This window comes from Yersinia enterocolitica (assembly GCA_002082245.2).
Lineage (GTDB): Bacteria > Pseudomonadota > Gammaproteobacteria > Enterobacterales > Enterobacteriaceae > Yersinia > Yersinia enterocolitica_E.
This window is the reverse complement of sequence record NBTC02000002.1, coordinates 1,730,143-1,787,813: the sequence shown is the minus strand read 5'-3', so window position 1 is coordinate 1,787,813 and position 57,671 is coordinate 1,730,143. Positions and strand designations below refer to the sequence as shown.

Genomic DNA, 57,671 nt, shown 5'->3' with positions numbered 1-57,671 from the left:
AGCAGTAATGAGAGGCTGATATGTTGGATTTATTGAAAAGTCTGGTCTTTGCCGTGGTCATGGTACCGGTGGTGATGGCCGTGATTCTGGGGCTTATCTATGGACTGGGCGAGGTGTTCAACGTCATCTCTAAGACCGGTCACACCAAAGAACGCTCTTAATCTGATTTCTGAATGCCCGGCACATAGACGCTGGGCATTTTCGTTTTTCTCCCTCATTTCCTCCACTCCCCCACTTGTTACCACAGCTCAAGATACCTCGCATCTTGCCGATAAACTGCATGACCTGCTTATAATGTTGCGTTATATTCCCATGTATATAGCGATTTCATTAATGCGGAGAACAACATGAAGAATCAATACGGTAACGCCAAGGTTTGGGTAGCGAGTGCAACACTGCTGGCAGCATTTTCCGGCACCACGTTAGCGGCGGACAACATTACAGTGTTTGCTGCGGCTTCATTGACCAATGCATTACAAGATATTGCCGTACAGTATAAAAAAGAGAAGCAGGTTGATGTTGTTGCGTCGTATGCTTCATCTTCAACGTTGGCACGCCAGATTGAGCAGGGCGCACCGGCTGATATGTTTATTTCTGCCGATCAGCAATGGATGGATTATGCTATTGATAAACAGCAAATTGTTGCCAATACTCGCTACACCTTATTAGGTAATGAACTGGTATTAATTGCTCCGCAAGACAGTAAAATAGATAAAGTCGTAATCGATAAAAAAACCGACTGGAAGAAATTATTGGATGGTGGCCGTTTGGCGGTGGGCGATCCTGATCATGTTCCTGCTGGGATTTATGCCAAAGAGTCACTGGAGAATTTAGGTGCCTGGTCAACTTTAGCCCCTGAAATGGCGCGGGCCAATAACGTGCGCAGTGCAATGGCACTGGTCGAACGGGCAGAAGCGCCGCTGGGTATTGTCTATGGTTCAGATGCGATAGCCAGTAACAAAGTTAAGGTTGTGGGGATATTCCCGGAAGCAAGTCATAAGCCGGTTGAATACCCGATGGCAATTGTTAAAGGTCATGAAAACCCGACCGTGAGTGCTTTTTATGATTACCTGAAAAGCCCAGCAGCGGCGGTTATTTTCAAAAATTATGGATTTACCCCACGCTAATGATATTGAGTGAGTATGAGTGGCAGGCAATTATTCTTAGTCTGAAGGTTTCAGCGGTTGCGGTGGCGTGCAGTTTGCCGTTAGGCATTTTAATGGCGTGGATTTTAGTGCGCTGCCGTTTTCCCGGTAAATCGTTGTTAGACAGTATTATTCACTTACCACTGGTGCTGCCACCCGTGGTGATTGGCTATTTATTGTTGATAAGCATGGGGCGGCGCGGTTTTATTGGCGAGTGGCTCTATAGCTGGTTTGGCATTAATTTCAGTTTTAGTTGGCGTGGTGCGGCGTTAGCCTCGGCGGTGGTGGCCTTTCCGCTGATGGTGAGGGCTATCCGGCTGGCGTTGGAAGCAGTTGATACGCGTCTGGAACTGGCGGCCCGCACGCTAGGAGCCAATCCGTGGCGGGTGTTTTTCACCATTACGTTACCGCTCTCTTTACCGGGGGTGATTGCTGGCACCGTGCTTTCTTTTGCCCGTTCACTGGGGGAGTTTGGGGCGACCATCACTTTCGTCTCCAATATTCCCGGTGAAACCCGCACTATTCCACTGGCAATGTACACACTGATTGAAACCCCTGGGGCGGAAGCTGCTGCTGCGCGTTTGTGTGTCATTGCCATTATTCTGTCGTTGGTGGCGTTGCTATTATCCGAATGGCTGGCCCGCTGGGGTAAAAAACGCATGGGGGCACCATGTTAGAGCTGGATTTCAGTCAGCAACTGGGCGATTTGGATTTACGCGTTTCCACCAATCTGCCCGCCCAAGGTATCACCGCTATTTTCGGGTTGTCGGGGGCCGGTAAAACCTCATTAATTAATGTTATTGGTGGCCTGACCCGTCCGCAGCAAGGCAAAGTGGTGTTAAATGGCCGGGTGCTGGTGGATGCCGAGCAGCAAATCTATCTGCCACCGGAAAAACGCAAAGTCGGTTACGTATTTCAGGATGCGCGCTTATTTCCCCATTATCGGGTGCGGGGCAATTTACAATACGGCATGGCCCCGTCAATGCGTGGGCAATTTGACACAATTGTCGGTTTGCTGGGTATCGAGCCACTATTAAGTCGTTTCCCACTGACCCTCTCTGGCGGCGAGAAACAGCGTGTTGCTATTGGGCGCGCATTATTGACCGCCCCCGAACTGTTGTTGATGGATGAGCCACTGGCCTCTCTGGATTTGCCCCGCAAACGTGAGCTGCTGCCTTATCTGGAGCGGTTGGCGCAAGATGTTAACACCCCTATTTTGTATGTTAGCCACAGCATGGATGAGATCCTGCGGCTGGCAGATCAAGTGGTGGTTATGGATGGTGGCAAAGTGCGCGCGGTCGGCGGGCTGGAGGAAGTGTGGGCCAGTAGTGCATTGCGCCCGTGGCTGCAACGGGAAGAACCGAGCAGCATACTGCGGGTCAGTGTCATTGGTCACCACGACCGCTATGCCATGACCGCGCTGGCGTTAGGTGATCAGCGATTGTGGGTGGGTAAGCTTGATGCGCAAGAGGGTAGCTCAATGCGTATTCGGATTAATGCAGCCGATGTTTCGTTGGTATTACAGCCACCGCAAAGCAGCAGTATCCGTAATATCTTGCCGGTAAAAATTGCCGAATGCCTTGAGGTGGATGGGCAGGTCGATGTCAAACTCGCGGTTGGTGATCAATGGTTGTGGGCGCGGATCACGCCGTGGGCACGGGATGAATTGGCGCTTAAACCCGGTCAGTGGGTGTATGCACAGATAAAAAGTGTCTCGTTTAACCGCAAGAATTGAGGGCGATAACCCCTGGGTTCACCCGACGATAAAACGCCCGTCAGCCGGGCGTTTTTTACTATCAAGCCAGGACATGCTGGCGGATGACGCCAGCAATACCGGGTTGTTCGTTATCGGCAATCACCAGGTCAGCCCGCTGTTTGATAGCATCGGCGCTATTCCCCATCGCCACTCCCAAACCAGCGCTTTCCAGCATGCTCAGGTCATTAAAGTTATCACCAAAGGCAACCACATCTTTCATGCTCAAACCCTGAGATTCAACCCATTGCTGTAGCCGCTTACCTTTGCTGTTACCCGCCTGTGCGATATCAACTTGATCATGCCATGACCATTCGCAAGCCAACCCCATGTCATTCTCAATCTGGGTTGCGAGCGCTCTCAGTTGCTCAATATCCGAGTGTGAAGTGGCGAATTTCCAGATAGAACTGGCAGTGTGAGCAGCATCAAGCAAGCTATCAACGTGGAGTAGCGTTGGGCGCTGAGCGGGTGGTAATGACTCAGCCCAACTGAGTGAGCGAATCACATGCCCGCTGGTTTGCTGATAGAGCATGGCATCGTCCACATACATTAGCCCGTGGATACCGGTTTGCTCCAGCAACTGCAACACCTGAACCGCTTGTTGAGGCTGCAAGGGGTTTGAATCTAATACCTTTTTGGCATGGTAATCATAAATATAGGTACCGTTACAGCAAATTGCAGGTGTATCAAGTTCTAGTGCCTGATAAAACGGGTGAATAGCAACATGATGGCGGCCGGTCACCACTACCACTTTGATGCCTTCAGCACGGGCTTGCGCCAGTGCGGACAAGGATTCTGGCAGAATACGTTTTTTGTGATCCAGTAGCGTTCCGTCTAGATCCAGTGCAATTATGCGATAGGTCATGGCAGCAATAGTCTCGTTAATAAGGGCATTAATAGTATGGTTACATAGTATTACCCGATGGTACACCGGATGGCGGGTTGATTAAACCAAGCCTGGGAGTGGGTAGCATAATCAGCTAAAAATAAGCAGGATAAGTTTTAAACAGCGCGACAGCAGACTGTTGTTATGTCCGCCGAGTCAGGTAAGCTAGGCTAAACAGTGTTGCCTAATAGGTTCGACTAAGGAGTAGAGATGAAGCAAGTGGTTTACGTGGCAAGCCCAGACAGTCAGCAGATCCATGTTTGGCAATTAGATTCCGCCGGTGCATTAACCTTATTACAAACGGTGGAGGTGCCGGGGCAAGTGCAGCCGATGACAATCAATCCAAACCAGCGCCAGTTATATGTAGGGGTGCGCCCCGATTTTGCCATTGTCAGCTACAACATCAGCGACGATGGCACATTGACCGCCGCTGGCATGGCACCACTGCCAGGCAGCCCAACGCACATTGGCACTGATTTACAAGGCCGCTTCCTGTTCTCTGCTTCATATAGCTTTAACTGTGTCAGCATTAGCCCTATTGATGAGCAGGGTGTGGTACAGGCACCTATTCAGCAATTGGATGATTTGCCTGCTCCACATTCGGCGAATATTGATCCGACCAATCAAATATTACTGGTACCTTGCCTGAAAGAAGATAAGGTGCGGTTATTTGATCTGAGCCTTGAGGGTAAACTGACCCCACACGTTCAGGCGGCGATACCGGTTGCTGCCGGTGCGGGCCCACGTCATATGGCCTTCCACCCCAATAAACACGTCGCCTATTGTGTTAACGAGCTGAATAGCTCGGTAGATGTGTATCAAATCAACAAAAACGGCCAAGAATACCAGCTAATACAGACGCTGGATGCGATGCCAACAGACTTTACCGGCACTCGTTGGGCGGCTGATATCCATATTACGCCAAATGGCCGTCATCTCTATATCAGTGACCGTACTGCCAGTCTGCTGGGTATTTTCAGTGTTTCTGACGATGGGCGTGAGATTACGTTGGTCGGGCACCAACAGACTGAAGCACAGCCACGCGGTTTTAATATCGATAACAGTGGTAACTTCCTGATCTCTTCCGGCCAGAAGTCGGATCATATTGCCGTGTATCGTATTGATCAACACAGCGGTGAGCTAACCCCCCTTAAGCGCTATGCAGTAGGGAAAGGGCCAATGTGGGTCACTATTTTGGCACCAAGAGCTTAAAAAATAATATTGCAGGGCGGGGAAATGTGTCGAAGGGGTCGTAACGGCGTAAGCCGTCGCAGCGCCCATCGGTGCAGTTGCCCCGCCAATTTGCGAACGATATTGTCCACCACTGCTTTAGTGGATATTTACTATCGCAGCTTTCACCGCATCCGTTAACCGCGTCAGTGATTGCGGCGAGATAATATAAGGCGGCATCAGGTAAATCAGTTTACCAAACGGGCGGATCCACACGCCGTGCTCGACAAATTGCCGTTGCAGGCGCGCGACGTTAACCGGCTCTTTCATTTCCACTACCCCAATTGCCCCTAATACCCGCACATCGGCTACTGCTTCATGTTCTGCAAGTGGCATTAACGCGTGTTTCAATTGGTTTTCTATGGCGGCAACCTGCTGTTGCCAGTGATTCTCAGCCAACAGACTCAAGTTTGCCGAGGCGACAGCGCAAGCCAATGGATTAGCCATAAATGTCGGGCCGTGCATAAAGCAACCCGCATCACCGTTACTGATGGTTTCTGCCACCTTACGGGTAGTTAAGGTAGCCGATAAAGTCAGGTAGCCGCCGGTCAACGCCTTACCCAAACACAGAATGTCTGGCACGATTTGCGCATGTTCGCAGGCGAAAAGTTTACCGGTGCGGCCAAAACCGGTAGCAATTTCATCGGCAATCAACAAAATCTGGTGCTGATCGCACAATGCTCTGACCTCACGCAAATAGGCGGGGTGATAGATACGCATTCCACCGGCACCTTGCACTATCGGTTCCAGAATGACTGCGGCTATCTCGCTGGAATGTGTGGCTATCATTGCAGCAAAATCAGTGATGTCTTCCGGGTTCCACGGCTCGTCGAAGCGGCATTGTGGCGCGCGGGCAAACAGATTTTCAGCTAAATACCCCTGATACAAACTGTGCATTGAATTCTGGGGATCACAAACTGACATCGCACCAAAAGTATCACCATGGTAGCCGTGGCGCAGGGTTAAAATCCGTTGCCGCCGTTCACCTTTGGCCTGCCAGTATTGCAATGCCATTTTCAATGCCACTTCAACGGCCACCGAACCCGAATCAGCGAGAAAAACACACTCTAGTGCCGAAGGGGTTAGAGCAACCAACTGTTGGCAGAGTTCCACGGCGGGCGGGTGGGTGATACCTCCAAACATCACATGGGACATTTTATCCAACTGCTGATGTGCCGCGTGGTTCAGTACCGGATGATTATAGCCGTGAATGGCCGCCCACCATGATGACATGCCATCGATCAGACGTCGGCCATCAGCCAGTTGCAGCTCAACGCCATCGGCTGCGACCACCGGATAGCAGGGAAGCGGGTCAGTCATTGAGGTGTAGGGGTGCCAGATATGACGTTGATCAAAAGCCAGGTCAGAAGGTGTCATGAGGATTGTTGTAAACCAATTCATTGCAAGAATGGTTGACAGTATATCGAGTTTATTTACACTGGCGAAACTTTTTTCTCTTCCTTGGAGAAGCCGTAATGGCAAATTATATTCGCTGGACAGTCGGGCAAGCCCAGGCCTTGTTTGAAAAACCACTACTGGATTTATTGTTTGAAGCGCAGCAGATTCATCGTCAGCATTTTGACTCGCGTCAGGTGCAAGTCAGTACTTTGCTGTCGATTAAGACCGGTGCTTGCCCGGAAGATTGCAAATATTGCCCGCAAAGCTCGCGTTACAAAACTGGCTTGGAAAGTGAGCGCTTAATGCAGGTTGAACAAGTGCTGGCGTCAGCGAAAAAGGCCAAAGCCGCTGGCTCAACCCGTTTCTGTATGGGCGCGGCCTGGAAGAATCCCCATGAGCGTGATATGCCTTATTTGGAGAAAATGGTTGAAGGTGTCAAGGCCATGGGGATGGAAACCTGTATGACGCTTGGCTCGCTGGATAAACAGCAAGCTCACCGGTTGGCAGAGGCTGGGCTGGATTATTACAACCACAATCTTGATACCTCGCCGGAATTCTACGGCAGCATCATTACCACCCGCAGTTATCAGGAACGGCTCGATACCCTCAGTGAAGTTCGTGACGCCGGTATCAAAGTCTGTTCGGGAGGCATTGTCGGGTTAGGCGAAACTGTTCGTGACCGCGCAGGGCTACTGGTACAACTGGCGAATTTGCCCAAACCGCCTGAAAGTGTGCCGATCAATATGCTGGTAAAAGTGAAAGGCACGCCGATGGAAAATAACGACGACGTCGATGCTTTCGAGTTTATCCGCACCATCGCTATCGCACGTATCATGATGCCAACCTCTTACGTGCGTTTATCTGCCGGTCGCGAACAAATGAACGAGCAAACGCAGGCGATGTGCTTTATGGCAGGGGCTAACTCTATTTTCTACGGCTGTAAATTGCTTACCACGGCGAATCCTGAAGAAGATAAAGATCTGCAACTGTTTCGTAAATTGGGGCTGAATCCACAGCAAACCGCCACCGAGCAAGGGGATCGCGAACAGCAGCAAGTATTGACTGAGCAACTCTTGCAGCGTGACTCATTGCCCGGTGAGAGCACACAATTTTATAACGCGGCAATCTGATGAACTGGCAAAGCAAGATAGAGCAGGGGCTGCAACAGCGACGCGACGCCGCGGCCTACCGTAGCCGTCAGGTTAATGAGGGGGCGAGTGGGCGCTGGTTGCAATCAGCAGAACGGCGTTATCTCAACTTCTCCAGCAATGATTATCTGGGGTTAAGTCAGGATCCCGACGTGATTGCGGCGTGGCAGCAGGGGGCGCAACGCTATGGTGTTGGCAGTGGTGGCTCTGGCCATGTTACCGGCTATAGCCGGCCTCATGCCCAACTGGAACACCAATTGGCGGACTGGCTGGGTTATCCGCGTGCATTGTTGTTTATCTCAGGCTACGCGGCAAATCAGGCGGTGTTGGCGGCGTTAACTGCCGCCGACGACAGGATACTGGCCGATAAACTCAGCCACGCCTCTTTGCTGGAGGCGGCTGCACACTCTCCGGCTCAATTGCGGCGCTTTGTGCATAATCAGCCCGATGCGCTACAAAACCTACTCGATAAACCCTGTGCGGGCCAAACATTGGTGGTCACTGAAGGCGTTTTTAGTATGGACGGTGATAGCGCTCCACTGGCTGCTTTGCAGCAAAAAACTGTGGCGGCGGGTGGCTGGTTACTGGTGGATGATGCGCACGGAATTGGGGTGTGTGGCGAAGGTGGCCGTGGTAGTTGCTGGCAGCAAGGGGTAAAACCTGAACTGTTAGTGGTCACTTTTGGCAAGGCATTCGGCCTAAGTGGGGCGGCAGTGTTGTGTCAGGAACCGGTTGCCGAGTATCTGCTGCAATATGCCCGCCACCTGATATACAGCACCGCGATGCCGCCAGCACAGGCTTGTGCGCTGCAAGTGGCACTATTACGTATTCAGCAAGGTGACGACTTGCGACAGCAGCTTCAGCAACGTATTGCGCAATTTCGGCGTGGAGCGGCAGACTTACCGTTGCAATTAGGGGCATCTGAAACCGCTATTCAGCCACTGCTGGTGGGTGACAATCAGCAAACACTGACACTGGCGGAGCAACTACGCGCCGAGGGGTTATGGGTAACGGCGATTCGCCCTCCAACAGTCCCGCCGGGGGGCGCCAGATTGCGTATTACCCTGAGTGCTGCGCATCAATATGATGATATCGGCAGATTGCTGGAGGTGCTGTATGGCGTTTGTCGCTGATAATCCACGATTACCCTTGGTTGATAAACCGGCGATTGCGGCTGCATTTAGCCGGGCTGCTGGTAGCTACGACTCAGCGGCAAGTTTGCAACGGGAAACGGGGAATACCTTATTGGCGCTGGGTTATCAGCACCCTGGTGCGTCGGTGCTGGATGCCGGGTGCGGTACTGGCTATTTCAGCCGCCGTTGGCGTGAACGAGACAGATATGTTACTGCGCTAGATTTGGCCGCCGGAATGTTGGATCACGCCCGGCGACAGCAGGCTGCGGACAGCTATTTATTGGCTGATATTGAGAATATACCGCTGCCAGATCAAAGCGTTGATATTTGTTTTAGTAATCTGGCGCTACAGTGGTGTGCTGATTTACCGCAGGCGCTAGCTGAGTTATATCGCGTCACGCGAGTTGGCGGCATCATTCTGTTTTCTACCTTGGCAAAGGGGTCTCTTGACGAGCTGGGGCAGGCGTGGCAACAGGTAGATGGCCAGCGCCATGTGAATGATTTTCTCCCCTTTCAGCATATCAGTGACGCTTGTCAGGGGTATCGCCATCACCTGACAACCGAGTTATATCAGCAACAGTTTCCTGATGTAATTGCGCTTATGCGCTCTCTGCAAGGCATTGGTGCTACGCATTTACATCAGGGGCGTCAGTCTGGGTTAAGTGGTCGCCAGCGGCTGGTGGCCCTGCAACGCGCTTATAGCACCCAATCTGGCACCTACCCGCTGAGTTACCATTTAGTTTATGGGGTTATATATCGTGATTAAACGTTGGTTTATCACTGGCACGGATACCGATGTCGGTAAGACAGTTGCCAGTTGTGCCTTATTGCAAGCCGCAGCCCAGCAGGGCTATCGCACCGCCGGTTATAAACCGGTGGCATCCGGCAGCCAGATGACGCCTGACGGATTGCGCAACAGTGATGCTTTGGCGCTACAAGCAAACAGCAGTACGGCACTTAGTTATTCACAGGTGAATCCGCTCACATTTCTGGAGGCAACCTCGCCCCATATTGCCAGTGCCAGCGAAGGGCGTGAGATTGATTTGTCAGTTTTATCGCAAGGACTACAGCAGCTTGAGCACTCAGCAGAATGGATATTGGTCGAAGGGGCTGGCGGCTGGTTTACCCCACTGTCGCCACAGGCAACTTTTGCCGATTGGGTTTTACGAGAGCAACTGCCAGTAATTATGGTTGTTGGCATCAAATTGGGATGTATCAATCATGCTTTGTTGACCGCTTTGGCTATCCGACAAGCTGGGCTGAAACTGGTAGGGTGGATCGCTAATGAGGTGATACCTGCGGGGGGGCGACAAGTTGAGTATATGGCAACATTGACACAGATGATCAGTGCCCCGCGATTAGGTGTCGTCCCCTATCTGACGGACCTTGACGTGTATCCCATCACCCAGCGGCGTGATCTTGGTGGCTATTTGGATTTAGGACTTTTGGCTGAGGTGCCACTGAGCTGAATTTTTGACGGCGATATGACCCTAAAGGGCTAATAGACATTATTAGCCCTGAGTTTTTTGCGGAGTATGGCCGCTATCATCGGCTTTAGTTTGCATGAGGGAGAAACCACTCTGCGCCATATTAACTGGCCAAATGCGTAATAATCATCTCTTCATCCAATTGAGCCAATGTTCCTTGTGCCACATTTCGGCCATCGGCCATCAAACAGAATCGATCTGCCACATGCTGAATAAAGGGTAAACGGTGTTCAACCAAAAGTACCGTCAAACCCAGGCTACGACTGAGCTGATGTAGGATATTGCCAATATCCTCAGTCAACGGCGGTAAAATACCACTCCCCGGTTCATCAAGAATCAACAGTTCTGGCTCTGTCACCAGTGCTCTGGCAATGGCCAACTGCTGTTGTTGATTACGGGTTAGCTCCCCACCACGTTGGGTGCGTTTGTCATACAGTTGCGGGAATATATCAAAAATCCAGCCCGGAATTTGGCGCGACTTATGGCGGCCCGCCAGCACGGCTATCAGCATATTCTCCTCTACACTCAGTTGAGAGAAGATCTGCTGCCCTTGTGGTACATAGCCAATACCCAGAGCAGTACGCCCCTCAACCGGCTGCTGTAGCAAATTCTGCGGCGGTTCATGATTAGGTTGCCAGGTCATGGTGCCACTCTTAATTGGCAGATGCCCCATGATGCAATTAATTAACGTCGTTTTTCCTACGCCATTACGGCCAATCAGGCAGGTACACTGCCCACGGGGGATCTCGAGATTAATATCCCAAAGGATATGATTCTGTCCATAGTATTGATTCACAGCGGTTAAACTCAGCATCAGTGCTTCTCCTCAGTCGATCTCAGTAGTTCACAGGTGGCCCGGTGTTCTGTAACGGCTAGTGAAGGATTAACCAGCAAATCTGCATACTTGGTAGCGGCAGTACAGCATAAAACACCACACTTCTAACGGGTGGTTGTCGGTGTAAATTGAGGTGAAATGGGCGAATTGCGGCATTAAATGGCATCAATAGGCTATTTTTATCCTTAATCACCCTGCGATAGGATGATTTTTAGTCTATTAATGCGTTGCACCGCTTTAGACCATTTCCCCTTTAATCTCTCCGTTTCACAGAGATATAAAGCAACTCTTGGGCCAAGTTGCTATACAGAGAGTAAAATCTGTTTGTTAACAGGCTGTAAATGGTTTTAACGCACAACGTGGGGTAAAAATAGCTCAGCCTGGCGGGGGGCGAGCGTAGAGTGATGGCTAGCTTGCACTTAAGCGGTGCTTTGGTGGAGAAAATGGTGCAGTAGAAAAAGAGAGAGGTCAGAGGTCATTAGATACAGGTGTTAACTAGTGAAAATTATAGAATTAGCAAGCTACATAGTTAGCACTAATTGAAATATGCGGTGAAATAAAAATGTAAAAAAAACACTAAAAAAGCCAGTTAGTCCCCATTTATCCCCCAAGCTTTGCTTTTCGCCAACTCCCAGCCGCTGTGGGGTTGAATGAGTTATCCACCATTCCTGTGGATAACCTTGTGCATTAGCCATAGAAAACTGATGGCAAGCGAGAGCGGGCGCGGCTTGCGCTCCTGTTGTCCGCATTCTCTACTTTTTAATAATTTATTTTACTTTCAATGGGTTATTTAAAATCAAGCGCTGAAAAATCATAACTGGAGATGATGAGTGATCTTTAATCGATTAGTTATCACTAATGTGTTTATGTTAACAGTTGGGGATAAAAACGCTTTTACAGTGCAGCTGTCGTTTAGATGTCACTGTAACGAGGCAAACAATCTCCTGGTGAAAGACATTCCTACATTTTGGTGCTTGAAGCTGGTTTTATATCCAGTATCATAGAGGTGGCAAAATTCTATGGGGCTTTCATAATTAGCCTCCTGATAGTGTGTGTTTCTCCAGTGGGTAGCAAATTCATGAGTAAATTATTCAAACTACATTCTGAGTTTAAGCCAGCAGGCGACCAGCCTGAGGCCATCCGTAAACTGGAAGAAGGGCTAGAGAATGGTCTGGCTCATCAGACACTGTTGGGGGTAACGGGATCGGGTAAAACCTTTACGATAGCCAATGTTATTGCTGATTTGAATCGCCCAACCATGGTGCTGGCACCCAATAAGACATTGGCAGCACAGCTTTATGGTGAGATGAAAGAGTTCTTTCCCGATAACGCGGTAGAGTATTTCGTCTCCTACTATGACTACTACCAGCCTGAAGCCTATGTCCCAAGCTCTGATACGTTTATTGAAAAAGATGCCTCGGTAAATGAGCATATCGAGCAAATGCGGCTATCTGCGACCAAAGCACTGCTGGAAAGGCGTGATGTTATCGTGGTGGCGTCGGTTTCTGCGATTTATGGTCTGGGTGATCCTGATTTATACCTGAAAATGATGCTGCATCTGACTAAGGGTATGATCATCGATCAGCGCTCTATTTTGCGTCGCTTATCCGAATTGCAGTACAGCCGTAATGATCAGGTATTCCAGCGCGGTACCTTCCGGGTGCGTGGTGAAGTTATCGACATCTTCCCCGCAGAATCTGATGAATGGGCGTTGCGGGTAGAGTTGTTCGATGAAGAGGTCGAACGGTTGTCCATCTTTGATCCATTGACAGGCCAGTTACAGCATGAAGTACCGCGCTTTACGGTCTATCCTAAAACGCACTACGTTACCCCGCGCGAGCGTATTTTGCAGGCCATGGAAGAGATCAAAGTCGAATTGGCCGACCGCCGTCAGGTGCTATTAGCCAATAATAAGTTGTTGGAAGAGCAACGTATTAGCCAGCGGACCCAGTTTGACCTTGAAATGATGAATGAGCTGGGCTATTGCTCCGGTATTGAAAACTATTCCCGCTACCTTTCGGGCCGTGGTCCAGGCGAAGCACCACCGACGCTATTTGACTATCTACCGGCTGACGGTCTGTTGGTGGTTGATGAATCCCACGTCACTATTCCGCAAATCGGCGGGATGTACAAAGGTGACCGCTCACGCAAAGAAACATTGGTGGAATATGGTTTCCGGCTGCCATCGGCACTGGATAACCGGCCAATGCGGTTTGAAGAGTTTGAAGCACTGGCACCACAAACTATTTATGTTTCAGCAACTCCAGGTAAATATGAGCTGGAGAAATCCGGTGGCGATATCATCGATCAGGTCGTGCGGCCGACGGGCCTGCTCGACCCATTAATTGAAGTACGGCCGGTAGCCACACAGGTTGATGACTTGCTGTCAGAGATCCGTATTCGTGCAGCGATTAACGAGCGGGTGCTGGTGACCACGCTGACCAAACGTATGGCTGAAGACCTGACCGAGTATCTTGGAGAGCATGGCGCCCGTGTTCGTTACCTGCATTCGGATATTGATACCGTTGAACGGGTAGAGATCATTCGTGATCTGCGTTTGGGTGAGTTTGATGTATTGGTGGGAATCAACTTACTGCGCGAAGGTTTGGATATGCCAGAGGTTTCTCTGGTCGCAATTCTTGATGCTGATAAAGAAGGTTTCCTGCGTTCTGAACGCTCTTTAATCCAGACCATTGGCCGTGCGGCGCGTAACCTTAATGGTAAAGCAATACTGTATGGCGACAGAATTACCGCCTCAATGGAAAAGGCTATTGGTGAAACGGAACGGCGCCGTGTCAAACAGCAAGCTTACAACGAAGAACGTGGCATCATTCCGCAAGGGTTGAACAAGAAGATTGGCGATATTCTGCAATTGGGCCAACCCTCTTCCCGTGGTAAAGGGAAAGGGCGGGGCGGCAAAGTGGCCGATCCCAATAATTATCACGCCTTGCCACCAAAAGCGCTTGATCAGAAAATCCGTGAGTTGGAGTCTAAAATGTACACCCACGCGCAAAATCTGGAGTTTGAGCAGGCAGCAGAACTGCGTGATCAAGTCCATCAGTTGCGCCAGCAATTTATCGCGATATCTTGATGCTCATCAGCCCTGCATTATGTGGGCGGTAAGCAATGGTGCGACAAATCGGGAATTTATGCTTGTCGCATCAACCTATCCTGATTAAGGTGTGCGACTAATAAAATCATCACCTAGATAGACTCAAATAACCTGGCGTTGCAGGTTGGTGGCAAACCCACAATTCAGCAGCCCCAAGTCGGAGAGTAAAAGTGCGAGATAAATAATGAGTGATCACTTGTCGAAAGATCCATTACACGGTATTACCCTTGAACAACTGCTGACCAAACTGGTTGAGCATTATGGCTGGGAGGAGTTGGCATACCGTATCAATATCAACTGTTTCATCAGCGATCCCAGCATTAAATCCAGCCTGAAGTTTTTACGCCGTACACCATGGGCTAGAACTAAAGTGGAGGCGCTGTATATCCATATGAATGACAGCGCAAGGTTGCAAGCTCAAACTCAAGCTAAGCCTCTTAGCTAGTTTGCCCCACCGAGCTGTTGCAGGGTGTTTTCCAGTGCCTGGCGCAGTAGCTCACGGTCATGGCGGTAAGGGATATCTTTTGCTTCCAGTGGCTGCTGGATAATAATCCTGTCTGTTACACCACTGATATCAATTTGTGGACTGACAATTGCCGCATCAATAATTTTGCGGCCAATCTTGCTTTCCATTATCGCCAGTTTTTCTTGCAACGATAGCGCGGCCGCCGCCACACTGAGTTCACGCCCCAGATTACCGATATAAATCATACTGGCAGAGCTGCGTCGTAAGGCCTGAGTTAAGTCATCTAGCAGTAACAAGGGCATCAGACTGGTTAAGAAACTACCTGGCCCAATCAAAATAACATCGGCCTGGCTAATTGCTTCCACGGCTTCCCGCGTGGCGTGAACGTGCGGTGACAACAACATCTCTTGTGGCATTTTTGCCAGTTGGTCGATATTCACCTCACCATAAACGGGGTGCCCTTCATGATCGATGGCCAGCAGATCGACCGGCTGCTCAGACATTGGGATGAGCCATGCCTCAACCTTCAGCAAGCTACGTACCAGATTGATTGCCTCGATAGGTCTGATGCTGAGATGGTCTAACGCTTTGAGCATTAAATTGCCCAGATTATGGCCCGAGAGTTCGCCATTACCGCTAAAACGGTATTCAAACATTGCCGAAGCCACACTCGGCTCAGTGATCAACTGATTAAGGCAATTGCGGGTATCACCCCAGGCAATCCCTCCTTCTGAACGGCGAATGCGGCCAGTCGAGCCGCCATTATCGGTGGTGGTAACAATACCTGTCAGGCGTGAACCCAGTGGCGAAAGGGCTGACATCACGCGCCCCAGGCCATGGCCTCCCCCTAAAGCAACCACTCGATCGAGATCCGCTAATGTGCGATTTCGCATATTTTTCCTGTCTAAATATTGTTGCCTGGCTCTAATAGCGTAGCTAAGGGTGAAATTGCTGCATAAGTTAACGGATTTGCCGCGAAAACGCGATAAAAGCCATTGTTTTAGTGATTTTAAACAAAGTATTAGCAACGGATTACAATAGACTGAATAACAGTGAGTTTTGTTAGATAAGTCGTTGTATATAAAAATATATAACGAAAAACAGCCATTGGCTATCCTGCCGTTTTAGCGTTAGAATCTCTAGGAAAAGTAGGGTTTTTAGCGACTCATCTGCCACTAAGCGCTTTACTTTTTAAACCATGGTTCGGTGGGCAGTAGGTAAACTGTCACTGAACATAAACTCCTAGCCTTGGCGTCTACGTTGTCTCGTTCGCGAACAATATGATGCTCTGGCCGTGGCTTTAAGCCACCAGGGTGCGAGGTAGAAATGCCTGCATCTCCCGTATTTGGAAAGGTGTTATGGTACAACTCACTGACGCATTTGCGCGCAAGTTCTATTATTTGCGCCTATCAATCACCGATGTGTGCAATTTCCGTTGCACCTATTGCTTGCCGGATGGCTATCGCCCCGACGGATTAAAAAGCTTTCTGAGTCTGGACGAGATAAGCCGCGTCAGCCGCGCCTTTGCTCTGTTGGGAACAGAAAAAATTCGTCTGACGGGCGGCGAACCTTCTATGCGGCGCGACTTCACCGATATCATCGCGACTATCAAACAAAATCCGGCGATCCGCACACTGGCAGTCACCACCAATGGCTACCGTTTAGCCCGTGACGCCGCCCAATGGCGGGAGGCTGGATTGACAGCCATTAACGTCAGTGTCGATAGCCTTGACCCGCGACAATTTCATGCCATAACCGGGCAGGATAAATTTCATCAGGTCATGCAAGGCATTGATGCTGCCTTCGATGCTGGTTTTGAGAAAGTCAAAATCAATGCCGTACTGATGCGTGATGTCAATGATCGCAATCTGAATGCCTTCCTCAGTTGGATAAAATCGCGACCGATTCAACTGCGGTTTATCGAATTAATGGAAACCGGCGAGGGGGGGAAGCTGTTTCGTCAGCATCATGTCTCCGGTGGTGTCATCCGCCAGCAATTACTCCAACAAGGTTGGCAACAGCAAGCGCGGGCGCGCAGTGATGGCCCGGCGCAGGTGTTTTATCATCCGGATTATCTGGGAGAGGTCGGGCTGATTATGCCGTATGAGAAAGACTTCTGCGCCAGTTGTAACCGCTTGCGTGTTTCAGCGCTGGGAAATCTGCATTTATGCTTATTTGGCGAGCAAGGTATTACGCTACGTGACTTACTGGGCAGCGATGACCAGCAAGATGAGTTAATGGCACGCATCCAGAGTGCATTGCAAACCAAGAAACAGACCCATTTTCTGCATCAGGGCAACAGCGGTATTACCCAGAATTTATCGTTTATTGGCGGTTGATAGCGGGCAACGTTAAGAACAGAAGAGAATATATGACCCAACTAACTCACATTAACGCCGCAGGCGAAGCCCATATGGTGGATGTTTCCACTAAAGCAGAAACTGTGCGCGAAGCACGGGCAGAGGCTTTTGTTGAAATGCAGGCCGCGACGTTGGCGATGATTATCGAGGGCAGCCACCACAAAGGTGATGTCTTTGCCACTGCGCGTATTGCCGGGATTCAGGCGGCTAAAAAAACCTGGGAATTGATCCCACTGTGCCACCCACTGTTGCTGACCAAAGTTGAAGTTCAACTGGAAGCACAACCAGAACACAACCGTGTGCGTATCGAAACTTGCTGCCGCCTGACCGGTAAAACCGGCGTGGAAATGGAAGCGCTGACGGCAGCTTCCGTTGCCGCCCTGACAATTTACGATATGTGCAAAGCGGTACAAAAAGACATGATAATTGGCCCGGTGCGCCTGTTAGCAAAAAGTGGCGGGAAATCCGGTGATTTTAAGGTGACCCCATGATTCAGATTCTCTTTTTTGCTCAGGTGCGTGAACTGGTCGGAACCGACAGCCTGCAATTGGCGGCGGAATTTCCCACTGTCGAGGCACTGCGCCAATCCCTGTGCCAACGGGGCGAACGCTGGCAATTAGCCCTTGAAGAAGGCAAATTACTGACTGCAGTGAATCAATCACTGGTCAATGTTCACCATCCGCTGGTGGCGGGTGATGAAGTGGCGTTCTTCCCGCCGGTGACCGGAGGTTGATAATGGAGCATACCCGTATTCGTGTGGGCACTGAGACCTTCAGTGTGGGTGATGAGTATCACTGGTTGTCACAGTGTGATGAAGATGGCGCGGTGGTGACCTTTACCGGCAAAGTCCGTAATCACAACCTGGGTGATAGCGTCAGTGCACTGACGCTGGAACATTACCCAGGCATGACAGAAAAGGCGTTAGCTGAGATTATTGATGACGCCCGCAGCCGTTGGCCTTTACAGCGTGTTAGCGTTATTCATCGGGTAGGGCCACTGTTCCCCGGCGATGAAATCGTCTTTGTCGGGGTGACCAGTACCCATCGCAGTATGGCGTTTGATGCGGCTGAATTTATAATGGATTACCTGAAAACAAAGGCACCATTTTGGAAACGGGAAGCCACAACGGATGGCGAACGTTGGGTTGAATCACGCGACAGTGATCATCAGGCGGCCAGGCGTTGGTAAATTGAGCGTAAACCAGTGTAAAGATCACTGCTAAATGTCTATTTTTACTCCCTTGTTGACTGTACTTCTGTGGTACCCTTAAAAAGTCGGTGGGCTGTCAATTTAGATGGCCTGTATCATTATTTATATGCATAAGGTAACTACCATGGATCGCTATCCACGCTCTAATGGTTCGATTGTCGAACGTGCCAACACAGGCATTCAGGCATACATGGCGCAGGTATACGGCTGGATGACCTGTGGTCTGTTATTAACGGCGGTTGTCGCTTGGTACGCAGCGAATACCCCTGCGATACTCAACTTTATATTTTCCAGTCAGATCACTTTTTTCGGGCTGATTATTGTTCAGTTAGGTCTGGTATTTGTTATTTCTGGCATGGTTAACCGCCTGAGTGGCTCGATGGCTACCTCGCTGTTTATGCTCTATTCCGCATTAACCGGCTTGACGATATCCAGCATTTTCATCATGTACACCAGCTCTTCTATCGCCAGCACATTCTTGATTGCTGCCGGTATGTTTGGTGCCATGAGTTTCTACGGCTATACCACCAAGCGTGATTTGAGTGGTATGGGCAGCATGCTGTTTATGGGCCTGATCGGTATCGTGTTGGCATCGATTGTTAACATCTGGCTGAAAAGCACGGCGCTAATGTGGGCAGTGACCTACATCGGGGTGTTAGTGTTTGTTGGTTTGACTGCTTATGATACCCAGAAGTTGAAAAACATGGGCTCACAGTTGGATGCCAATGATAAAGATAACTTCCGCAAGTATTCCATCGTGGGTGCTTTGACGCTGTATCTTGATTTCATTAACTTGTTCTTGATGTTACTGCGGATTTTCGGCAACCGCCGTTAAGCTGGCTGATTCAGGGCTGCGACGCGGCAAACTTGCTCGCCGTACGCTGCTCGAAATGCTCATTGACCGATGTCAACTGCGCTTTCTGCGCTGCGGGCGTCGGTCAATTTTTTGGTCTCGCCACTGAATCAAACTCAGCTTAAGCTGGCTGATTCAAAGTTGCGATGTGGCAAACTTGCTCGTTGTATAAGTTGATCAAAATTTTAAAGGACACCCCTGTGGTGTCCTTTTTGCTTTTTGGTGAATGCAGGTAAGTCTTGCTACCGTTTAATGTCGCTATGCGATTTTCCGCCTAAACATCCCATAGGCGGCACTCCCCGTGGTGGCGGTTATCACGAGTAACGGCCACAAACTGTGCCAGATAATATCGAAACTGGCATCCTTGAGGTAAATCTGTTTGGTGATATCTGTAAAGTGGCGGATAGGGTTGATCCACGTAATATTTTGCAGCCAGATAGGCATATTCTCGACCGGCGAGACATAACCGGACAGCAAGATAGCGGGCATCATAAAAACAAACACGCCAATAAAAGCTTGCTGCTGAGTGGAACATAACGAGGAAATCAGCAAACCGAAGCCAACGAGCGACAAGCCGTAGAGCAGCATGGTGCCATAAAACAGTGCCAACGAACCAGCAAACGGAATTTGGTAAAAAAAGATACCGATAAACAAGACGATACTTGCCTGGAAAGTCGCGACAATCAGTGCCGGGACAGCTTTACCAATAAAAATCTGCCAGGTGGTTAGCGGTGAAACTAACAACTGCTCGAGTGTCCCTTGCTCCCGCTCACGAGCCACCGACAGTGATGTCACAATAAGCACCCCGATAGTCGTAATCATCGCAATCAATGATGGCACTACGAACCATTTGTAGTTCAGATTCGGGTTATACCAATTGCGGATGACCAACTCGCTGTTGTTGGGCTTTATCTGGCCTTGGGTTAATTCTAATTGATAATTTTGTACGATTTGCTGAATGTAATTGGCGGCAATTTGCGCGCTGTTGGAGTTACGCCCATCCAGCAATAATTGCAACTGAGTGGTTTTGCCATTAGCCAGGTCAGCACTGAATTGCTCTGGGAAACGAATCAAAAGCAGTGCTCGCTGGTTATCAATCACTGGCTGAATTTCTTGCGGGCTGTGGAGCAGTAAGACATGAGAAAAAGCCTCTGCTTTGGCAAAGCGTTGGGTCAGCTCTACAGATGCTTTCCCGCTGTCTTCGCTATAAATAGCAATGGTGGCATTGGTCACTTCCAATGTAGCGGCGAATGGGAACAAAATGACTTGTAATATGACCGGCATAATTAATATTGCACGTGTCTGTGGTTCCCGCAGCAGTGACTGCAACTCTTTGATAATCAATGTGTAGAGGCGGTGAAACATATCTTGCTTCCTTCCTTTAATCTAATCGGCGCCTAATCTAATCGACGATTAGTTTTCCATGCCGTCAGGCCGATAAATACGGCTGCTGAGGCGACCAGGAACAACAGGTTAATCACCAGCACGGTGCCGATATTCCCCGCCAGAAACAGGGTTTGCAGACTGCTGACAAAATAACGGGCCGGAATGATATAGGTTACGGCGCGCACGATAGCGGGCATGCTGTCAATTTCGAAAATGAAGCCAGACAGCATCACAGCCGGCAGGAATGCGGCATTCAAGGCCACCATTGCGGCGTTAAATTGATTGCGGGTAATGGTCGAAATTAGCAATCCCATACCCAGAGTGCTGGCCAAAAATAGGCTGGTCATAACAAATAGTATCCACAATGAGCCACGGAAAGGCACATCAAGGATAAATACCGACACCGCCATGCAGAGTGTCATGGCTATCATGCCCAGGACGTAATAGGGGATCAGTTTCGACAACAGCAACTCGCTGCGCGTGACCTGGGTCGACAGCAGCGCTTCCATGGTTCCGCGCTCCCATTCACGGGCGATCACCAGCGAGGTTAGAATCGCGCCGATAACCGTCATAATAATGGTAATGGCTCCGGGAATAATAAAATGTCGGCTGATGGCGGCAGGGTTAAACCAATAACGGACCTGAATCTCAATCAGAGGATCGTTTTTTTGCCCTAGGTTTTGTGCCTGTTGTTGTTGCCAGATTTGCCACACCCCTTGTGCGTAGCCTTGCACAAAGTTGGCGGTATTGGGTTCACTGCCATCAGTAATCACCTGAATGGGGGCTTTACTTTCGGGGCGCGCAAGCTGCTGCGCAAAATCATTGGGGATCACAATTAGCCCACGAATTTTTCCGGCTTGCATCGCCTGAATTAGCGCCTGGCGATTATCACTGATTTGCGGTGAAATATAAGGTGAACTGGCGAAGGCGTTAGCCAGATCCTGAGCCGGTTTGCTCTGTTGCTCCATTAAAATGCCGACGTGCAGTTTGCTGGAGTCCAGATTGATGCCATAGCCAAAGATAAACAGCAGCAACAGCGGGATGACGAATGCGATCAATCCACTGCTCGGGTCACGCAGTATTTGCCGGGTCTCTTTACGGCATAAAGCCCGTAGGCGACGCCAGGAAAACCCCGTGTCCTGATAAGTTTCGCTCTCATTTACCGACGATTTATCCACTGGCAATAGATGTGGCTCGGTCATGACTGTTGCTCCTTATCATTTTGCTGATCATAGCGCTGCACCAGCCCAATAAAGGCCTCTTCCATGGAGGGATTAAGATTATTATCACTGGCAACCTGTTGTTTTAACTCATCCGGTGTGCCGGCTGCGATAATTTTGCCACGGTAAACCAGCCCGATACGATCACAGTATTCCGCTTCATCCATAAAGTGGGTGGTAACCATGACGGTGACACCTTTATCTACCATCCCATTGATATGCAACCAAAACTCACGGCGGGTGAGGGGGTCGACACCGGACGTTGGTTCATCCAGGAACAGAATGTCTGGTTCATGCATTAACGCGCAGGCCAATGCTAAACGCTGTTTAAACCCCAGAGGCAGTGAGTCCGGGGTTTGTTTGAGGATTGGGGTAAAGTTAAAGGCTGAGGTCATGTCAGCTATTTTATCGCGTTGTGTTTTGCCTTGCAGACCATAAACGCCGGAGAAAAACTTCAGGTTTTGTTCAACGGTCAGATTGCCATACAACGAGAATTTCTGCGCCATATAGCCCAAATGTTGTCGTGCTTTACCTGAACTGGTTTTCAGATCCATTCCCAGTACCAATGCTTTGCCTGAGCTGGGGACTAACAAACCGCACATCATTTTAAAGGTAGTGGATTTACCCGCCCCATTCGGACCGAGTAGACCAAATATCTCACCGCGTTTGACCTGAAAATTTACATGATCGGTAGCAGCAAAATCGCCAAATTTTTTGGTTAACTCTTGGGCTTCAATCACGGTCTCCTGATGGCTACCTGCGACTTTGGGCATGATCTTCGCCAACGCGGACTCACTGGCGGGGCCGCCCCCCAACAGGTCGATAAAGGCATCCTCAAAGCGCGGTTCTGCTTCAGTTATCTCGGCATTCGGTTGATTGAGTAGTGGCAATAGTTGGCTGTGATCCACGTCGGGTTTGAGGATTAACCGCACATACTTCCCCTGGATAACCCCATCACTCACTTGGGGCAATGCCAGCGCATGTTGTAACAGTTTACGGTTGGTCCCGGTTTGCGCTGCCAGCAAAATTGTGCGCCCACTCATCCGTTGTGTCAGGCTTTGAGGTGCACCGCTGTACAGCAACTTCCCTTCATTTAGCAACAACACTTCGCGGCATTGCTCTGCTTCATCCAGATATGATGTGCTCCACAGGATAAGCATGCCATCGCTCGCTAACTCATGCACCATGCGCCATAGCTCGCGGCGTGAAATCGGGTCAACGCCGACACCCGGCTCATCGAGCAACAGTACTTTGGGCTGACCGACCAGAGTACAGGCCAAGCCCAGTTTTTGCTTCATCCCGCCGGACAGTTTTCCCGCCAGCCGGTCAGTAAAGCGGGTTAAATCGGTAAACGTCAGCAGGCGCTCAAATGTTTGGCGGCGAAGCTCACCGGTAACCCCGCGTAGATCGGCATACAGCGTCAGGTTCTCCATCACCGTGAGATCTTCATATAAACCAAACTTTTGTGGCATATATCCGAGAATAGAATGTAACTGGCGATCGTTTTCTAACGGGTCCAGCCCGACCACCGTCATCTTGCCTTGACTGGGTTTGAGTAATCCGGCGAGCATACGGAGTAGGGTGGTTTTACCGGCCCCGTCCGGCCCAACCAAACCAGTGACTGCACCACTGCGGATCTCTGTCGTCAGGCTGGCGACGGCGGGGTTATCCAGTCCGGGGAAGCGTTTTTCAACACCCTCCAAAGTAATAAGATGCTGGATTCCATTCATAGCTCATGCCGCCTTAAGGTTGTGCGAAACGAACGGTGACGGGCATACCTTGTCGTAACGATTCATCGGGATCAGTGATAATGATACGTAAGCGATAAACCAGATCGGTACGCAGCTCAGGCGTTTCGACACTTTTAGGGGTAAATTCCGCCGTGGGTGATACGAAACCTATTTTGCCGTGATATGGCTTGTCCGGGCGGCCATCGGTAAATACGTCGACTTCGGTACCGGGAATGGCCTGATTCAAGTGGGGCTCACTGACGTAGGCCCGTACCCATACCGGATCGGTCAGTGACAGGGTAAATACGGTGTTACTGGCGGATAAAATGGTCCCCGGCTCAACCGCGCGAGTGAGTACGGTACCCGCTGATGGCGCGAGCAGGGTAGTGTCTTGCAGGTTGAGTTGAGCTTGAGCCAGTTCAGCTTCACTTTGGGCCAGATTTGCTTCGGCTTGCGCAATTTCCTGTGGCCGGTTACCACTCAAATATTGTGCGAGCTTATCTTTGGAGGCTTGCAGATTAGCCTGTGCTTGATTACGAGCAGTTCGAGCATTCTCTAGCTCGTTGGCCGAGGTGGCTTTACTTGCCCACAACCCTTGTTGACGTTTTAGGAAGCTATCGGCATAGCCAAATGCCGCTTCTCGCTGAGCAACTTCAGATTTTACCTGTGCTATCTCCTCGTCACGGTATCCTGCCTTCAATAAAGCCAACTGTGCTTGCGCGCTTTGAACATTGGCTTGCGCTTGTTTGAGTGCATTGAGATAAGGGCCGTCATCCAGTTTCCCCAGAACTTCCCCTGGCTGGATTTTATCCCCTTCATCGACAGCCAGAGACGCCAGCCGACCACCGACTCGAAAGCCTAAATTCACTGTGCGAATATCCACATTGCCGTACAGCGTCAATGATGCGTCGTGTTGTTGACGGTAGTAGTTCCAGCCATAACCTATCGCCGCCAGTAGGGCAACAATAACGACGGCCACTATAATCTTCTTGCGATTCATAATGCTCCCTATCGACCATGTCTATAGCTACAATTTTATAACGACCCCTTCAATACGCTCACCGTACTGATTTGTCCCGCAATCCGTAAAGCAGCAGGTCAATGTGTTCGATAAGTACCTGATTGATCATTTCACTTTCAGCCTCACCAATATCCAACCAACCGGCCTGGCGGCGGATAGTCTCGCGCCCCATGCGAAAGGCCAACACTTCACCAATCAAGGCATGGGTATGAAGAATCGTTTTGGTTGCACTGGCATCAGCACCAATAAATGCGGCCAGCAGCAGATTGAGTTTTTGGTGTAATGGCGCAATAGCCTGCACATGAATCAGTGGGTAAGCATCGCTAGGGGAGAGTTGCTCACGCGCCATGATTTTGCTCATATTCAACGTTTCTGGCTGGGTCATTAGATGGCTGAATTCCAGTAACCCACGGCGAATAAAATGCAACTGTTGCTCGGCGATTTGTGCGTGAATCGGTTGTTGGAGAAACTGGTCAATCTCTTGTGCCAGCGGTGAGAAGGTCTGCTGAATGAAATCCGCTATTTGTTGCGCGACCGCCAGATACAACCCTTCTTTAGAGTTGAAATAGTAGGTGATGGCCGCAATGTTCTGTCCTGCCCGTTGGGCGATATCCCGAGTTGTTGCCCCTTTCAGGCCTAACTCACCAAATAATTCGGTAGCCGCCTGAATCAATTGTTGGCGGGCTTGCTCACCACGACTGGTAACGGGCGTGGATAATATTAAGGAATGAGGTGTGGAATGAGACATCGTCACCATACTTAATAAATTGAAATTAGTTAAATGCTAAGAGGTAGTCGAACAATTAATCAATCATATGATTAACTTTAGGTCGTCCCAAAGAATATGTAAAGTTAGCGCGGATAAAAGCCTGGTTTTTGCGATCGGGGATGGATAAATGACAAGTAATAAATCAATTCTCTTGATGTTTGCGCTAATAAAAATCTTAAGAAATGTGTAAATATCCCTTTTCTTGCTAAAGATCTGCTACAATCAGCCGCAATGGTGCACTGCAGTTTGTGCCAATCCTCGTGGTAATGCCTCAATTCATGCCTCGTCTGATAATCTTCCCTTGAAACTGCACCTGACGATATCGTTGGGATTGGGAAGATCTGGAGCTTCTTGTAATATGTCATTTGATTCTCTCGGCCTAAACGCCGACATCCTGCGTGCTGTTGAAGAGCAGGGCTACCTTGTGCCGACACCGATTCAACGTCAGGCAATCCCTGTGGTACTGGAAGGCCGTGATTTAATGGCCAGTGCGCAAACGGGTACCGGTAAAACCGCTGGTTTCACCTTGCCATTGCTGCAACTGCTTAGTCAGGATCAACAGCCAATTAAAGGCCGTCGCCCGGTACGTGCGTTGATCTTAACGCCTACCCGTGAGCTGGCTGCGCAGATTGACGAAAACGTACAGAGTTACAGTAAATATCTGAAGCTACGTTCGCTGGTGGTATTTGGCGGCGTTAGCATTAACCCCCAGATGATGAAACTGCGTGGTGGTGTTGATATTTTAGTCGCGACGCCTGGCCGTTTACTGGATCTGGAACATCAGAACGCAGTAGATTTGTCCAAGATCGAAATTTTGGTATTGGACGAAGCTGACCGCATGCTGGATATGGGCTTTATTCACGATATCCGTCGCGTATTAGCCAAACTGCCCTCTAAGCGCCAGAACTTGCTGTTCTCCGCCACCTTCTCAGATGAAATTAAAGGTCTGGCGAGCAAGCTGTTGAACAACCCGGCTTCCGTTGAAGTAGCGCGCCGCAATACAGCTTCTGAACAAATTGCGCAAAGTGTTCATTTTGTGGATAAAAACCGTAAACGTGAATTATTGTCTCAGATGATTGGTGAGGGCAACTGGCAGCAAGTGTTGGTGTTTAACCGCACTAAGCATGGTGCTAACCATTTGGCTGAACAACTGAATAAAGACGGCATTACCTCCGCGGCAATTCACGGTAATAAGAGCCAGGGCGCGCGTACTCGTGCATTGGCTGATTTTAAAGACGGTAAAATCCGGGTTCTGGTAGCCACTGATATTGCTGCCCGTGGTCTGGACATTGATCAGTTACCCCATGTGGTTAACTATGAATTACCTAACGTACCAGAAGATTACGTGCACCGTATTGGTCGTACGGGCCGCGCGGAACGCACAGGTGAAGCGATTTCACTGGTTTGCGTTGATGAGCATAAACTGTTGCGTGATATTGAGCGTTTACTGAAGCGTGAAATTCCGCGCATCGCGCTGGATGGCTATGAGCCGGACCCAAGCATCAAAGCTGATCCGATTCAAAATGGTCGCCAGGGCCGTGGCGCACAACGTCCAGGAATGGGGCGTGGTAGCAGCGCAGGCCGTCCACAGAATGGTGGTGGTGCAGCCGGTCGCGGCGATAGCCGTAACAGTCGCCCACGTAGCCAGGCTGATGGTCAACGTCGCCCGGCTGGCCCTTCTTCACGTGGCCGTAGCAGTAAACCAGGCGAATAAGCGGTAATCCCTTTCGCTGATCAAACCGCTTCTTTGAGGCGGTTTTTTTTCATCTGAATTGACGTTCCTGCTGGGTTATTCCTTGTTTTACACCTCAATTCCCCCGTATCATTGCCGGTCTTTTTTACGTTTATACTGGGCGAGTGCGGATAATGGATCAGGGTAATTAGCATGCGGGTATTATTGGCGCCGATGGAAGGGGTATTAGATTCACTGGTGCGCGAACTCCTCAGCGAAGTGAACGATTATGACCTTTGTATCACTGAGTTTTTACGGGTGGTCGATCAACTTTTGCCAGCAAAATCCTTCTATCGTCTCTGCCCTGAATTACATCATCAAAGCCGTACTCCCTCCGGCACCTTAGTTCGTATTCAATTATTGGGTCAATATCCCGAGTGGCTGGCGGAAAACGCGGCTCGCGCGGTAGAACTTGGCTCATACGGTGTCGATCTCAATTGTGGGTGTCCTTCAAAGTTGGTGAATGGCAGTGGCGGTGGTGCCACATTGCTGAAAGATCCTGAATTGATTTATCAGGGAGCCAAAGCGATGCGTGAAGCCGTGCCTGCGCATTTGCCAGTCACAGTCAAAATTCGTTTGGGCTGGGATTCTGGCGCTCGTCAGTTTGAAATCGCAGACGCAGTGCAACAAGCGGGCGCGACTGAACTGGCAGTACATGGCCGCACCAAAGAAGATGGTTATCAAGCCGAACGAATTAATTGGCAAGCGATTGGCGAAATACGCCAGCGGCTGACTATCCCCGTGATTGCCAATGGTGAGATCTGGGATTACCAGAGCGCGCAGGAGTGCATGAAGGTGACGGGCTGTGATGCCGTGATGCTAGGGCGCGGGGCATTAAATGTACCGAATCTGAGCCGGGTGGTGAAGTATAACGAACCGCATATGGCTTGGTCTGAAGTGGTAAAACTGCTGCAAAAATATGTGCAGTTGGAAAAGCAGGGCGATACCGGCCTGTATCATGTTGCCCGCATCAAACAGTGGTTGGGTTATTTACGTAAAGAATATGCTGAAGCAACAGATTTATTCAGTGAAATCCGTGCGTTAAAAAACTCAAAAGATATTGCGTTGGCTATTCTGCGGGTATGAATTTTCTATTACTTATATATTAGCCATATAAATCCTAACCCTAAATATAGCTTAAACAAGAATAGTTATTCTTTTGATTTGTTTTAAGTATCGCGTTTATAGTGTGCCTGCATTTTAAATGCAGTATCTCGTTAGGCGAGGCTCCTATACAAACACAGGTTACTGATCTGACGACGTCCAGAGACGCCCAAGGTTAGGACAGGTTATATCGGATTAAGGTATAACCCAAAGTAACTTCTGAGAAATCAGATACGTTGTATAGTGCTAAAACTTAGACACGGAGATAGCCATTGAGCACTCTCTAATCTGGTTACGCCCCTATGTGAGGACTGTTTAGTTAATTTATAACAGTAATAGGGTCATTTATGAGTTCACATTTCGATTTAGCAATACCAAAGCAATCCAATCAAGGCGAGGATAAAGAGTCCACCTTAGGTGCCTATATGAGCGATACTTATATTACGGTATCGGCTGATATGTCAGTCACTGAGGCTAAAGCCTATTTCTTGCAGAATATCTCAGATAGTGAAATACCAACGCAATTGTTGGTAACAAATGGCAATCGGCATTTGGTCGGCTTACTCTCGGTTAAAAATCTACTGACGGAAGAACAGCCTGATATAAAAGTATTTCAAATTATCAATCAGAGTTATTTCTCGGTATCTCCAGAGCAGGATCGTCATGAGGCGGCAAGTTTACTGGCAAAAAGCGGCCTGGATATTGTTCCGGTATTAAGCCACGGAAAATTAGTGGGGGTATTACGGGCGAAAGATATTGCCGAATTGATCGAAGATGAAAATACTGAGGATGCCCAACGGCAAGGAGCCAGTTTGCCTCTCGACGAGCCTTACTTGCAAACTAGTCCGATAACATTATGGCGTAAACGCGTTATATGGTTATTACTGTTATTTGTGGCAGAAGCTTATACCGGAACAGTATTGAAAGCGTTTGAAGAGCAATTGGAAGCCGCTATCGCGCTGGCTTTCTTTATTCCATTACTGATTGGAACCGGTGGTAACAGTGGTACGCAAATTACCTCGACTCTGGTACGGGCCATGGCTTTGGGGGAGGTGAGTCTGCGCAATGTGGGGGCGGTATTGCGTAAAGAGGTCTCTACTTCTCTGATGGTGGCAACGACGATTGGGCTGGCGGCCTGGATCCGCGCTTGGTTCCTGGGCGTAGGGATGGAAGTCACCATTGTGGTGAGCTTAACTGTTGTTGCTATCACCGTGTGGAGTGCCATTGTCTCTTCTATTATTCCGATGGTATTAAAACGGATGTCAATTGATCCTGCGGTGGTCTCCGCACCTTTTATTGCTACCTTTATTGATGGTACCGGCCTGATTATTTACTTTGAAATCGCACAATTAGTGATGAGTGATTTGGTATAACAGGCTGACAATGAAAAGGCCGTGCGCGGCCTTTTCTGATAAATATCACTGCTATTTCTTCTTACGCCCGATAAACTTTGCAATACCCAATAGGAATACTGCACCAACAAGAATCAGCAATGCGTCAACCCAGAAGGTTAGTGATGCTAGATTTTCATCATGAATATCCGCTAAACCTGCCGCTATTAGAAATACACCAAAGAGAATACCAAAGATTGTTGTTCCCATATAAATACCTATGAATCAGTTTTATATCCGTCATACTTCAAGCTGCATTGGCTACGTTCAATCACCCGAATCACTTACTCATGTAAGCTCATCGGGGTTAATGAGCCTCACCCTGCGGGCAGCATAAATGCTGTTCAAATCGGTTTCCGACCGATTTGTCTCTCGCTTGCCGACTTCCTGCAACTCGAATTATTTAGGGTATATCTAAAAATTATGTTGGCAATTATAGGGTAATAATTAGTCTAGCAAGCGTTTTTTTTGTCATTATTGATAATCTGTTTAGATTTATAGCGCTAATCTTTCCGCCAATTAACGTCACATCCCGCGTAATTTAGCAAAATTGAATTATCCTGACCTAAATTGAGCCACGATGGCTGCTTGCTTATTTTATAAACAATCACTATCTTTCAAAATAATGCTCACAATAAGTCTTTGTTCCTTTCTTTGAAAAGTGTTTACCGGTGAGTAGCAATTAGGCAGCTTTAATCTTTGTAACAATCATTTGAAGAATGTGTGGTGCGCCGTGCATTACTGTAATTTATAATGCGCCAAACCAACCACAATCACTCCCGACAACCTATCTAAGCTGACGAACATGCATGTGAAAATCCGTTTTGCACTATTAAGTTTTTTGCTTTTATCTACCGGTATCAGTGTTGTTCCTTTAGCCTCTGCCAGTGGTGGGACGGCTGAAATTAAAGGGAAAACGCCCTTGGAACTGGCATCCGGCAGCGCGATGGTGGTTGATTTACAAACAAATAAAGTGATTTACGCTAACAATGCTGATGAAGTGGTACCCATTGCGTCAATCACCAAACTGATGACCGCAATGGTGGTGTTGGATGCCAAATTGCCACTGGATGAGATTATCTCAGTAGATATTCATCAAACTAAAGAAATGAAAGGGGTATTTTCTCGGGTTAGGGTAAACAGTGAAATCAGTCGCAAAGATATGCTGCTATTAGCATTAATGTCATCGGAAAACCGCGCTGCGGCGAGTCTGGCGCATCACTATCCCGGAGGCTATAACGCATTTATTAACGCAATGAATGCGAAAGCGAAATCTTTGGGAATGACCAAAACACGTTATGTTGAGCCAACAGGTCTGTCGATTGATAATGTCTCGACCGCGCATGATTTGACCAAGTTGCTGGTGGCGACCAAACAATACCCGCTGATTGGGCAACTAAGCACTACCACTGAGAAAATGGCAACTTTCCGTGACCCTGATTATACGCTGCCATTTCGTAACACTAACCATTTAGTTTATAACGATAAATGGAATATTCAGCTCACTAAAACCGGCTTTACGAATCAAGCTGGGCACTGTTTGGCAATGCGGACCGTCATTGGCAATCGTCCTGTAGCTCTTGTGGTGTTAGATGCCTTTGGTAAATATACGCATTTTGCCGATGCAAACCGCCTACGCAGTTGGATGGAAACCGGTAAAGCCGCGCCGATCCCTGGGGCTGCCAAAAGCTATCGTCAGCAAAAAGATGGGCAAGGGCGTTTAGCTCAGGTGTCGGAATAGGTAGAGAACACAGTCAGTAGATAGCAGAATTTGCAGACGGGCTGCAAATTCTGCTTAAAGCAATTGGCGGATATTTACATCTCTCTGATAATCATTAGAAAATCAATTTAAACACACCAGTAATCGTCAACAACCCGACAATAAAAATAATGGCGATAATCCACAGTATTATTTTCATTCTGTCTCCCAGACTTAGCATTAATACCGACTAACATTTGTTAGCCGCACCAACCTCGTTGGCTCTAGACTATGACTATAGTTTGTTTGGCAGAATTCAGGAGATAGAGGACTTGAATTCAGATAATGCCTAATTCGACTTGATATGGAGCCCAGTATCGGGGTGATATTATTCTTTCTGCCAGGATTTACGTTTTGAGGTTTTACCAATCCCAGGATTAAAGCTGTTGGTTGGGTCTATCTGTTGGTAAAAATCCTTTAAGGCAGGTTTGGCTATATAGAGATGCCCCACATTGTGCTCAGCCGGATATTCCGCCCCTTTGTCATTCAGCAGCGCCAGCATTTTTTGTTTTAATGCCTGAGTATCAACACCTTTTTTCACAATATAGTCCTGATGGAAGACATGGCACAAGAAATGGCCGTAATAGAGTTTGGCGACCAGGCATTGGTCTATTTCTGCCGGGAGGGTCTCAAACCATTGTTCTTCATTGCGCGGTAGCGCAATATCCAGAGCCAGAATATCCTCCACTTTATCAGCGTGAACAGCGTGATAGCGCACAGCAGCACCTGCTGCGGCAAAGCGGTGTAAAAAGGCTTTCTTGCCTTCATCAGCGGTACAGGTAATGAAGTTACCTTCCGCCGTCGCAAAAAAGTCCTTCAAAAACTGCTGTGCTTCAGGAATACCTGCACCTGACATTTTAAGCATCAAATGATGCTCATATTTACTCCGATATGTTTTGAGGCGTTTAGGTAAATGGTTGGGCAGTACCTGGCTGAAGCCTTGCATTATTCGATCAGTTAAATGGTCGATTAAAAAAGGAACTTTGCTAAGCCGTGCATCAATTTTGCCCTTTAGGGTAAAGAAACGAGGCATATTATTGGTACCCATGCTATTTATCATGACAAAGGTATCTTTGCCGTACACTTCAGCAATATCAAAAATATCGCGATGCATATATTCACCAGCGACGGGCAAATGTTTAAAGTCACGTAAAATTGCACGGCGTAATTCAGTCAATACCTGAGTCTGATTGGTGCCGATATAAAAGACTTGCTGTTGTTTTTCACTGGGAAAAGTGTCAAGCCGTACTGCAAATACGGCCAATTTACCGGCACATCCCGAGGCTTCAAATAATCGTCTTGGATCGGCATTGAAACGTGAAGGGGTTGGCGCATCAATATCTCTTACTCGCGTAGCATATTCGTGGTCGGAGGCTTGTTGTGTACCTTGTGCAATATCGCTGGCACGATATTTACCCCGTTCCAGCCGTTGCAAAATCTCTTCTGGCGTATTGCCTAAATTAATCCCTAAATGATTGATTAACTGTAACTCACCCTGAGCATCAATCTGTGCGTACAGTGCCATTTCGGTGTAGGCAGGGCCTCTTTGAACCAATGACCCACCTGAGTTATTACAAATGCCCCCCACCACCGAGGCACCGATGCAAGAGGACCCAATGACCGAATGGGGTTCACGATCATAAGGTTTCAGACGTATTTCCAATTGATTCAGCGTACTGCCAGGAAAACCAATAACCTGCTTTCCATCATTTAATAGCTGGATTTGATTGAGGCGCAAAGTATTTAATATAACAATGGGTCGATCATAATCATTACCACTGGGGGTTGAGCCTTCTGTCAGCCCGGTGTTCGCTGCCTGCATGATAACAATGGTATCGGCGGCCACACAGGCTTGTAGCAACTGCCATTGCTGTAATAACGTTGAAGGAAACACTACCGCAAGAGCAGATCCTGTTCCTGAGCGGAAACCCGTACGATAACGCTCTGTCTGCCGTTCGCCGGTTAGCAAGTAGCGCGCACCCACAATCTGCTGCAACTGGTTCAGCAAGGTTTGCCTTTTTTCATCATTGGATTGATTCATTGGTGCCGCTCCCTGTAATGGCATTGACTTTTGTTAGCATTCATCCACGTATCGGCTGATAGCAAACCGCTCTTCGGATGCCATGAAGTAAACATGAGGGAGGAAAGGGTTTCCTGATGAATCGTTTGCTTTGTGAGCTAGCTCTCGTTATTAGTGCTTAAATTGTCTTCAACCTTCATCATTCCCGCCGTTTAAACATTACTAACATTAATGATTTATAAGAAAACTATTCAGCGTATCAAGGCTAGGTTGAGTCATTGGGATATTGATAAGTATTTTGATCATTACGTGATGAGGTATAGGATCGAGTTTAATGATTACACTGATTAGTAAGGCATTTATGAGTGAGCATTTTATTGGTAAATATGAAGTTGAGTTAAAGTTCCATGTATCGAACATCAGCCAATTACATGAACAACTAGCATTACATCAAGCATTGCCATTTACCCTCAATAATCATGAAAAAGATATCTATCTGGAAGCCAACGGCGGTGATTTAGCGGCTAAACAGGTCAGTATGGTTTTACGTGAGATGAACCCGTCAGGTATTCGTTTATGGATAGTAAAAGGGCCGGGAACTGAACGCTGTGAGGCCAGCAATATTGAGGATATAACCAAGGTTCAAAGCATGCTGGCGACGTTAGGCTATCAGCCAGCATTTATGCTGGAAAAAATACGGAGTATCTACTTTATTGGGAAGTTTCATGTCACGGTTGATAGCTTGGCGGGTCTTGGCGATTTTGCCGAAATAGCCATCATGACTGATGATGCTACGGCCCTGGATAGCCTTAAAGTCGAATGCCAACAGTTAGCCGATAAATTAGGGCTATTGCCACAACAACAAGAAACTCAATCTTACCGGCAGCTATTAGGTTTTTAGTCCGATGGTGATGTCATGTCGGCCGTGTTGCATACCACGGCCAGACAGCGTTATTTCTTCATCAAAGACTTTAGGTTGGCGAATGGATTATGGGTAGCAACACCCTGATCATTCTGGGCATCATCCCCGGCAATCACAGTCGACCCATATTGGTCTGCTTCGGTGTATTTAGAGTGTTCATGATCATGACAAAAAAGGCATAACATCTCCCAATTGCTGCCATCTTCTGGGTTATTGCTATGATCATGGTCAATATGGTGAACCGTCAGCTCTCGCAGATTGGAATAAACAAACTCTCGTGAACATTTACCGCAAACCCACGGAAAAATTTTCAGTGCTTTCTCCCGATAGCCACTTTCCAGCCGGGTGTAATTCTTCGGTATATATGCCATGTGAACCCTCAATTCTGCGAGAAATAATGGTTTTATTTTAGCGTGAATTCAGGCTGTAGACTATCAACTATTGGTTATAGGTATTGAGGTGACAGTCTATAATTACGATCGGTCACTATAGGATCATATTGAATCGATTATAAAAAATAAGATTCAAATAATAATCGCATTCGGCGTATTTTTGAGACTTTTGCTGATGATTTAAAGGGATAAGACGTTTTACACTATGCCATGCTTTACACTATCAGTATTAAAGTTATTAGCATGAGATTATCTGTGTTCCGCTAATAGGCTTATTTTACAGCAGGCAATACAGTATGTTTCGCCTGAAACCCTTTGCCGATACAGTTGAGGCGATATGAAAGAATCTGAGGTACTGGCCGAAGTCAGTAATGAAAACCAGACATTGGTTGCTGTGGTGCAACAGGATAATCGGGTAGTTTACTTCTATATTTATCCGCAGGAGGCATTTGAAGAGCGTTTTCCCGTGCGTGCCTGCTGGGTGAGAAATCTGGTTGCTGCGCCACCATCGGCTGATAATACCGCCCTTGAACAAGGGTTGGCCCCACGATTAGCCGCAGAGTTCTGCCGTAATGTGGCGGGCGAGGCGGAGCTGGATGCGCAGTATATTACGATAGTCTGGTCTGAAAGTGACGACGGTGCGGCATTGTGGTATCAGGGACAACTGTTGGCAATTATTCCTGGCTGGAGCCTCTATATTGATCACTCAATTTGCTATTCCGCCAGTTGTATTAAAGATAATCCACTGACATTACCTCTGGGGTCAGCTTCAACCAATACACAATATGCCAATGCGCAACATACTCGTCAATTTTGGCGGGCCTGGCAACAGGAAGAGGGAAATCCGTGGCCTGCATTACAAGCTGAATATATTCAATATTATGAGCAGCACTTCGGTCCATCGGTAAAATATTATGCCATCGATCAGGGGACGTGGCCGCCAATGGCCATCTCCCAACATGAGAAAGAGGGAATATATTACTTTCTGACCGTGGGGGTCAGTATTCGTCCTCAGCCATGGGTTGAAATATTATTTAATGATGATGCAGCTAAATACCGGCGCTTGGAGATGGCGATTGCAATTGATAGCCAATATGTCAACGAAGACAACGCTATTCACATGGCCAGTGCGCTGGCAGGATTTGCCCACGTTCCCTGGAGTAAAATAACCTGGCTTGGCGAAGGGCATACACTGGAGTCGGCTGTCGCCCCTAAGGGTTATGAAGGCTATATTTTATCATCAGCGTTATATGCTGATGCAGACAATCTTACTCTACCTCTTCAACAAGGTGATCCGGTTAATATGTATTGGGTCAGCCCTGTGTTTACAAGCGAACGAGAGTTTGCGCATAGTGTGCCAAATGGTGGATATGATTTATTGAAAAAGCTACAACAGCAGGGAATTAATCATGTTTTCACCCCGCGACAGCCGGTTATTTGATTTGTATTTAACTTGGCTGGTCTGATTTGCAGATTTTGTTAATCGGGTCTTAACTTAATGATGTTAGCTGTTTTAAGACTGTCAGGTTAAGCCCGTTATGTTTACCTGAGACCTATGTTTAAGATTGAACGCAAAGCTGAAAGGCGGATCAACAACAGTGGGTAGTCAAATCAGTTATCAGCAAATATTAATTTTATGGAGGTGTTTATGGGCATACTATCTTGGATTATTTTTGGTCTTATCGCCGGTGTTTTGGCTAAATGGATTATGCCCGGAGAGGATGGCGGTGGCTTTATTATGACCGTAATCCTTGGCGTGGTCGGTGCCCTGGTGGGGGGCTATATTAGTGTCTTCTTTGGTATGGGCAAAGTTGATGGGTTTAATTTTGGCAGCTTTGTCGTGGCGGTTATCGGTTCACTGGTTGTGCTGTTTGTCTACCGTAAATTAAGAAGTTAGATACTCATCAATATCCTGTAATTGAGTAAAGTATAAGAAAGGTGGCTATTTTTTGTCACCTTTCTCTCATAAAACTTTCATCAAGATGCAATAGAATTATCCGTTAATAGCTCATGACGACAGGCAATCTGAGAGACATGTTATGGGCCAGGCATTACGTAAATTCACTGTGGCTGACTATCCGGCTGCGGTGCAAGAACCGCGTAAGAAGGTACTTGCCGTTAAGGGATTAGTTAAAGCGTACCAATCACAACACCGTGTGCTGGATGATATTAATTTTGAACTCCATGCAGGTGAGTTTGTTGCAATTATTGGCCGCTCTGGTGCCGGAAAATCAACATTGTTACATGTTTTAAATGGCACTATTCCCAGCAGTGCGGGCGAAATTATTAATTACCATGACAATGGCGATACGCAAAATATTGCAGCACTAACAACCAAGCAGATGCGTAAATGGCGCGCAAAATGCGGCATGATCTTCCAAGATTTCTGTTTGGTCCCCCGTCTTGATGTTATTACTAATGTTTTGTTAGGCCGCCTGAGTTACACCTCCACGTTTAAATCATTTTTCAAAATATTTGCTGATGAAGATCGGGCTAGAGCAATTGAGTTATTACAATGGCTTAATATGTTACCCCATGCGTTGCAGCGTGCAGAGAATCTCTCTGGCGGCCAAATGCAACGGGTGGCCATTTGCCGCGCCATGATGCAAAACCCCAAAATATTATTGGCTGATGAACCTGTCGCTTCTTTAGATCCAAAAAACACAACCCGCATTATGAATACATTACAGAAAATAAGTGAAAACGATATTGCTGTAATTGTGAACTTACACTCTGTTGATTTGGTGAAAGACTATTGCACCCGAGTGATTGGTATTGCCCACGGGCGGATTGTCTTTGATGGGCATCCTTCACTGTTAAATGATTCTATTATTCAAGATATTTACAGCGATGAATCCACTGAACTTTTGCATTAATCCCCACTTATCCCTTTATCAGAATAGGTTATTTTAATGAAAAAAGTACTTTGTCTTACCTCATTATTGGCAAGTTTTATGGTATTTAATGCTACAGCAGCGGATGCACCAAAAGAAATTAATCTGGGTATTCTTGGTGGGCAGAATGCGACACAACAAATTGGCGATAATATGTGTGTCAAAGAGTTTTTAGATAAAGAGTTAAATGTAAAAACAAACTTGCATAATGCATCAGACTATTCTGGCGTAATACAAGGCCTATTAGGTGGGAAGATTGACTTGGTATTAAGTATGTCTCCTTCCTCTTTTGCCTCTGTTTATATTAAAGATCCTAAAGCCGTTGATATTGTAGGTATTGCTATCGATGATACTGACAAATCACGCGGTTATCACTCTGTGGTTGTGGTGAAAGCGGATAGCCCTTATCAGAAAATTGAAGATTTGAAAGGTAAAGCGTTCGGTTTTGCTGACCCAGATTCAACCTCTGGTTTTTTAATCCCTAATCAAAGTTTTAAACAGAAATTTGGTGGAACACCGGATAATAAATATAACGACTTCTTCTCTAGCGTGACATTCTCTGGTGGTCATGAACAAGATATTCTGGGTGTCATTAACGGGCAATTCGCCGGTGCTGTCACCTGGGCTTCCATGATCGGTGACTATAACACCGGTTATACCAGTGGTGCATTTACGCGCATGATTCGTATGGATCACCCGGATTTAATGAAACAGATCCGTATCATCTGGCAGTCGCCACTGATCCCCAACGGCCCGATTCTTGTCCGCAGTGCATTACCGTCTGAATTTAAAGCGCAATTAGTCGCTGCGGTTAAAAAACTGGATAAAGAGGATCACGGTTGTTTCATTAAAGCGATGGGTGGCAAACAGCATATTGGTGAAACATCCCTCAGCGAGTATCAAACTATCATTGATATGAAGCGTGAATTAACCAAAGGTGATCGTTAATTCGGTCCGGCGGATAAAACGAAATAGCTCTGGCTTGCCGGAGCTATTGCTTTTAGGTGGTAGCTTATTTTGAATACTGATTTTAACCACTACTACCAGCAGATTCGCGGTAAACAAAAACGTGAAACGTTGATTTGGTCATTAACGCTGGCAATTATTTATCTGGGTGCTGGAAGTATTGCTGAGTTTAATTTACATACTGTTCTTATTTCCATCCCACATTTTTTTGATTATCTAGCCGAAACGATACCGGTACTCTATTGGCACAATTTATTTGCCGATGGTCACACGGAGGGGTCTCTGGCTTATTGGGGTTATCGGTTACCTATACAGTTACCGCTGATTTGGGAAACGCTGCAATTGGCGGTGGCAGCCACTATTTTATCCGTGGTGGTTGCGGTTATCCTGGCCTTCCTGGCTGCGAATAATACTCAAAGCCCGCCTTGGTTACGGTTATCTATTCGAACTTTTGTGGCATTTTTACGCACCATGCCGGAATTGGCATGGGCAGTGATGTTTGTTATGGCTTTTGGTATCGGGGCAATTCCCGGTTTTCTGGCACTGGCATTACATACGATTGGCAGTTTGACTAAGTTGTTTTATGAATCGCTTGAAACGGTATCTGATAAACCGGTGCGTGGGCTGGCGGCCTGTGGTGCGGGTAAATTACAACGAATGCGTTTTGCGCTGTGGCCACAGGTAAAACCGATATTTCTCTCTTATAGCTTTATGCGTCTGGAGATTAATTTCCGCCAATCGACCATTCTAGGACTGGTTGGTGCTGGTGGGATTGGGCAGGAACTGATGACGTCAATAAAATTGGACCGTTATGATCAGGTGAGCATGACATTGCTGCTGATTATTATTGTGGTATCGCTGTTGGATTATACCTCGGGTAAATTACGTCAGCACGTTGTGGAAGGAGCTTCATAATGTTGGCTCATCATTTAACACCGTCACAGATATTGACTTTAAAACAGCAATATCCGCAATTTTTCTTACAGCAAAAACGGTATATCAGGTTAGTTACCGCCATTACTGTCGGTATTTTTTTATATTATCTATTTTTCTTTAAAGTCTTTGGTATCCCTTGGCAGACATTTGCTAATGGAAGCCAGCAAATAAGCCGCTATTTTTTGCGTATGTTTGTTTGGCATGATTTCATTAATTGGCCATTTAAATACTATTTCAGTCAGATATTTATTACCTTGGCAATTGTATTCGCAGGGACTTTAACCGCGACGGTGCTGGCTTTGCCGCTATCATTTTTAGCCGCACGCAACGTAATGTCGACACCGGGATTACGTATTATTTCCTTTATAATTCGGCGCTTTTTGGATGTTTTTCGTGGCATTGATATGGCAATTTGGGGACTGATTTTTGTTCGTGCCGTTGGTATGGGGCCGCTTGCCGGGGTGTTAGCTATTATTATGCAAGATATAGGGTTATTGGGTAAACTCTATGCTGAAGGGCATGAAGCTGTTGATAAATCGCCTAATCGCGGCTTGACCGCCATGGGGGCTAATGCTTTGCAAAAACACCGTTTTGGTATTTTTACTCAGTCCTTCCCAACACTGTTAGCGCTAAGCCTTTATCAAATTGAGTCAAATACGCGTTCTGCCGCAGTATTAGGTTTTGTGGGGGCGGGAGGTATTGGCTTGGTTTATGCCGAGAATATGCGTCTATGGAACTGGGATGTTGTGATGTTTATTACCTTAATAATGGTTGTGGTAGTTATGATTATGGATAAAATATCTGCCACATTACGTAGAAAATACATTTCCGGTGAGGATATCGCCCTTTATCAATCCAGCTATAACAGTAAGATGAATAGCTGATCTTTAATAAAGTAGAAAGATGAAAGGAATATTAATTTATCTTAGCCCTTCAAATTTCATTATTATTGAGTTTTATGTATTCTACCGGAATGCATACTTTTCTCATTAATCAGATTTGCATTGAGAAAATCAACGTAAATCTATACAATACTGCCCGCTAGACGTGAAAGAAGCCTTTTGTTTTTCTTGCGATATTCGCCCACGTCTACTCTAAATAATAGGAATAGGGCAGTAATATGATGAACAACGATGTGCTCCGTAGTGTTCGCTACATGCTTAACGTAAACGATATCAAGATAGCAGAAATCATTAAGCTGGCTGATTTTGAAGTGAACAATGCGGATGTCGTTAATTTTCTTAAAAAAGAAGATGAGGCCGGTTATCAAGATTGCCCTGATCTGGTAATGGCACATTTCCTTAATGGTTTGATCTTCTTTAGACGTGGTAAAGATGACAAGTTCCCGGCCCCAGCGGTAGAGCCAGTCATTACCAACAATATTGTATTGAAAAAACTACGTGTGGCATTTGAGTTGAAAGATACCGATATGCACGATGTTTTTAATGCGGTTGAATTCCCAGTATCTAAACCTGAGCTAAATGCACTGTTCCGCAAAGAGGGCAGCAAAAACTTCCGCCCATGTGGTGATCAGGCTTTGCGTTATTTTCTGAAAGGTTTGACGCTACGTATACGTGGCCCTAAAAAGTAAGATTGATCATATCGATATAACTATCTGATATAGATTATTAATAACAAAACAGGAGTGGCAATTTGGCACTCCTGTTTTTCGTTAAAATTAAGCTACACTCTTCTCACCAATCTCTGAATTAACACCATTCTGTTTTTTAATTACCTGCCCACATACTTCCTCTCATTGTTGCACTATCTGTGCCCGTGCGTTGTGCATTATTGGTGCAGACAATTAGGCCGTTTATCCGGTTATTTGGTAACGTTATCTATAATCTTCAATTAAATTATTAAGATATAAAACTGGCATGGCGATTGCGCAGAGTAATCCGATCTTGTGTGTTTTACTCAACGACCAGAGGTTAACGCTATGCAACATCGTAACTTGATTAAGGTTTTTGCTCTTTCAGCTTCAGTTATCAGTATGGGTGTGGCTTTTGGCACGCTGGCTGCCGACACCATCAAAGTGGGTATCTTGCACTCGTTGTCCGGCACGATGGCTATCTCTGAAACACCATTGAAAGATATGGCTTTGATGAGTATTGATGATATCAATGCTCATGGTGGTGTATTGGGTAAACAACTGGAGCCGGTTATTGTCGATCCGGCCTCTAACTGGCCACTCTTTGCCGAGAAAGCGCGGCAATTATTAACACAAGATAAAGTCGCCGTCGTATTTGGTGCCTGGACGTCGGTTTCACGTAAGTCTGTCTTACCGGTATTTGAAGAGTTAAATGGTCTACTGTTCTATCCGGTACAGTATGAGGGGGAAGAGATGTCGCCCAACGTCTTCTATACCGGTGCGGCACCAAACCAACAGGCTATCCCTGCTGTGGAATACTTATTAAGTGAAGATGGGGGTGGTGCAAAACGCTTTATTTTGTTAGGGACGGATTATGTCTACCCGCGCACTACCAACAAAATCCTACGTGCCTTCCTGCATACCAAAGGTATTCAGGATAAAGATATCGAAGAGATTTATACCCCGTTTGGTTACAGCGATTACCAAACTATTGTGGGTAATATTAAGAAATTCTCTGCCGATGGCAAAACCGCCGTTATTTCCACCATCAACGGCGATTCAAATGTTCCCTTCTACAAAGAATTGGCCAACCAAGGTATCAAAGCGACTGATGTGCCTGTCATTGCGTTCTCTGTGGGGGAAGAGGAACTACGTGGCATTGATACCAAACCACTGGTGGGGAATCTGGCGGCCTGGAACTACTTCCAATCGGTGGATAATCCGACGAACAAGACGTTTGTTGAACAATGGAAAGCCTATGCCAAAGCGCATAAGTTGCCGAATGCAGATACTGCTGTCACCAATGATCCGATGGAAGCTACTTGGGTAGGTATGCACATGTGGGCCCAGGCAGTAGAAAAAGCCAAATCAACCGATGTGGATAAGGTTCGTGCTGCGATGGCCGGACAAACCTATCCAGCACCATCAGGATTTACGCTGACAATGGATAAAACTAATCACCATCTGCACAAACCGGTGATGATTGGCGAAATTGAGGCTAACGGACAATTCAACGTGGTATGGCAAACCGATGCGCCAATTCGTGCTCAGCCATGGAGCCCGTTCATCGCCGGAAATGACAAGAAACCGGATCATCCAGTGAAAAGCACTCAGTAGCGATGACTCTCCAGGGCCAGATTTTGCGGGCTCTGGATCTTTTTTGCCATATATCAGTGATGAGCGGGCCTATGAAATTGTTAATTCCTGTTTGGAGTAGAGCAGTCAATCTTTTGCTCAGGCCGCTGATAGGCCTGTTACTGAGCTTTTCAGCCTTGGCAACAGCAGGGCCAGCCCATGATTTTGCTGTGGCTAATCGTTCACAGCAAGCCGCTATGTTGCAGCAATGGGCGACCGAACCGGATGCTAGCCGATTACCCTTATTGCAGGCACTGAAACAAGAAACGTTGGTGGTCGATAGCACAGGGCAGGCATTCATCCAGCATAATCAGAGTTTCACCCCGCTGGAAGGGCAGTTACAACCTGTCGGTACACCAAAGAAAATCTGGCTCAATAACCGCTTACGTATTCTGATTGCTAATGCACTGACGGCTCAACGGCTGGCAAGTGAAGACGAATCAGTGCGCTTGCAAGCGGCACTAGAGCTACAGCAGCAAGCGCAAAGTGATCAATTACCGTTACTTAATCAGCGTCTTAAATTGGAAACAGACAGTAAAGTCAAAGAAGCGCTAAGTATTGCTTTGGCTAATTTACAACTGACCGATAGTAACCCTTTGGTGCGCCTGAATGCTGTGCAATTGCTCGGACAATCAGGTTCGCCACAAACCCAATCTCGTTTGCAAAGCTTAACCGATGCTAAAACCGAGCCTGATGCACAAGTGCGTGCCGCGGCAGCCAGTAGTTTGAAACAGGTACAAAATCGGTTGATGGTCGGGGATATTATTGGGCAAGTATTCAGCGGGTTATCACTAGGCTCTATCTTGTTGCTAGCAGCTCTTGGGTTAGCCATCACTTACGGCCTATTGGGTGTTATCAATATGGCCCATGGTGAAATGCTGATGTTGGGAGCCTATTCAGCTTACTTGGTGCAATCACTGTTTCAGCAATTAGCTCCGCATTGGCTAGCCCTCTATCCGTTGGTCGCCTTGCCGGTCGCGTTCTTTATTACGGCTGGAATCGGCATGGCTTTGGAACGAACGGTAATTCGGCATCTTTATGGCCGCCCGCTGGAAACGCTGTTGGCAACCTGGGGAATTAGTCTAATGCTGATTCAGAGCGTGCGTATGATTTTTGGCGCGCAAAACTTGGAAGTCGCTAACCCTGCGTGGCTGTCTGGCGGGGTACAGATTTTGCCAAATCTGGTTTTGCCATGGAATCGTATCGCCGTTATCGCCTTTGTGATCATTGTTCTGTTACTCACTTGGCTGTTGCTAAATAAAACCCGCCTCGGTCTACAGGTACGGGCAGTGACGCAAAATCGCGCCATGGCTGCTTGCTGTGGGGTGGCAACCGGCAGGGTTGATATGCTGGCTTTTGGCCTGGGTTCGGGTATTGCCGGATTAGGAGGGGTTGCCCTGTCACAACTGGGAAATGTTGGTCCGGAATTAGGGCAGGGCTACATCATCGATTCCTTCCTGGTTGTTGTGCTTGGTGGTGTCGGACAACTGGCTGGCAGTGTTGTTGCAGCACTGGGGTTAGGCATGCTGAATAAAATTTTGGAACCGCAGATTGGCGCAGTATTAGGTAAGATTTTGATTTTAGTGCTAATCATATTATTTATTCAAAAACGGCCGCAGGGTCTGTTTGCCCTCAAGGGCAGGGTGAGTGATTAATGAATCAACCTTTAGCTATAACCTTGACGCAAAAAGCACCTGTTATCAGCTTATCATTGGGGGCTGTAGTTGTTACTGCACTGATTATTTTGCCTTTTTTAGCACTGCTGCCGGCTGATAATCCCCTCGCAATATCAACCTATACCTTAACGCTTATCGGTAAGATTCTATGCTATGCAGTAGTGGCTATCGCACTTGATCTGGTATGGGGATATGCCGGTTTACTGTCTCTTGGCCATGGCCTATTTTTCGCACTTGGTGGTTATGCCATGGGCATGTATCTGATGCGTCAGGCGGCTGGTGATGGCCTGCCTGCATTCATGTCTTTTCTATCCTGGTCTGAGTTGCCGTGGTTTTGGAGTGGTAGCCAATATTTTATTTGGGCATTGTGCCTGATCGTCTTGGTTCCCGGTTTACTGGCTTTTATTTTTGGATATTTCGCCTTTCGTTCCAAAATAAAGGGCGTCTATTTCTCTATCATGACGCAGGCGCTGACTTACGCGGGGATGTTACTGTTTTTCCGTAACGAAACGGGCTTTGGCGGTAACAACGGTTTCACCGGATTTACCACTATGCTGGGCTTCCCGGTATCGGCAACCTCTACCCGTATTGCCCTGTTTCTGGCCTCACTCGCTTTGTTAATCGCCAGTTTGGTATTGGGCTTTGCATTGGCCCGCACCAAGTTTGGGCGAGTGTTGACCGCCGTGCGTGATGCTGAAAATCGCCTGACATTTTGTGGCTATGATCCGAAAGGTTTCAAGCTGTTTGTCTGGACATTATCAGCCGTACTCTGTGCTCTGGCGGGAGCGTTGTATGTACCTCAGGTTGGTATCATCAATCCAAGTGAAATGTCGCCAACCAACTCTATTGAAGCTGCTATCTGGGTAGCACTTGGGGGGCGCGGGACATTAATTGGCCCGGTATTAGGGGCTGGCATTGTCAATGGCGCAAAAAGCTGGTTCACCATGGCAATGCCAGAATATTGGCAGTTCTTCCTCGGATTGATATTTATTTTGGTTACGTTGTTCTTACCTAAGGGTGTTATCGGGTTACTGCGGCGGGGGAAAGACAAATGAGCCGGTTTCAAATTACGGAACAACTGATTTATCCCGAGATAATTGCTCAGGAACCCGGTGCGTTAGAGCATGCGGCCGACAAGCATCGCCAGCAACGGGATCCGGTGTTAACCCTCGAAAATATTAATGTTAGTTTTGATGGCTTTCATGCTTTGCGTGATCTCTCATTGCAAATAGGTGTTGGCGAGCTGCGTTGCATTATTGGCCCGAATGGTGCGGGTAAAACCACGCTGATGGATGTGATAACCGGTAAAACACGTCCCCAGGCCGGTAAGATGACCTATGACCAACACCGTGATCTCTCAATGATGAATACGATAGAGATTGCTCAAGCAGGGATTGGCCGGAAATTCCAAAAACCGACGGTATTTGAAGCGCTAAGTGTGTTTGAAAATCTTGAATTGGCACAAAAAAGCACCAAAACGGTCTGGGCCAGTCTGCGCGCCAAGTTGAACAGTGAGCAGCGGGATCAAATTGATGAAACCCTTACTATGTTGCGCCTTAGTGAGATGCGACAGCGGCAGGCAGGCTTGTTATCTCATGGTCAAAAGCAGTTTCTTGAAATTGGGATGTTATTGGTGCAAGACCCGCATTTGCTACTGTTGGATGAGCCAGCCGCTGGGATGACCGATGCCGAGACCGCCTATACCGCCGAGTTGTTTAATCAATTAGCCGGGAAGCATTCACTGATGGTCGTGGAGCACGATATGGGGTTCGTCGAGTCTATTGCTGATCATGTCACGGTGTTGCATCAGGGCCAGGTGTTGGCCGAGGGGTCATTGGCAGAGGTGCAGGCCAACGAGCAAGTGATCGAGGTATATTTGGGGCGCTGAGCCGTTCTGACTCGGTGTTGCTTCCCCCCTCATTTGGGTTGACCAAACTTCGGGGGATTGCGCCTTGATTCATAGCGGCTGCGCCACTGTGACTCGGTATTGCTTCCCCCCTCATTTGGGTTGACCAAACTTCGGGGGATTGCGCCTTGATTCATAGCGGCTGCGCCACTGTGACTCGGTATTGCTTCCCCCCTCATTTGGGTTGACCAAACTTCGGGGGATTGCGCCTTGATTCATAGCGGCTGCGCCACTGTGACTCGGTATTGCTTCCCCCCTCATTTGGGTTGACCAAACTTCGGGGATTGCGCCTTGATTCATAGCGGCTGATCGGCGTTGTTTCTCCTGCCATATCATGTGATCGGGTTTTGGTGACTAACAGTTAACTGGATATTTAAGGTCAATATATGCTGCAAGTGAATGAACTTGATCAATATTACGGTGGCAGCCATATCTTGCGTGGTTTGTCATTCGAGGCTGCGATAGGTGAGGTTACTTGCTTATTGGGCCGTAATGGCGTTGGTAAAACGACATTACTCAAATGCTTGATGGGACTGGTGCCGGTCAAAAACGGTAGCATTACATGGGAAGGTAAAAATATTAGCCATCAGTCACCACACCAACGGGTGAAAGGAGGCATTGCTTATGTGCCACAAGGTAGAGAAATTTTCCCCAGATTAACGGTTGAGGAGAACATTCTATTGGGGCTTTCTCGTTTTCCCGGCGCCCAGAGCAAGTTAGTACCTGAAAGTATTTATCAGTTATTCCCAGTGTTACAAGAAATGAAACATCGCCGTGGTGGGGATCTATCTGGTGGGCAGCAGCAGCAGTTGGCGATTGGGCGCGCATTGGCTTGCCAGCCTCGTTTGCTCATTTTGGATGAGCCAACTGAGGGAATTCAACCTTCGGTTATCAAAGAGATAGGTATAGTTATCAAAAAACTGGCTGTTCAAGGGGATATGGCTATCTTGTTGGTTGAGCAGTTTTATGATTTTGCCGCAGAGCTGGCGGATAACTATTTAGTGATGTCCCGTGGCAAAATTATCCAGCGTGGCCACGGCACTGATATGGAGTTAGACGGTGTCCGTGGCCTGGTTGCTATCTGACAGGCTCTTATGGGAGGCGGGTATCCTCGATGGGCAGTGAATCGAATGCCCCCCATTGCGCCCAAGAACCATCATAGAGTGATACTGATGGTGCGTTTAATGCCGCCAGCCCCAAAGCTACCACTGCGGCTGTTACGCCAGAACCACAGCTGGTAATAATGGGCTTGGTTAAATCCACGCCTTGAGCGGCAAAAATACGTGCCAGTGCTTGTGGCGATTTCAAATTACCATTTTCTACCATGCTCCCCCACGGGACATTAATACTGCCGGGGATACGGCCAAGGCGCAGACCAAGCCGAGGCTCAGGCTCTTGGGCTTTAAATCTGTTGGCTGGCCGAGCATCTATAATTTGTACTTCACTATTTCCCAGTACGGCGACAACCTCATCAACGTTTTTGACCGCAGCACTATTGAAAGCCACATTGAACACTTGCGGGGTTGATTTTGCCTGGCCGCTTTCTAATGCATAACCCGCTTGCCGCCATCCGTTGATACCACCGGCCAATATACGCACATTTTTGGCACCAAAAGTACGGAACGTCCACCAAACGCGTGGTGCGGAAAACAGGTTACCGTCGTCATAAATCACTAAAGTATGTTGCTCACTTACCCCTAATTGACCAACCCTCTCACTGAATTCCTGTGGCGATGGCAGCATATGTGGCAATTCAGTACTGTGGTCTGCAATTTCATCAATATCAAAGTAAACGGCTCCCGGGATATGCCCTTGCTCGAACTCAGCCTGAATGTCTCTTTTAGGTATCAATCCCGGCGGTGACATTCTGGCATCCAGAATAACGATATCGGCATCATTAGCATGTTCTGCCAGCCATTGTGCTGTAACCAGAAAAGGTGAGTTCATAGCAAGTTACCTGTCAACATTATAAAGGAGCGATGGGATTTATCGCTTCATCTTGATGCCCACTATATAACGAAATTACGCTATTGAAACCCCGACTTGCTCATGATGCGTGACGCTTCGCATTTATTGAAATTTATTATTCAATAAATTACATAATGAAAATATATAATTAATTAATTGAATTTGGAATTCAATCTGTGAACTACATTCTGATAGAAGTATCCTGCTTGTGTAAGCTTTCATTAGCTTGACCCTTTTCTTCGTAGCGCCTCGCAAAAATAACTTTTAATTTCATATTGACTTGATAGTGAAATTTTAATTTCGTATAACCAGTGGCAAGTAAAGCTACCTTATCGGGGCTTTAATTTATAAACAGGTAAGGGGAATAAAATGAAAAAAGTTCGAATTGGCCTTATTGGTACTGGTTATATCGGCCGTTGCCACGCCATTGCTTACGCGCAGGTTGCGACTGTTTTTCCACTCAAGGGTCAGCCAGTATTAGAGATGTTGGCAGAAGTGACTCCTGAATTGGCTCAAAAACGTGCTGCAGAATTTGGTTTTTCCCGATCTACCTCCCATTGGCGCGAACTGGTTGCCGATCCTGATATTGATGTGGTGGATATTTGTGCACCAAATTTCTTGCATAAGGAGATGGCTCTAGCAGCAATTAGCCACGGCAAACATGTTTATTCAGAAAAGCCACTGGCGCTGAGTGCTGCCGATGCTAAAGAAATGGTCGATGCTGCACGTGCAAAAGGGGTAAAAACGTTGGTGGGTTTCAATTATATGAAAAATCCAACGAGTCAGTTAGCGCGAGAAATTATTGCAAACGGTGAGATTGGTGAGGTCGTGCATTTTTATGGTACTCATAATGAAGATTATCTGGCTGATCCACTCACACCTTTGGACTGGCATTGTACCAAGGCGCAGGCAGGTCTGGGGGCCTTGGGGGATTTAGCCGCACACATTGTTAATATGGCTCATTATCTGGTCGGCGATATCACCCGTGTCTGTGGCGATATGCAAACTATCATCAGACGGCGCCCTGACCCGAAAGATCCCTCATCGCTTCTTGCGGTGGAGAATGAAGATCAAGCCAGTGCATTGGTGCATTTTAGCAATGGTGCTATGGGGACCATAGAAACTTCACGGATTGCTTGTGGCCGTAAAATGGGGCTGACATATGTAATCACCGGCACTAAAGGTGCGATCAGTTATTCTCAAGAACGCATGGCGGAATTACAGCTCTATCGCCATGATGATCCACAGGCCAGACAAGGGTTTAAAACATTACTTATAGGGCCACAGCATCCAGACTATGCGGCTTTTTGTGTCAGTGCAGGACATGGTATTGGATTTAACGATCAAAAAACGGTTGAGATCCGCGATTTGATTAACGGCATTGCTGCCGATGACCGTATGTGGCCGGATTTTGAAGAAGGTTGGAAAGTATCGAAAGTATTGGATGCTATTGCCGTTTCTGCCGAGGAACGATGCTGGGTAAATGTCTTAACAGATTGACCATTCTGCTACAGCTAACATTTTTAATTTCTACAATGTCAATGCGAAGAGAGGTTATCTAATTCTCAGATTTACATAGCACCTTAAGTTAGTTAGTGGTGAGCATCATTTAGCTGATACTGGCCCGAATTAGGCCATGTATGAGTTTTAAATATGCCCACTGCTGACACTAAACGTAATAATCACGCGACAACTACTGCTCATTATCTTAGTGAGCAGCAACGGGCAAAGGTAAAGCAGTTGTCCCGTTCTTGGCTATGGCGTCTGGAGATCCCTACTTGGATATTGATCGGTGTCATTTACACTGGGTGGTTTGTTGGTGTTATTCATTGGCAGCAATTAGGGCCAGTGATGGGAAGTGTTCTGCTGATCTTGTTGAGTGCGTGGTATATGTCTTTGCAACATGAGTTGATTCACGGCCATCCAACCCGTTGGCGGAGGGTAAATCAGCTATTTGGAACTTTGCCACTGGCGGTATGGTACCCCTATGGCCTTTATCGTGATTCTCATATTCAACATCACCGCGATGAGGATTTGACTCACCCAGAAAAAGATCCAGAGTGCTATTACTACACGGCAACACAATGGCAATACTTCCACATATTACTCAAAGGTATTATACGTGCGAGTAACACCTTTGTGGGGCGGCTAGCCCTCGGGCCATCACTAGACATCATTAATACTCTTCGCAGCGCAGCCCGGGCTTTTATTTCCGGCGATCGCTCGGCCATATTCATGTGGCTGATTCATTTAGGGCTACTTTACGGGTTACTTCACTGGATGGCAGGCTATGGTATTTCTGCCGTTTTCTACCTACTGGCGATTAGCTATCCGGCACTTAGTCTGACTAAAGTAAGATCTTTTTTTGAACATCGTGCAGCGCCAGAGAGTTCGGCGCGCTCAGCCTTGAATGAAGCTGCATGGCCATGGCGTCTGTTATTTCTAAACCTCAATTACCACTTGGTGCATCATGATTTGCCAGCCTTACCTTGGTACGGGTTACGCCAGATTTATCTGGAAAACCGCGTTCAATATCAGCAGCGCAGCGGGCAATTTGTCGTGAACGGCTATACTCAATGGTTTGACGCATTTGCTTTTACTGCGTTGGAAATAGAAGTACACCCATTTTACGATTGCGAGAATAAAACTGTTGCGGCAGAAGAGCGGTATGGTGTGATTAAAAGTAGTAGCCAGCATTCTGAATCAACCTAAATCAGCCCGCTGAGGTTAAAACGGCTATGGATTCAGGTGAATAAATTCTTAGCGATCTCTTCTGTTATTTGAAAATTGCTGTTGTTATATACAGTATTTGATGTAATCTTAACTGAAAATTTTGCTGTTACAACACAGCTTAAATACTTAGCTATCAAACTGTTACGTATTATAGATACAAACCTACAAGCCTAATGTAACGCTAATAATATATTTAATATCAATTGGTTATTTGGTTTGTTTTGGACTAAATCTAATATGGTTACTCATCTGTTAAAGATGTCTTGGCCGCACACCCTGTAAACATTCAGCTACTACAAGTATGCAAGAATGAACGTTAACTCACCCTTGAGCACATGAGAGGTAAGCATGGCAATGACCCTAACCCGTGGCCGGATTTTTGCATTGGCGGCAATGGTGCTAACGGCATCAACCGGTATATCACAGGCCGCAGATACTGTCCGAGTTGGCTCAAAAATTGATACTGAAGGTTCATTGCTGGGCAATATTATTGTGCAGGTACTGGATGCTAACGGGATAAAAACCACCAATAAATCACAATTGGGCACCACCAAAGTAGTGCGTGGTGCTATCACTGCGGGTGAGATTGATATTTACCCTGAATATACCGGTAATGGGGCTTTTTTCTTCTCGGATGAAAAAGATCCCGCTTGGAAAAATGCGAAAGCAGGCTATGAAAAAGTCAAAGCGTTAGATTACGAGAAGAACAAACTGGTGTGGCTCTCACCTGCTCCAGCGAACAATACATGGACCATTGCAGTACGCCAGGATTTAGCCCAAGCGAATAACTTGAAAACGCTGGAGGATTTGGGGAAATGGATTAATGCTGGTGGTAAATTCAAATTAGCGGCCTCCGCCGAGTTTATTGAACGGCCAGATGCCTTGCCTGCTTTCCAGCAAGCTTACGGCTTTAAATTGAATCAAGACCAATTGTTATCATTAGCCGGTGGTGACACTGCGGTGACGATTAAAGCTGCGGCAGAACAGACCTCTGGTGTTAATGCTGCCATGGCGTATGGCACTGATGGCCCGGTTGCTGCTTTAGGCTTACAAACACTCGAAGACACTAAGGGTGTGCAACCTATTTATGCGCCGACGCCGATCATTCGTGAGGCCACACTGAAAGCGCATCCAACGATACCTGCTTTACTCAATCCTGTATTTGCTACCCTTGATGGGCCGACGCTACAAAAACTGAATGCCCGCATTGCGGTTGAAGGTCAGGATGCGAAAAAAGTGGCAGCTAATTATCTGAAAGAGAAAGGGTTTGTTAAAGGATAGTGGTGGGTGTCAGAGATGGCGCTGTAGGCATCTGATTTATAGCGCTATCAAAGAAACAGGTCACTCGTTATTACAACAAAGGTTACCTGTCATGGAGATGGATTTTTATGGCTGTCAAAAACCGGGTCCTGCTAGTACTGGCTATTTTATTGGTTTTATCAGGTGCTGGGCTGTCTTTTGTGAGCCATGCACCTAACCGATTGATTTCCGGGCAAGGGATCTCGTTGTTATCGCTGATAAGTGGATCAAATGGGGCAGTGCTAATTCCTATTCTGATCCTGCTTATTTTTGCGTTCTTAAAACAAAATATCGTGCTGTATTGGCTAACAGTATTATTTGCCGAGTTGCTGCTTTTGGGTTTGTTGTTATTGGCTGGCACGACCGCCATACAGCTTGCCGGAGGTGGCGAGAGTCTGGCACGTACCTCATTAGGTGGAGGGTTCTGGCTGATGAGTGGGATGAGTCTATTGATTGCCGTCGATAGCTTATCTCGTGCCATTGTTAACCCTGTGTGGCGCAGTGTGGCTAATGTCTTACTGCTTCTGCCGGTAGTGATATTGCTCATGATGGGGCAGTTGGATCAACTATCGTTAATGAAAGAGTACGTTAACCGGCAAGACGTATTTAATGATGCGCTATGGCAACATCTTCAGATTTTACTCGCAACATTGATACCCGCCACCCTTTTGGGGGTCCCACTCGGCTTACTCTGTTTTCGTTCTCGTCATTTTCAAAGCACCATTTTTTCGACATTGAATATTATTCAAACCATTCCATCTATTGCCTTATTTGGCCTGCTAATTGCACCTTTAGCGGGGCTGGCTGCGGCTCTTCCCTGGTTGGCAGAGCATGGTGTCAGCGGTATCGGCCTGGCCCCGGCTATTGTCGCGTTAGTGCTTTATGCATTGTTGCCATTAGTGCGTAATGTGGTCGCAGGGCTAGAGTCGGTGCCTGACAGTGTTGTCGAGTCGGCCCGAGGTATGGGGATGACTCGCAGCCAGTTGTTCTTTCAGGTGCAAATACCTATTGCGATGCCACTTATTTTATCCGGTATCCGCATTGTCGCGGTACAAACAGTAGGGCTGGCTGTCGTGGCTGCATTGATTGGTGCGGGTGGGTTAGGAGCGATTGTGTTCCAAGGTTTGCTTAGCAGCGCATTGGATCTCGTGCTGCTTGGCGTTATCCCCGTGATTGTGATGGCGGTTGTGGTTGATTCGCTGTTTAAATTTATGGTTATTTTTATGGATACTTCACGTCGATGATTCATTTCCATCAGGTAAGTAAATATTTTGTCGGTAAACGAGCGGTCGATAATCTGACGTTGCAGATAGCCAAGGGTGAGTTTACTGTACTCATCGGTACCTCTGGCTCCGGTAAATCGACCACACTAAAAATGATTAACCGCCTTATTGAACATGATGAGGGGGAGATTCATTTTGCTGGTGAAGAAATTCGTAACTATAAACCTGAAGATATTCGGCGGCGGATGGGATATGCCATCCAATCGATAGGTTTATTTCCACACTGGACGGTGGAGCGCAATATTGCCACTGTGCCACAGTTGTTGAAATGGCCCCAGGACCGTATTCGCCAACGCGTCATTGAATTACTTGAGCTACTGCATCTGGAACCAGAACAATTTCTCCACCGCTATCCTCATCAATTGTCTGGTGGGCAGCAACAGCGTGTCGGTGTCGCTCGTGCCTTGGCAGCAGATCCTGAAGTCTTATTGATGGATGAGCCCTTTGGCGCGTTAGACCCGGTGACGCGCTCGGCACTCCAGTTTGAAATTACCCGTATTCATCAATTATCGGGTCGGACTATCGTGCTGGTGACTCATGATATTGATGAGGCGTTGAGTCTGGCTGATCGCATAGTTCTGATGGATGAAGGCCGAGTCATTCAGCAGGGAACGCCTCTTGAAATGCTAACTCAACCCGCCAATGATTTTGTTCGTGATTTCTTTGGTCGCAGTGATCTCGGAATTAAGCTGTTATCACTGGGGTGGGCTGAACAACGGGTCAGGCGCGGTGAAACGTTGATAGGGCCGCCGATTCTCGGTACTACCAGCCTGCGCGAGGCGCTTTCCCTGTTTGTGTCTCGTCAGACCGATAAACTGCCGGTGGCTGATGAATATGGGCAATCACTAGGTGTGCTTTATTTTGCTGATTTGGTGGCAGATAAGGGGAGCGTGTGAAACCTGATACCGCTCATACCCGTGATACGGCCCATACTTATAAGCCAACAAAGAAAGCGTTTAAATGGGTAGTGTCCGATGTACTGCGCTGGCTAAAAGACCCTCTGTGCTGGGCGCTGCTGCTGTTGACCGGTTTGGTTTTTGGTATGACCTCTCTACACGGTTTCTTTGCCGCGTTATTTCCTGATCTCGATCGGCCTGTCTACCTGCAAGATACATTCTGGTCACTGGTGGTTGCTCATGTCTTATTGGTGCTGGTTTCCAGTGTTATCGCTGTTTTGATAGGAGTGATTGCGGGTATTGCTGTGACACGTCCCATGGGGAAAGAGTTTCGCTCAGTGGTGGAAACCGTTGTTGCTATGGGGCAGACTTTTCCACCGGTGGCGGTGCTGGCTATTGCCGTACCGGTGATGGGATTTAGTGAAAAACCCGCCATTATCGCTTTGGTGCTTTATGGTTTATTGCCGATTTTACAAGGAACCATCACCGGTATCGAGTCTGTCTCCCGCGGCATTCATGAGGTGGCAGAAGGGGTGGGAATGAGTGCCAGGCAGATTTTGTGGCAGGTTGAATTGCCACTGGCAGCACCTATTATCGTTGCAGGTATCCGAACCTCGGTCATTATCAATATAGGTACTGCCGCAATAGCATCAACTGTTGGGACGAAAACCTTGGGTTCTCCGATCATTATCGGACTTAGCGGTTTTAATACGGCTTACGTTATCCAGGGGGCGGTTGTGGTCGCACTATTGGCTATTATTACGGATATGATTTTTGCTCGTTGGGCCAGGCGGCTGTCACGTTGGCGGGAATTACAATCTCTTCCGATAGACCGGCACGATTAATGTTTTGGCTGTTTTGCGCTCTGATTAGTAACAGGTGCCTATGCTAATTTCACTTCCTATGTATGGTGTCGAGCCGCAGGATGTTTTGCCTTTTTGGCGGTTATTATCGCAACAACTGCACCGTCATGGGGTTATAGGGGTAGATGGTGCTCCAGGGATAAGTGATCAACTCATCTGGCCTACTGATTTACTGCAACATTGGCGTGATCCTAATTTGCTGTTGAGCCAAACCTGCGGTTTTCCTCTAGTGACGTTATTGCAACAGCAGGTGCAATTGATTGGGGTATTTAGCTATCAATCACCTTACTGTTCGGGGGAATATTACCGTAGTTTGGTTGTGGTCCGTGCTGATGAAAAAGGCCAACAACTGGCAGATTTTCGCCATAGAATAGTTGCCTATAACAGTATGGATTCTCAGTCTGGATACAATGCACTACGTGCTTTAATTGCACCATTGGCGATCAATGGGCATTTTTTTTCTCACAGTTTGGCCTCTGGCGGGCATTATCATTCGATCTCGATGATCCAACAGCGACAGGCCGATATTGCCGCAATAGATTGTGTCAGTTTTGCACTATTACAGCGGGCCAATCCCTCAGCCGTTGCCGGATTAAAAATAATAGCGCAAACCGACGCGGCTCCTGGTCTGCCACTTATCACTTCATTGTCAACTTCAGCACAACAGCTTACCCAGATCCGCCAGGCTATTACGGCTACCGTTAATTCTCCTGAAGCCACGTCTGCCAAAGATAGGTTATTAATAAAATCATTTAGTGTTTTACCAATTTCGGCTTATGACGTAATTAGAAGGATGCAAGAAAAAGCGTTCTCTGCAGGAGTAATAACACTTTGATAAGACGTGTTATTAGTGTGAGTAAACAAGCCAAGCTCCTGCTGAAGCAATCGCTGAGATAAGCACTTTACTGTTCAGTACACGAGGCAGTCATTGCCCCGTGTATGGCTCAATAGAAAAACTAAGTGATATCAATTACAACAAGCCGCCACCTTCAACATCAATCACGCTACCGGTCATAAAACTGTTTTCCAGCAATAACACAAAGGCACCCGCAATATCAACCGGTTGGCCGACTCGACCGACAGGTAGTGAGGCTGCCATTTTTGTAAACATAGCCTGTCGCTGCTCATTACTCATACTATTATAAGCTTCAGTGGCGGTTACGCCTGGGCTGACTACATTGACCCGTCGTGGGGCCAGTTCTTTGGCTAACTGCTTACCGACTGCTTCCAATGCAGCATTAATAGCTGTTTTGATGAACTGGCCGCTGACAAACTTACGTGACAACAAACCTGACGTCAGGGTTATCGAACCCTGTTGGTGCAGATAAGGTAAAGCTGATTGTATCGCCCGCAGTGCTCCCCACAGTTTTACATCAAAATTTTCCTGAGCTTCGCTTAAAGAGGTGTCCGCCAAAGCGTGTGCTTGCACCGCAGGCCCGGCGGTAATAACCAAGTGATCAAAGGCTCCGATCTGTGCAAACAGACGCTTGAGTGATTCTGCATCAGTCATATCAGCAGATAAGCGGCACATAGCACTATCGTGATCGATAGATTGTGAGCCTGCCGAACGGCGCGAAACCAAGACGACTTTGGCACCTCGACTGATGGCGGCATAAGCCACGGCTGCGCCAATACCCCTGTTGCCCCCAAGAATAACCAGTTTTTGTTGATTGAGTGGAGAACTGAATTGATGCTGAGATAACGTTGTGATGTCCATAATGAGTCCTGTATTTAAATAAGAGTTTCACTCTTCATCTATAGTCATCTATTGAAAGTTGTCTAACAATCGACTAAAAAGACAATCACCTGTAAAGGAAATTTACTAATGATCTCATTTAGTGATCTGGATGTTTTTGTTCGAACGGTTGACTGCGGTAGTTTGTCTGAAGCTGCTCGTTGGCTCGATATCACACCCGCAGCAGCCAGTATTGCGGTAAAACGCCTGGAGTCTCAACTGGGTGTGCGTTTGTTGGTCCGCTCAACTCGCAGTTTGCGCCTAACAGAAGCAGGGGCCAGCTATCTTGATAGTGCACGTATTGCGTTAGGGGCATTAGTTGAGGGAGAACAGGCAATTCAGAAAAAAATGACGGGCTTATCTGGAGTATTACAACTTTCAGCCCCTTCAGACTTTGGCCGTAATTTATTAGTCGATTGGTTGAATGATTTCAAACAACAACATCCGCATATTCAATTGCATTTGTTACTCAACGACCGCCACGCTGATCTTTTCCGCGAACCGGTAGATATTGCTTTGCGTTTCGGGGTGCCTACCGATTCCAGCTTGGTGGCATTGCCCGTTCTAACTCAACATCGGCGTATGTTATGTGCCAGCCCTGCCTATCTTGCCCGTTACGGCGTGCCGCAGACACCAGCTCAATTGGCCGACCATCATTCGGCGTTATATCAGCGCAATGGTCGACTTTATAACCAATGGCGGTTAATGCGACAGGGGGAAGAACAAGAGGTAACGATGTCCGGTGAATACGTCAGTGATGATGGTGAGATAGCGCGACGTTGGGCACTGGCGGGGTTGGGTATTGCCAATAAGGCTGCTATTGATGTAG

The 57,671-nt window shown here is 47.4% G+C and carries 56 protein-coding genes, 1 pseudogene and 1 riboswitch (1 of these 58 running past the window's edge); of the genes and pseudogenes, 42 read left to right on the top strand and 15 right to left on the bottom strand.

Features of this window, described 5'->3' with window-relative positions:
- The first annotated feature begins 20 nt into the window (after positions 1-20).
- The 4 genes from A6J66_009615 to modC all read left to right on the top strand — a co-directional run bounded on the left by A6J66_009615 (position 21) and on the right by modC (position 2,880).
- Positions 21-161: a multidrug efflux pump-associated protein, AcrZ family gene (locus A6J66_009615; GenBank protein ID PNM24425.1), complete on the top strand. Its 141-nt coding sequence runs from the start codon at positions 21-23 to the stop codon at positions 159-161.
- A gap of 186 nt (positions 162-347) precedes the next feature.
- Positions 348-1,127 carry a molybdate ABC transporter substrate-binding protein gene (locus A6J66_009610; protein PNM24424.1) on the top strand — a complete coding sequence of 260 codons (780 nt, stop codon included), beginning with the start codon at positions 348-350 and terminating at the stop codon, positions 1,125-1,127.
- On the top strand, positions 1,127-1,822 hold the full coding sequence (gene modB / locus A6J66_009605; protein PNM24423.1) for a molybdate ABC transporter permease subunit: 696 nt from the start codon (positions 1,127-1,129) through the stop codon (positions 1,820-1,822). Before A6J66_009610 ends, modB begins: the two co-directional genes overlap by 1 nt.
- Positions 1,816-2,880, top strand: coding sequence for a molybdenum ABC transporter ATP-binding protein ModC (modC, locus tag A6J66_009600; protein ID PNM24422.1), 1,065 nt, complete (start codon positions 1,816-1,818; stop codon positions 2,878-2,880). Before modB ends, modC begins: the two co-directional genes overlap by 7 nt.
- Positions 2,881-2,941: 61 nt before the next feature.
- Here the strand turns inward: modC and A6J66_009595 are convergent, their stop codons facing one another.
- On the bottom strand, positions 2,942-3,763 hold the full coding sequence (locus tag A6J66_009595; protein PNM24421.1) for a Cof-type HAD-IIB family hydrolase: 822 nt from the start codon (positions 3,761-3,763) through the stop codon (positions 2,942-2,944).
- A 231-nt stretch (positions 3,764-3,994) separates the two neighbouring features.
- On the opposite strand from A6J66_009595, the gene A6J66_009590 reads away from it, so the two are divergent.
- Entirely contained in the window at positions 3,995-4,996 is a 1,002-nt protein-coding gene (locus A6J66_009590) for a 6-phosphogluconolactonase (GenBank protein PNM24420.1), read from the top strand.
- Between the two features lie 117 nt (positions 4,997-5,113).
- Here A6J66_009590 and A6J66_009585 read toward each other — a convergent pair whose 3' ends face one another.
- Positions 5,114-6,391: an adenosylmethionine--8-amino-7-oxononanoate transaminase gene (locus tag A6J66_009585; protein PNM24419.1), complete on the bottom strand. Its 1,278-nt coding sequence runs from the start codon at positions 6,389-6,391 to the stop codon at positions 5,114-5,116.
- Between the two features lie 98 nt (positions 6,392-6,489).
- Between A6J66_009585 and A6J66_009580 the strand changes: the two genes are divergently transcribed.
- The 4 genes from A6J66_009580 to A6J66_009565 are packed head-to-tail and all read left to right on the top strand — an operon-like array spanning position 6,490 to position 10,162.
- Positions 6,490-7,542: a biotin synthase gene (locus A6J66_009580; GenBank protein PNM24418.1), complete on the top strand. Its 1,053-nt coding sequence runs from the start codon at positions 6,490-6,492 to the stop codon at positions 7,540-7,542.
- Complete coding sequence (gene bioF / locus A6J66_009575; GenBank protein ID PNM24417.1) at positions 7,542-8,693, top strand: 8-amino-7-oxononanoate synthase; 1,152 nt, start codon at positions 7,542-7,544, stop codon at positions 8,691-8,693. Before A6J66_009580 ends, bioF begins: the two co-directional genes overlap by 1 nt.
- A complete protein-coding gene (gene bioC / locus A6J66_009570) occupies positions 8,677-9,459 on the top strand; it encodes a malonyl-[acyl-carrier protein] O-methyltransferase BioC (protein PNM24416.1) in 783 nt (260 codons plus the stop codon). The genes bioF and bioC overlap by 17 nt, the downstream gene beginning before the upstream one ends.
- Positions 9,452-10,162: an ATP-dependent dethiobiotin synthetase BioD gene (locus A6J66_009565; protein ID PNM24415.1), complete on the top strand. Its 711-nt coding sequence runs from the start codon at positions 9,452-9,454 to the stop codon at positions 10,160-10,162. Before bioC ends, A6J66_009565 begins: the two co-directional genes overlap by 8 nt.
- Before the next feature lie 121 nt (positions 10,163-10,283).
- Here the strand turns inward: A6J66_009565 and A6J66_009560 are convergent, their stop codons facing one another.
- Entirely contained in the window at positions 10,284-10,994 is a 711-nt protein-coding gene (locus tag A6J66_009560) for an ABC transporter ATP-binding protein (GenBank protein PNM24414.1), read from the bottom strand.
- 1,099 nt (positions 10,995-12,093) lie between these two features.
- On the opposite strand from A6J66_009560, the gene A6J66_009555 reads away from it, so the two are divergent.
- Complete coding sequence (locus tag A6J66_009555) at positions 12,094-14,106, top strand: excinuclease ABC subunit B (GenBank protein ID PNM24413.1); 2,013 nt, start codon at positions 12,094-12,096, stop codon at positions 14,104-14,106.
- 205 nt (positions 14,107-14,311) lie between these two features.
- A complete protein-coding gene (locus A6J66_009550; GenBank protein ID PNM24412.1) occupies positions 14,312-14,572 on the top strand; it encodes a DUF2132 domain-containing protein in 261 nt (86 codons plus the stop codon).
- Here the strand turns inward: A6J66_009550 and A6J66_009545 are convergent.
- Complete coding sequence (locus A6J66_009545; protein ID PNM24411.1) at positions 14,569-15,486, bottom strand: hypothetical protein; 918 nt, start codon at positions 15,484-15,486, stop codon at positions 14,569-14,571. The genes A6J66_009550 and A6J66_009545 overlap by 4 nt on opposite strands.
- A 334-nt stretch (positions 15,487-15,820) precedes the next feature.
- Positions 15,821-15,965, top strand: a riboswitch (molybdenum cofactor riboswitch).
- Here A6J66_009545 and A6J66_009540 point away from each other — a divergent pair.
- The 5 genes from A6J66_009540 to A6J66_009520 all read left to right on the top strand — a co-directional run bounded on the left by A6J66_009540 (position 15,952) and on the right by A6J66_009520 (position 18,997).
- Entirely contained in the window at positions 15,952-16,932 is a 981-nt protein-coding gene (locus A6J66_009540; GenBank protein PNM24410.1) for a GTP 3',8-cyclase MoaA, read from the top strand. Its footprint overlaps the riboswitch before it by 14 nt.
- Positions 16,933-16,964: 32 nt before the next feature.
- Positions 16,965-17,444 (top strand): cyclic pyranopterin monophosphate synthase MoaC, encoded by a 480-nt coding sequence (moaC, locus tag A6J66_009535; GenBank protein PNM24409.1) that lies wholly within the window; start codon positions 16,965-16,967, stop codon positions 17,442-17,444.
- Positions 17,441-17,686, top strand: a complete 246-nt coding sequence (gene moaD / locus A6J66_009530) for a molybdopterin synthase sulfur carrier subunit (GenBank protein PNM24408.1) — start codon at positions 17,441-17,443, stop codon at positions 17,684-17,686. Before moaC ends, moaD begins: the two co-directional genes overlap by 4 nt.
- Positions 17,686-18,141 (top strand): molybdopterin synthase catalytic subunit MoaE, encoded by a 456-nt coding sequence (locus A6J66_009525; GenBank protein ID PNM26965.1) that lies wholly within the window; start codon positions 17,686-17,688, stop codon positions 18,139-18,141. Before moaD ends, A6J66_009525 begins: the two co-directional genes overlap by 1 nt.
- A gap of 145 nt (positions 18,142-18,286) precedes the next feature.
- On the top strand, positions 18,287-18,997 hold the full coding sequence (locus A6J66_009520; protein PNM24407.1) for a BAX inhibitor (BI)-1/YccA family protein: 711 nt from the start codon (positions 18,287-18,289) through the stop codon (positions 18,995-18,997).
- Positions 18,998-19,273: 276 nt separating this feature from the next.
- On the opposite strand, the gene A6J66_009515 is transcribed toward A6J66_009520, so the two are convergent.
- The 5 genes from A6J66_009515 to A6J66_009495 are packed head-to-tail and all read right to left on the bottom strand — an operon-like array spanning position 19,274 to position 25,120.
- On the bottom strand, positions 19,274-20,380 hold the full coding sequence (locus A6J66_009515) for an ABC transporter permease (GenBank protein ID PNM24406.1): 1,107 nt from the start codon (positions 20,378-20,380) through the stop codon (positions 19,274-19,276).
- 32 nt (positions 20,381-20,412) lie between these two features.
- Complete coding sequence (locus tag A6J66_009510) at positions 20,413-21,603, bottom strand: ABC transporter permease (GenBank protein PNM24405.1); 1,191 nt, start codon at positions 21,601-21,603, stop codon at positions 20,413-20,415.
- Positions 21,600-23,351 (bottom strand): ABC transporter ATP-binding protein, encoded by a 1,752-nt coding sequence (locus A6J66_009505; protein PNM24404.1) that lies wholly within the window; start codon positions 23,349-23,351, stop codon positions 21,600-21,602. Before A6J66_009505 ends, A6J66_009510 begins: the two co-directional genes overlap by 4 nt.
- A 13-nt stretch (positions 23,352-23,364) precedes the next feature.
- Positions 23,365-24,351, bottom strand: coding sequence for a secretion protein HlyD (locus A6J66_009500; protein ID PNM24403.1), 987 nt, complete (start codon positions 24,349-24,351; stop codon positions 23,365-23,367).
- Between the two features lie 58 nt (positions 24,352-24,409).
- Positions 24,410-25,120: a transcriptional regulator gene (locus tag A6J66_009495; GenBank protein ID PNM24402.1), complete on the bottom strand. Its 711-nt coding sequence runs from the start codon at positions 25,118-25,120 to the stop codon at positions 24,410-24,412.
- 379 nt (positions 25,121-25,499) lie between these two features.
- Here A6J66_009495 and A6J66_009490 point away from each other — a divergent pair, with 379 nt between their 5' ends.
- From A6J66_009490 to mgtE, 3 genes are all read left to right on the top strand, one after another.
- A complete protein-coding gene (locus tag A6J66_009490) occupies positions 25,500-26,855 on the top strand; it encodes an ATP-dependent RNA helicase RhlE (GenBank protein PNM24401.1) in 1,356 nt (451 codons plus the stop codon).
- A gap of 171 nt (positions 26,856-27,026) precedes the next feature.
- A complete protein-coding gene (locus tag A6J66_009485) occupies positions 27,027-27,959 on the top strand; it encodes a tRNA dihydrouridine(16) synthase DusC (protein ID PNM24400.1) in 933 nt (310 codons plus the stop codon).
- Positions 27,960-28,324: 365 nt separating this feature from the next.
- On the top strand, positions 28,325-29,350 hold the full coding sequence (gene mgtE, locus A6J66_009480; protein PNM24399.1) for a magnesium transporter: 1,026 nt from the start codon (positions 28,325-28,327) through the stop codon (positions 29,348-29,350).
- 51 nt (positions 29,351-29,401) lie between these two features.
- Here mgtE and A6J66_009475 read toward each other — a convergent pair whose 3' ends face one another.
- Positions 29,402-29,578 carry a hypothetical protein gene (locus tag A6J66_009475; GenBank protein PNM24398.1) on the bottom strand — a complete coding sequence of 59 codons (177 nt, stop codon included), beginning with the start codon at positions 29,576-29,578 and terminating at the stop codon, positions 29,402-29,404.
- A gap of 10 nt (positions 29,579-29,588) precedes the next feature.
- On the opposite strand from A6J66_009475, the pseudogene A6J66_009470 reads away from it, so the two are divergent.
- Together A6J66_009470 and A6J66_009465 are read left to right on the top strand one after the other, a co-directional pair.
- A pseudogene (locus A6J66_009470) lies at positions 29,589-29,783 on the top strand (hypothetical protein).
- A gap of 390 nt (positions 29,784-30,173) precedes the next feature.
- Positions 30,174-31,109 (top strand): D-alanyl-D-alanine endopeptidase, encoded by a 936-nt coding sequence (locus tag A6J66_009465; protein PNM24397.1) that lies wholly within the window; start codon positions 30,174-30,176, stop codon positions 31,107-31,109.
- Positions 31,110-31,455: 346 nt separating this feature from the next.
- Here A6J66_009465 and A6J66_009460 read toward each other — a convergent pair whose 3' ends face one another.
- Positions 31,456-33,168 (bottom strand): D-lactate dehydrogenase, encoded by a 1,713-nt coding sequence (locus A6J66_009460; GenBank protein ID PNM24396.1) that lies wholly within the window; start codon positions 33,166-33,168, stop codon positions 31,456-31,458.
- A gap of 340 nt (positions 33,169-33,508) precedes the next feature.
- Between A6J66_009460 and A6J66_009455 the strand changes: the two genes are divergently transcribed.
- Complete coding sequence (locus A6J66_009455) at positions 33,509-34,048, top strand: CYTH domain-containing protein (GenBank protein PNM26964.1); 540 nt, start codon at positions 33,509-33,511, stop codon at positions 34,046-34,048.
- A 50-nt stretch (positions 34,049-34,098) separates the two neighbouring features.
- On the opposite strand, the gene A6J66_009450 is transcribed toward A6J66_009455, so the two are convergent.
- The gene (locus A6J66_009450; GenBank protein ID PNM24395.1) at positions 34,099-34,440 is read right to left on the bottom strand and encodes an HNH endonuclease; all 342 of its coding nucleotides are present in this window, start codon (positions 34,438-34,440) and stop codon (positions 34,099-34,101) included.
- A gap of 358 nt (positions 34,441-34,798) precedes the next feature.
- On the opposite strand from A6J66_009450, the gene A6J66_009445 reads away from it, so the two are divergent.
- From A6J66_009445 to urtD, 11 genes are all read left to right on the top strand, one after another.
- Entirely contained in the window at positions 34,799-35,902 is a 1,104-nt protein-coding gene (locus A6J66_009445; protein ID PNM24394.1) for a Suppressor of fused protein (SUFU), read from the top strand.
- 207 nt (positions 35,903-36,109) lie between these two features.
- Positions 36,110-36,358: a GlsB/YeaQ/YmgE family stress response membrane protein gene (locus tag A6J66_009440; GenBank protein ID PNM24393.1), complete on the top strand. Its 249-nt coding sequence runs from the start codon at positions 36,110-36,112 to the stop codon at positions 36,356-36,358.
- Between the two features lie 142 nt (positions 36,359-36,500).
- Complete coding sequence (gene phnC / locus A6J66_009435) at positions 36,501-37,337, top strand: phosphonate ABC transporter ATP-binding protein (GenBank protein PNM24392.1); 837 nt, start codon at positions 36,501-36,503, stop codon at positions 37,335-37,337.
- Positions 37,338-37,373: 36 nt separating this feature from the next.
- Entirely contained in the window at positions 37,374-38,303 is a 930-nt protein-coding gene (gene phnD / locus A6J66_009430) for a phosphonate ABC transporter substrate-binding protein (protein PNM24391.1), read from the top strand.
- Between the two features lie 129 nt (positions 38,304-38,432).
- A complete protein-coding gene (gene phnE / locus A6J66_009425; GenBank protein PNM26963.1) occupies positions 38,433-39,236 on the top strand; it encodes a phosphonate ABC transporter, permease protein PhnE in 804 nt (267 codons plus the stop codon).
- Complete coding sequence (gene phnE / locus A6J66_009420; protein ID PNM24390.1) at positions 39,236-40,141, top strand: phosphonate ABC transporter, permease protein PhnE; 906 nt, start codon at positions 39,236-39,238, stop codon at positions 40,139-40,141. The genes phnE (A6J66_009425) and phnE (A6J66_009420) overlap by 1 nt, the downstream gene beginning before the upstream one ends.
- A 236-nt stretch (positions 40,142-40,377) precedes the next feature.
- Entirely contained in the window at positions 40,378-40,848 is a 471-nt protein-coding gene (locus tag A6J66_009415) for a DUF1456 domain-containing protein (GenBank protein PNM24389.1), read from the top strand.
- Positions 40,849-41,196: 348 nt separating this feature from the next.
- A complete protein-coding gene (urtA, locus tag A6J66_009410; protein ID PNM24388.1) occupies positions 41,197-42,465 on the top strand; it encodes an urea ABC transporter substrate-binding protein in 1,269 nt (422 codons plus the stop codon).
- Positions 42,466-42,536: 71 nt separating this feature from the next.
- On the top strand, positions 42,537-44,138 hold the full coding sequence (urtB, locus tag A6J66_009405) for an urea ABC transporter permease subunit UrtB (protein PNM26962.1): 1,602 nt from the start codon (positions 42,537-42,539) through the stop codon (positions 44,136-44,138).
- Complete coding sequence (gene urtC, locus A6J66_009400; GenBank protein PNM24387.1) at positions 44,138-45,214, top strand: urea ABC transporter permease subunit UrtC; 1,077 nt, start codon at positions 44,138-44,140, stop codon at positions 45,212-45,214. Before urtB ends, urtC begins: the two co-directional genes overlap by 1 nt.
- Positions 45,211-46,047, top strand: a complete 837-nt coding sequence (gene urtD / locus A6J66_009395; protein PNM24386.1) for an urea ABC transporter ATP-binding protein UrtD — start codon at positions 45,211-45,213, stop codon at positions 46,045-46,047. Before urtC ends, urtD begins: the two co-directional genes overlap by 4 nt.
- A 111-nt stretch (positions 46,048-46,158) precedes the next feature.
- Here the strand turns inward: urtD and A6J66_009390 are convergent, their stop codons facing one another.
- Positions 46,159-46,365: a hypothetical protein gene (locus A6J66_009390; protein PNM24385.1), complete on the bottom strand. Its 207-nt coding sequence runs from the start codon at positions 46,363-46,365 to the stop codon at positions 46,159-46,161.
- 86 nt (positions 46,366-46,451) lie between these two features.
- Between A6J66_009390 and urtE the strand changes: the two genes are divergently transcribed.
- Positions 46,452-47,150, top strand: coding sequence for an urea ABC transporter ATP-binding subunit UrtE (gene urtE / locus A6J66_009385; protein ID PNM24384.1), 699 nt, complete (start codon positions 46,452-46,454; stop codon positions 47,148-47,150).
- A gap of 7 nt (positions 47,151-47,157) precedes the next feature.
- On the opposite strand, the gene A6J66_009380 is transcribed toward urtE, so the two are convergent.
- Positions 47,158-48,012: a 3-mercaptopyruvate sulfurtransferase gene (locus A6J66_009380; GenBank protein ID PNM24383.1), complete on the bottom strand. Its 855-nt coding sequence runs from the start codon at positions 48,010-48,012 to the stop codon at positions 47,158-47,160.
- A gap of 390 nt (positions 48,013-48,402) precedes the next feature.
- Here A6J66_009380 and A6J66_009375 point away from each other — a divergent pair, with 390 nt between their 5' ends.
- The 7 genes from A6J66_009375 to A6J66_009345 all read left to right on the top strand — a co-directional run bounded on the left by A6J66_009375 (position 48,403) and on the right by A6J66_009345 (position 55,942).
- Complete coding sequence (locus tag A6J66_009375; GenBank protein ID PNM24382.1) at positions 48,403-49,533, top strand: gfo/Idh/MocA family oxidoreductase; 1,131 nt, start codon at positions 48,403-48,405, stop codon at positions 49,531-49,533.
- Positions 49,534-49,686: 153 nt separating this feature from the next.
- Positions 49,687-50,745 carry a fatty acid desaturase gene (locus tag A6J66_009370; GenBank protein ID PNM24381.1) on the top strand — a complete coding sequence of 353 codons (1,059 nt, stop codon included), beginning with the start codon at positions 49,687-49,689 and terminating at the stop codon, positions 50,743-50,745.
- Positions 50,746-51,114: 369 nt separating this feature from the next.
- Positions 51,115-52,047: an ABC transporter substrate-binding protein gene (locus tag A6J66_009365; protein PNM24380.1), complete on the top strand. Its 933-nt coding sequence runs from the start codon at positions 51,115-51,117 to the stop codon at positions 52,045-52,047.
- A gap of 107 nt (positions 52,048-52,154) precedes the next feature.
- The gene (locus tag A6J66_009360; GenBank protein PNM24379.1) at positions 52,155-53,309 is read left to right on the top strand and encodes an ABC transporter permease; all 1,155 of its coding nucleotides are present in this window, start codon (positions 52,155-52,157) and stop codon (positions 53,307-53,309) included.
- Positions 53,306-54,244 (top strand): ABC transporter ATP-binding protein, encoded by a 939-nt coding sequence (locus tag A6J66_009355; GenBank protein ID PNM24378.1) that lies wholly within the window; start codon positions 53,306-53,308, stop codon positions 54,242-54,244. Before A6J66_009360 ends, A6J66_009355 begins: the two co-directional genes overlap by 4 nt.
- 116 nt (positions 54,245-54,360) lie before the next feature.
- On the top strand, positions 54,361-55,089 hold the full coding sequence (locus tag A6J66_009350; GenBank protein ID PNM26961.1) for an ABC transporter permease: 729 nt from the start codon (positions 54,361-54,363) through the stop codon (positions 55,087-55,089).
- A 34-nt stretch (positions 55,090-55,123) separates the two neighbouring features.
- Positions 55,124-55,942, top strand: a complete 819-nt coding sequence (locus tag A6J66_009345) for a phosphate ABC transporter substrate-binding protein (protein ID PNM24377.1) — start codon at positions 55,124-55,126, stop codon at positions 55,940-55,942.
- A gap of 135 nt (positions 55,943-56,077) precedes the next feature.
- Here the strand turns inward: A6J66_009345 and A6J66_009340 are convergent, their stop codons facing one another.
- On the bottom strand, positions 56,078-56,824 hold the full coding sequence (locus tag A6J66_009340; protein PNM24376.1) for a KR domain-containing protein: 747 nt from the start codon (positions 56,822-56,824) through the stop codon (positions 56,078-56,080).
- Positions 56,825-56,932: 108 nt separating this feature from the next.
- Between A6J66_009340 and A6J66_009335 the strand changes: the two genes are divergently transcribed.
- Positions 56,933-57,671, top strand: partial view of a LysR family transcriptional regulator gene (locus A6J66_009335; protein PNM24375.1) — the 5' portion only. Its footprint extends 176 nt past the window's final position; only the first 739 of its 915 coding nucleotides appear in the window; it begins with the start codon at positions 56,933-56,935; its stop codon lies off the right edge, out of view.

Excerpts from the sequence above, each read along its gene's own strand:
- A6J66_009475 (PNM24398.1), bottom strand. The coding sequence starts at position 29,578 with ATGGGAACAACAATCTTTGGTATTCTCTTTGGTGTATTTCTAATAGCG.
- modB (PNM24423.1), top strand. The coding sequence starts at position 1,127 with ATGATATTGAGTGAGTATGAGTGGCAGGCAATTATTCTTAGTCTGAAG.
- A6J66_009615 (PNM24425.1), top strand. The coding sequence starts at position 21 with ATGTTGGATTTATTGAAAAGTCTGGTCTTTGCCGTGGTCATGGTACCG.
- A6J66_009365 (PNM24380.1), top strand. The coding sequence starts at position 51,115 with ATGGCAATGACCCTAACCCGTGGCCGGATTTTTGCATTGGCGGCAATG.
- A6J66_009505 (PNM24404.1), bottom strand. The coding sequence starts at position 23,351 with ATGAATGGAATCCAGCATCTTATTACTTTGGAGGGTGTTGAAAAACGC.
- A6J66_009445 (PNM24394.1), top strand. The coding sequence starts at position 34,799 with ATGAAAGAATCTGAGGTACTGGCCGAAGTCAGTAATGAAAACCAGACA.
- A6J66_009500 (PNM24403.1), bottom strand. The coding sequence starts at position 24,351 with ATGAATCGCAAGAAGATTATAGTGGCCGTCGTTATTGTTGCCCTACTG.
- A6J66_009485 (PNM24400.1), top strand. The coding sequence starts at position 27,027 with ATGCGGGTATTATTGGCGCCGATGGAAGGGGTATTAGATTCACTGGTG.
- A6J66_009510 (PNM24405.1), bottom strand. The coding sequence starts at position 21,603 with ATGACCGAGCCACATCTATTGCCAGTGGATAAATCGTCGGTAAATGAG.
- A6J66_009495 (PNM24402.1), bottom strand. The coding sequence starts at position 25,120 with ATGTCTCATTCCACACCTCATTCCTTAATATTATCCACGCCCGTTACC.
- A6J66_009590 (PNM24420.1), top strand. The coding sequence starts at position 3,995 with ATGAAGCAAGTGGTTTACGTGGCAAGCCCAGACAGTCAGCAGATCCAT.
- urtD (PNM24386.1), top strand. The coding sequence starts at position 45,211 with ATGAGCCGGTTTCAAATTACGGAACAACTGATTTATCCCGAGATAATT.
- phnE (PNM24390.1), top strand. The coding sequence starts at position 39,236 with ATGTTGGCTCATCATTTAACACCGTCACAGATATTGACTTTAAAACAG.
- A6J66_009355 (PNM24378.1), top strand. The coding sequence starts at position 53,306 with ATGATTCATTTCCATCAGGTAAGTAAATATTTTGTCGGTAAACGAGCG.
- urtE (PNM24384.1), top strand. The coding sequence starts at position 46,452 with ATGCTGCAAGTGAATGAACTTGATCAATATTACGGTGGCAGCCATATC.
- A6J66_009580 (PNM24418.1), top strand. The coding sequence starts at position 6,490 with ATGGCAAATTATATTCGCTGGACAGTCGGGCAAGCCCAGGCCTTGTTT.
- phnC (PNM24392.1), top strand. The coding sequence starts at position 36,501 with ATGGGCCAGGCATTACGTAAATTCACTGTGGCTGACTATCCGGCTGCG.
- A6J66_009520 (PNM24407.1), top strand. The coding sequence starts at position 18,287 with ATGGATCGCTATCCACGCTCTAATGGTTCGATTGTCGAACGTGCCAAC.
- A6J66_009440 (PNM24393.1), top strand. The coding sequence starts at position 36,110 with ATGGGCATACTATCTTGGATTATTTTTGGTCTTATCGCCGGTGTTTTG.
- A6J66_009515 (PNM24406.1), bottom strand. The coding sequence starts at position 20,380 with ATGTTTCACCGCCTCTACACATTGATTATCAAAGAGTTGCAGTCACTG.
- urtA (PNM24388.1), top strand. The coding sequence starts at position 41,197 with ATGCAACATCGTAACTTGATTAAGGTTTTTGCTCTTTCAGCTTCAGTT.
- modC (PNM24422.1), top strand. The coding sequence starts at position 1,816 with ATGTTAGAGCTGGATTTCAGTCAGCAACTGGGCGATTTGGATTTACGC.
- A6J66_009550 (PNM24412.1), top strand. The coding sequence starts at position 14,312 with ATGAGTGATCACTTGTCGAAAGATCCATTACACGGTATTACCCTTGAA.
- A6J66_009595 (PNM24421.1), bottom strand. The coding sequence starts at position 3,763 with ATGACCTATCGCATAATTGCACTGGATCTAGACGGAACGCTACTGGAT.
- A6J66_009450 (PNM24395.1), bottom strand. The coding sequence starts at position 34,440 with ATGGCATATATACCGAAGAATTACACCCGGCTGGAAAGTGGCTATCGG.
- bioC (PNM24416.1), top strand. The coding sequence starts at position 8,677 with ATGGCGTTTGTCGCTGATAATCCACGATTACCCTTGGTTGATAAACCG.
- A6J66_009360 (PNM24379.1), top strand. The coding sequence starts at position 52,155 with ATGGCTGTCAAAAACCGGGTCCTGCTAGTACTGGCTATTTTATTGGTT.
- urtB (PNM26962.1), top strand. The coding sequence starts at position 42,537 with ATGAAATTGTTAATTCCTGTTTGGAGTAGAGCAGTCAATCTTTTGCTC.
- phnD (PNM24391.1), top strand. The coding sequence starts at position 37,374 with ATGAAAAAAGTACTTTGTCTTACCTCATTATTGGCAAGTTTTATGGTA.
- A6J66_009490 (PNM24401.1), top strand. The coding sequence starts at position 25,500 with ATGTCATTTGATTCTCTCGGCCTAAACGCCGACATCCTGCGTGCTGTT.
- A6J66_009610 (PNM24424.1), top strand. The coding sequence starts at position 348 with ATGAAGAATCAATACGGTAACGCCAAGGTTTGGGTAGCGAGTGCAACA.
- mgtE (PNM24399.1), top strand. The coding sequence starts at position 28,325 with ATGAGTTCACATTTCGATTTAGCAATACCAAAGCAATCCAATCAAGGC.
- A6J66_009545 (PNM24411.1), bottom strand. The coding sequence starts at position 15,486 with ATGCGAAATCGCACATTAGCGGATCTCGATCGAGTGGTTGCTTTAGGG.
- A6J66_009460 (PNM24396.1), bottom strand. The coding sequence starts at position 33,168 with ATGAATCAATCCAATGATGAAAAAAGGCAAACCTTGCTGAACCAGTTG.
- A6J66_009455 (PNM26964.1), top strand. The coding sequence starts at position 33,509 with ATGAGTGAGCATTTTATTGGTAAATATGAAGTTGAGTTAAAGTTCCAT.
- A6J66_009375 (PNM24382.1), top strand. The coding sequence starts at position 48,403 with ATGAAAAAAGTTCGAATTGGCCTTATTGGTACTGGTTATATCGGCCGT.
- bioF (PNM24417.1), top strand. The coding sequence starts at position 7,542 with ATGAACTGGCAAAGCAAGATAGAGCAGGGGCTGCAACAGCGACGCGAC.
- A6J66_009585 (PNM24419.1), bottom strand. The coding sequence starts at position 6,391 with ATGACACCTTCTGACCTGGCTTTTGATCAACGTCATATCTGGCACCCC.
- urtC (PNM24387.1), top strand. The coding sequence starts at position 44,138 with ATGAATCAACCTTTAGCTATAACCTTGACGCAAAAAGCACCTGTTATC.
- A6J66_009465 (PNM24397.1), top strand. The coding sequence starts at position 30,174 with ATGCATGTGAAAATCCGTTTTGCACTATTAAGTTTTTTGCTTTTATCT.
- moaD (PNM24408.1), top strand. The coding sequence starts at position 17,441 with ATGATTCAGATTCTCTTTTTTGCTCAGGTGCGTGAACTGGTCGGAACC.
- A6J66_009415 (PNM24389.1), top strand. The coding sequence starts at position 40,378 with ATGATGAACAACGATGTGCTCCGTAGTGTTCGCTACATGCTTAACGTA.
- A6J66_009560 (PNM24414.1), bottom strand. The coding sequence starts at position 10,994 with ATGCTGAGTTTAACCGCTGTGAATCAATACTATGGACAGAATCATATC.
- A6J66_009380 (PNM24383.1), bottom strand. The coding sequence starts at position 48,012 with ATGAACTCACCTTTTCTGGTTACAGCACAATGGCTGGCAGAACATGCT.
- A6J66_009370 (PNM24381.1), top strand. The coding sequence starts at position 49,687 with ATGCCCACTGCTGACACTAAACGTAATAATCACGCGACAACTACTGCT.
- A6J66_009340 (PNM24376.1), bottom strand. The coding sequence starts at position 56,824 with ATGGACATCACAACGTTATCTCAGCATCAATTCAGTTCTCCACTCAAT.
- A6J66_009555 (PNM24413.1), top strand. The coding sequence starts at position 12,094 with ATGAGTAAATTATTCAAACTACATTCTGAGTTTAAGCCAGCAGGCGAC.
- moaC (PNM24409.1), top strand. The coding sequence starts at position 16,965 with ATGACCCAACTAACTCACATTAACGCCGCAGGCGAAGCCCATATGGTG.
- A6J66_009540 (PNM24410.1), top strand. The coding sequence starts at position 15,952 with ATGGTACAACTCACTGACGCATTTGCGCGCAAGTTCTATTATTTGCGC.
- A6J66_009390 (PNM24385.1), bottom strand. The coding sequence starts at position 46,365 with ATGAATCAAGGCGCAATCCCCGAAGTTTGGTCAACCCAAATGAGGGGG.